Raw genomic sequence first — 57,671 nt, 5'->3', positions numbered from 1 at the left:
ATTTCTGCAAGCGTCCGGCAATCGGTTTGGCGCTGCCGCCGTCGAAGGTCAGTTCGCGGTAGGGCTCGTCTTCGATCAAGGTCACGCCGAATTCATCGAGCAATGCGGCGACTGCAGCGCGTTTGGCTTCGCTGTAACGCACGGCTGATGGGTTCTGAAAGGTCGGGATCAGGTAGATGAACGCCGGACGATGCTGTTCCAGACGATTACGCAAGTGCGCCAGGTTCGGGCCGTCGGACTCTTGCGGCACGGTCAGGCAATCGGCGCCGAACAGCTGGAAGATTTGCAGCGCGGCCAGATAGGTCGGCGCTTCGAGCAGAATTTCCGTGCCTTTGTCGATGTACAGCTTGGCCGCCAGATCGAGGGTTTGCTGGGAGCCGCTGACCACCAATACCTGACTGGCCTGACAATCCAGACCGAGCGCCCTCGCCTCCGCCGCCAACGCTTCGCGCAACGCCGGTTCGCCTTCGCTCATGCCGTATTGACCGAGCGCCAGCGGCATGTCCGCCCATTCGACTTTCGGCAACATAGCTTCGGCGGGCAAACCTCCAGCAAACGACATCACCTCAGGACGCTGGGCGGCGGCGAGGATTTCACGGATCAAAGAACTTTTAAGGCGCGAGACACGTTCGGAAAAAGCCATGGAGGTCACCGGTAGCGAGGCAGGTTTAAAATGAGTCAAACTGGTTGACTGAAATTACGACAGCTTGAGCGAGTACGTCAACATGCTTGACCTTAAAAACCCAACGAGCCAGCAACAGGCGATGGAAGCGTTTTTCTTCGGCTATCAGGCGTTCACCGCCAAGGCTGACGAAATGCTCGAGCGCCGCGGGTTGTCGCGGGTGCATCAGCGCATCGTGTTTTTCATCGCGCGTTATCCGAATTTGAGCGTGAAGGAATTGCTTGGCTTGCTCGGCGTGAGCAAGCAGGCGCTGAACATGCCGTTGCGGCAGTTGCAGGAAATGCAATTGGTCGACAGCGTGGCGTCGGAGGCGGACAAGCGTAAACGGCTGCTGGAATTGACGGCGGAAGGTGCGAAGTTTGAGCAGGCGTTGCGGCGTGAGCAGGTGAAGTTGCTGGAGCGGGTGTTTGCCGAGGCTGGGGAGGCGGCGGTGAATGGGTGGTTGGCGGTGAATCTGGCGCTGGGGAACAGTCAGACAGTTCTCGATTGAATGGGCCGGCCTCTTCGCGAGCAAGCCCGCTCCCACAGGGGGAACGCATTTCAAATGTGGGAGCGGGCTTGCTCGCGAAGGCGTTCGAACAGACGATATATCCCTATCAATGGAACTTTCGTAAACAAAACCAAAAACAATATTTGCTTTATTTGTACACAAAAGCATAATCCACAGCGTGCGAGTTCCTGACCGCATGGTCAACAAATTCGCAAGTGCCTCAAAGGGCCGCTGCCACCCCTCATGGGTCCGGCCCTGGAAATAACAATAAAACTCTTGAGGAGTACTCGCTGTGGAAAGCCGCAAATCCGAAGCATCGACGCTGGATCTCTCGCCGCCATTACGCACTGGCCTGCTGGAGCGCTTGTTCAAACTCAGCTTGCATGGCACCACGGTGAAGACCGAGCTGATTGCCGGTCTGACAACCTTCATCACCATGGCTTACATCATCTTCGTCAACCCGAACATCATGGCCGATGCCGGGATTGACCACGGTGCGGCGTTCGTCGCCACCTGTATCGCCGCCGCACTGGGCTGCCTGTTGATGGGCCTGTACGCCAACTGGCCAGTCGGCCTGGCGCCGGGCATGGGCCTCAACGCGTTCTTCACGTACACCGTGGTCGGCACCATGGGCTACAACTGGGAAACCGCGCTGGGTGCGGTGTTTGTTTCCGGCGTGTTGTTCATGATCCTGACCTTCTCGCGGATTCGTGAGTGGCTGCTCAACAGTATTCCGGTCAGCCTGCGCTTTGCGATGGGTGCCGGTGTGGGTCTGTTCCTCGGTTTGATCGGCCTGAAAACCGCTGGCATTGTCGTCGACAGCCCGGCGACGCTGATCAAGCTCGGTTCCCTGCGTGAACCCGGCCCGCTGCTCGCCGCCATCTGCTTCCTGATGATTGCGATCCTCAGCTACCACAAAATCTTCGGCGCGATCCTCATCAGCATCATCACCGTAACCCTCGCCGGTTGGGGTCTGGGCATCGTGCATTACGAAGGGATCATGTCGACGCCGCCAAGTCTGGCGCCGACCTTCATGGCGATGAACGTGGCCGGCGTGTTTAACGTCAGCATGATCAGCGTGGTGTTGGCCTTCCTCTTTGTACACATGTTCGACACCGCCGGTACGCTGATGGGCGTTGCTCAGCGCGCCAATCTGGTCGGCGCTGACGGCCGCATCGAAAACCTCTCCCGCGCGATGAAAGCCGACAGTGCTTCCAGCGTATTCGGTGCGGTGGTCGGCGTTCCGCCAGTAACAAGTTATGTAGAAAGTGCTGCCGGTGTGGCCGCTGGTGGTCGGACTGGTCTTACCGCAGTGACCGTAGGTGTGCTATTTATAGCGGCAATGTTTTTCGCACCGCTGGCCGGCATGATTCCCGCTTACGCCACCGCCGGTGCATTGATCTACGTGGCAATGCTGATGATGGGCGGCATGGCCCACATCGAGTGGGACGAAGCCACCGATGCCATCCCGGCAATCGTCACCGCCATCATGATGCCGCTGACCTTCTCGGTCGCCGACGGTATCGCACTGGGCTTCATCACCTACGTGGCGCTGAAGGCCGGTACCGGCAAGTACAAGGAAATCTCCGTGAGCCTGTGGGTGCTCTGCGCGATCTTCATCGCCAAGTTCATCTTCCTGTAAGCGCTACGCGGTTCAGGCTTCAAAACTGCCTCACCCTCACGGGTGGGGCTTTTGTGCATTTTTCAGTACAACAAAAAAGGAGGAAAGTGATGAGTCTGGAAACCTGGCTGCTGTTCAGCGGCGCTGCGTTGGTGGTGATCCTGATTCCGGGGCCACTGTCATTGCTGATGATCAGCAACAGTCTGAATTACGGTTTGCGCCGTTCTTACCCGGCGTTTTTGGGTGGCGTGATTGCGTCGATCTGTTTGCTCAGTGCTTCGGCTTTGGGACTGGGCGCCCTGCTGTTGGCGTCAGAGCAGTTGTTCAGCGCGCTGAAAATCGTCGGTGCGCTGTATCTGTTCTACCTCGCCTGGCAGAGCTGGCAGCAATCGCGTCAGCCCTCGGTAGGCGCTGAAGTGCCTCAGGCGGCACCGACGCCGCGCTTTCGCACCTTGTTCGGGCGCGCGTTTGTGCTGGGCGCGAGCAACCCGAAGGACATTCTGTTCTTCGCCGCGTTTCTGCCGCAGTTCCTCAGCGCGCAGCAGCCGTTTTTGCCGCAGTTGCTAATCATGATTGCGACGTGGGTGGTGCTCGATCTGTGCTGCAAACTGGCTTACGGGCTGGGTGCGCATGGGGCGGCGCGGTATCTGCGCAGTGGCAAGGGGCAGAGTTGGTTTAACCGGATCAGTGCCGGGTTGTTCAGTGGTGCGGGTGCTGCATCCCTGTTGAGCCGCTAACAGCCAAAGCTTCGCGAGCAAGCCCGCTCCCACATTTGGAATGCGTTCCACCTGTGGGAGCGGGCTTGCTCGCGAAGGCGTCAGACCAGACACCACTTTCTCAAGGACGAAAAAAAGCCCGCAGTGTGGGCGGGCGAAAGACCAAAGAAGCTATATGCGCAGTCGCTTCCCGGTGGGGGCAGCTGCTTGGGGGTCAGCTGCCCCGGTACGTGGAATAGCTGTACGGCGAAATCAGCAACGGAACATGGTAGTGATCCTGTTCGGCAGAGATGCCGAAGCGCAGCACAACCACGTCCAGAAAGGCCGGTTCCGGCAACTGAACACCACGGGCGCGGTAGTAATCGCCCGCGTGGAACTGAACCTGATAAACGCCGGTACGATAATCATCGCCTTGCAGCAGCGGTGCATCGACCCGGCCATCGCTGTTGGTAATCGCACTGGCGACCAATTCCAGTTGCGAACCTTCAACGCGGTACAGTTCGACCTTGATCGAACTGCCCGGGCAACCGTGTGCAGCGTCCAAAACGTGTGTAGTCAAACGTCCCATTGATTCTGCGCGCCTGCCTGCGTGGAAGCAGTCAGACTTCGCGCCTCCCGAAGTCAGTTGAAAAGGAGACCGCACCGATTCGGAGCACGAAAAGCTGCGGCGAGCGACTGATTAAGACACTTTTCAAAAAAATTGTACACAATAAAAACGACATTTTTCACATCACCCCCGCCATTCGGGCGTTTCCCCTTGATCTGCCAGCAACGCGCCTATTCATTGAACCTCCTATCCATAAGCTGACGGGTCAGGCAGGTTTCTTGCAGGCTCACGCCAATAGCAGTAAAAGATGACAGTCGGTGAAAAATGCGAAAATTCAGGCTTACAAATTGCGATTAAAGTTGTATACAATCAGCCCATCGCTGTGACGCCAGCCTGTTCACTCACCGCCAGGCCGCCACAAAATCCCGACTTTGAACAAGTCATGAATAAGAAGGAAGACTGCAGTGAGCGCTGACTACCCACGCGACCTGATCGGTTACGGCAGTAACCCTCCTCACCCACACTGGCCGGGCAATGCCCGCATCGCCCTGTCCTTCGTACTCAATTACGAAGAAGGCGGCGAGCGCAACATTCTGCACGGCGACAAAGAATCCGAAGCGTTCCTGTCTGAAATGGTTGCTGCTCAGCCGCTGCAAGGCGCGCGCAACATGAGCATGGAATCGCTTTACGAGTATGGCAGCCGTGCCGGCGTCTGGCGGATCCTGAAACTGTTCAAGGAATTCGACATTCCGTTGACCATCTTCGCCGTGGCCATGGCCGCCCAGCGCCACCCGGATGTGATCCGCGCGATGGTCGATGCCGGTCACGAGATCTGCAGCCACGGCTACCGCTGGATCGACTACCAGTACATGGACGAAGCGCAGGAACGCGAGCACATGCTCGAAGCGATCCGCATCCTTACCGAAATCACCGGTGAGCGCCCACTGGGCTGGTACACCGGCCGCACTGGCCCGAACACCCGTCGTCTGGTGATGGAAGAAGGCGGTTTCCTCTACGACTGCGACACCTACGACGATGACCTGCCCTACTGGGAACCGAACAACCCGACCGGCAAGCCGCATCTGGTGATCCCGTACACCCTCGACACCAACGACATGCGCTTCACGCAAGTACAGGGTTTCAACAAGGGTGACGACTTCTTCGAATACCTCAAAGACGCGTTCGACGTGCTCTACGCCGAAGGCGCTGAAGCACCGAAAATGCTCTCGATCGGTCTGCACTGCCGCTTGATCGGCCGTCCGGGTCGCATCGCTTCGCTCAAACGCTTTATCGAATACGCCAAAAGTCATGAACAGGTGTGGTTCAGCCGTCGCGTCGACATCGCGCGTCACTGGCATGAAACCCAGCCGTACCAAGGGGCCGCCAAATGAGCCGCTTTCAAACCCTGCAACCGTCGACCCTGAGCCGCGACGCTTTCGTCAAAGCTTTCGCCGACATCTACGAACATTCGCCATGGGTGGCCGAGAAGGCCTACGACCTGGGCGCGGACGCTTCGATCGACGAGATCGAAACCCTGCACCAGCGCATGAGCGACATCCTGTTGAGCGCCGATCACGCCAGTCAACTGGCGCTGATCAACGCTCACCCGGACCTGGCCGGCAAAGCTGCCGTCCAGGGCCAACTGACCGAAGCCAGCACCAATGAACAAGCTGGCGCCGGTATTCACCAATGCACGGCCGAAGAGTTCCAGCGCTTCACCGAGCTGAACGACGCCTACAAAGCCAAGTTCAAGTTTCCCTTCATCATGGCGGTAAAAGGCAGCAACCGGCATCAGATCCTCGCGGCGTTCGAAACGCGCATTCACAACTCGCAAGACACCGAGTTCAAATGTGCGCTGGCGGAGATCAACAAGATTGCCCTGTTCCGTTTACTGACCCTATAGCGAGCCTGGCCCGAGAAACCTCTAGAACGCTTGTGTTTCCCAGGGCCCTGCAAGCATCCCCAGCCACTTATTTAAAGGCAGACAAGAAGAATGAAAGCTTACGCCGTACCTTTCGAGAAGTTCGTCAACCTGGCCGATGCCCGTCTGGGCACCAAAATCATCTCGGTCACCGATGACTGGTTCGCAGACGCCAATCGTCTGTTCCAACCGACCCCGGCCGTATGGAAGGAGGGCGTGTTCGATGACAACGGCAAGTGGATGGACGGCTGGGAATCGCGCCGCAAGCGCTTCGAAGGCTTCGACAGCGCAGTGATCCGTCTGGGCGTACCGGGCTCGATCAAAGGCGTGGACATCGACACTTCATTCTTCACCGGCAACTTCCCGCCATCGGCCTCGCTGGAAGCGTGCTTCCTGGCCTCGGGCGAGCCTGATGACAACACTCAGTGGACTGAAGTGCTGTCGGCCGTCGAGCTGCAGGGCAACAGCCACCACTACCACGAAATCAGCAACGACCAAGCGTTCAGCCACCTGCGCTTCAACATCTACCCGGACGGCGGTGTTGCCCGTCTGCGCGTGTACGGTGTGCCGCATCGCGACTGGTCGGCCGTTGGCGACAACGAGCAAGTCGATCTGGCAGCAGCCCTCAACGGTGGCCGCGCCCTCGCCTGCTCCGACGAACACTTCGGCCGCATGAGCAACATCCTCAACCCGGGCCGTGGCATCAACATGGGCGACGGCTGGGAAACTGCACGTCGTCGTACGCCGGGCAATGACTGGGTCATCGTCGCGCTGGGTCACCCGGGCGAGATCGAGAAGATCGTCGTCGACACCCTGCACTTCAAAGGCAACTACCCGGACACCTGCTCGATCCAGGGCGCGTTCGTGAAAGGCGGTACTGACAGCCAGATCGAAACCCAGTCGCTGTTCTGGCGCGATCTGCTGCCAAGCCAGAAGCTGGAAATGCACGCCGAGCACACCTTCGTCGAGCAGATCAAAGCACTGGGCCCGATTACCCACATCCGCCTGAACGTGTTCCCGGACGGTGGCGTGAGCCGCCTGCGCGTTCTCGGCAAGGTCGCTAAATAACACCGCACTGATCGTTCCCACGCTCTGCGTGGGAACGCATCACTGGACGCTCTGCGTCCGTTTTGGATGTGACGCGGAGCGTCACGGGCTGCATTCCCACGCGGAGCGTGGGAACGATCACTCAACGAAAAGAAGAACAGCATGCGCACACTAACGATTGAACCGCTGACCAAAGAAGCCTTCGCCCCTTTCGGTGACGTGATCGAAACCGACGGCAGCGATCACTTCATGATCAACAACGGTTCGACCATGCGCTTCCATAAACTGGCGACGGTCGAAACCGCTCAGCCTGAGGACAACGCGATCATCAGCATCTTCCGCGCCGACGCGCAGGACATGCCACTGACCGTTTGCATGCTGGAACGCCATCCGCTGGGCAGCCAGGCTTTCATACCGCTGCTCGGCAACCCCTTTCTGATCGTGGTCGCGCCAGTTGGCGATGAACCTGTATCAGGCTTGGTCCGCGCCTTCGTCACCAATGGCAGGCAGGGCATTAATTACCATCGCGGCGTTTGGCACCATCCGGTGCTGACGATCGAAAAGCGGGATGACTTCCTGGTGGTTGATCGCAGTGGCACAGGCAATAACTGCGATGAGCATTTTTTCAAAGAGGAAGAGCGTCTGTTCCTCGCCCCCCACCAATAAGAGAAGGTCTGATCACTCGACAACAAGAGTGACAGGCGAGAGGTAAAGACTGTGGAAGCACATCTGTTGGAATGGCTGAACCTGAGCGTGCGCTGGGTTCACATGATTACTGGCGTGGCCTGGATCGGCGCGTCGTTCTACTTCGTCTGGCTGGAGAACAACCTCAACCGCGTCAACCCGAAAACCGGTCTGGCCGGTGACCTGTGGGCGATCCACGGTGGCGGTATCTATCACCTCGAAAAATACAAACTGGCCCCGCCGGCAATGCCGGAGAACCTGCACTGGTTCAAATGGGAAGCCTACTTCACCTGGATGTCGGGTATCGCGCTGCTGTGCGTGGTGTTCTACTCCAATCCAACGCTCTACCTGCTGGCTCCGGGCAGCACACTGAGCGGCCCTGAAGGCGTGGCCATCGGTATCGGCTCGCTGTTCCTCGGCTGGTTCATCTACTCCTTCCTGTGCGACTCGGCCTTGGGCAAACGCCCTGCTCTGCTCGGCTTCATCCTGTTCGTGTTGATCATCGGCGCGGCGTATGGCTTCAGCAAAGTGTTCAGCGGTCGTGGTGCGTACCTGCACGTCGGCGCGATCATCGGCACCATCATGGTCGGTAACGTGTTCCGCATCATCATGCCGGCGCAACGCGCACTGGTGGCGGCGATTGCCGAGAACCGCACGCCGGATCCGGCACTGCCGGCCAAAGGCTTGCTGCGTTCGCGTCACAACAACTACTTCACCCTGCCGGTGCTGTTCATCATGATCAGCAACCACTTCCCGAGCACCTATGGCAGCCAGTACAACTGGTTGATCCTGGCCGGGATCGCGGTGTTGGCGGTGTTGGTGCGTCACTACTTCAACACCCGTCACGACAGCCACAAGTTTGCCTGGACTCTGCCGGTTGCAGCGGTAGGCATGATCACGCTGGCGTACGTCACCGGCCCAACGCCGATGTCGACCGCTCCGGAAGTGGCCAAGGCTCCAGCAAAAATCGAGTACCAACCGCTGCCGGAAACGGCTTTGGGTGGTGGCGCGAAACCGGCTGAAGCGGCACCGGCAGCCCCTGCCGAACCTGCTGCACCGGCACAAGCCTCCAACGCCGGCCCTGGCTTTGACAAAGTGCACAGCGTGATTCAAGAACGCTGCGCGGTTTGCCACTCGGCCAAGCCGACCAGTCCGTTGTTCAGCGCAGCGCCAGCGGGTGTGATGTTCGACACCCCTGAGCAGATCCGCCAGAACGCGGCGCGGATTCAGGCACAAGCGGTCACCAGTCAGATCATGCCACTGGGCAACATCACACAGATGACCCAGCAGGAACGCGACCTGATCGGCGCCTGGATTGTGCAGGGAGCCCAGACCAACTAAGCAAAAGCTTCGCGGGCAAGCCTTGCTCCTACCAGGATCACCTGAATCCTGTAGGAGCAAGGCTTGCCCGCGAATAGCCGCAACGCGGTTTTACCTGATGCAAAGAAACAGCTGCGAGCAACCCGGCAGCTGTTCAATCACAAGAATAAAAAGATCTGAGGTGTTGCATGTCCGAGCTGTCCAAAGCGCGCATCCCCGACGCACCCGCCATTCAGCGATTGCCCCTTTTGCAACTGATCCTGGTCGGTTTGCAACATGTTCTGCTGATGTACGGTGGTGCCATCGCGGTGCCGCTGATCATTGGACAGGCCGCTGGCCTGACTCGTGAAGAAATTGCCTTCCTGATCAACGCCGACCTGCTGGTCGCCGGTGTCGCCACCATCGTGCAATCCATGGGCATCGGCCCGATGGGCATTCGCATGCCGGTGATGATGGGCGCCAGTTTTGCCGCTGTCGGCAGCATGGTCGCCATGGCCGGCATGCCCGGTATCGGCCTGCAAGGCATCTTTGGCGCAACGATCGCCGCCGGTTTCTTCGGCATGATCATCGCGCCATTCATGTCCAAGGTCGTACGCTTCTTCCCGCCTCTGGTGACCGGCACGGTCATCACCTCGATCGGTTTGTCGCTGTTCCCCGTCGCCGTAAATTGGGCTGGCGGCGGTGCAGGCGCTACGCAATTCGGTTCACCGATTTATCTGGCCATCGCCGCCCTGGTATTGGGCACCATTCTGCTGGTGCACCGCTTCATGCGCGGTTTCTGGGTCAACATTTCCGTACTGATCGGTATGTGCTTCGGCTACATCCTGTGCGGCGTGATCGGTATGGTCGACCTCAGCGGCATGGCCAACGCACCATGGATTCAGTTCGTCACCCCGCTGCATTTCGGCATGCCGAAATTCGAACTCGCGCCGATCCTGTCGATGTGCCTGGTGGTGGTGATCATCTTCGTCGAGTCCACCGGGATGTTCCTCGCGCTGGGCAAAATCACCGGCCAGGAAGTCTGCCCGCGCATGCTGCGTCGCGGCTTGCTGTGTGATGCTGGCGCCTCGTTTGTCGCCGGTTTCTTCAACACCTTCACCCACTCCTCGTTCGCGCAAAACATCGGCCTGGTGCAGATGACCGGCGTGCGCTGCCGCTCGGTGACCATCGTTGCCGGTGGCTTGCTGATCGTCCTGAGCCTGCTGCCGAAAGCCGCGTTCCTGGTGGCATCGATTCCACCGGCGGTACTCGGCGGCGCAGCGATTGCGATGTTCGGCATGGTCGCCGCGACCGGCATCAAGATTCTGCAAGAAGCCGACATCGGTGACCGTCGCAACCAGTTGCTGGTCGCGGTGAGCATCGGCATGGGCCTGATCCCGGTGGTGCGTCCTGAGTTCTTCGCGCACCTGCCGCTGTGGATGAGCCCGATTACCCACAGCGGCATCGCCATGGCAACGCTCAGCGCGCTGACGCTGAACCTGCTGTTCAACATTCTCGGCGGCAAAGAGCGCGCGGCCATCAACGACTGCCACGCACACCAGCACTAACAGCAACAAAGATATCCCCATGTGGGAGCGGGCTTGCTCGCGAAAGCGGTGTGACATTCAACCCATCCGTTGACTGGAAGAACGCATTCGCGAGCAAGCCCGCTCCCACAAGGGCAAGCAACAGCTCTGCGCCTCAAACAATAAAAACAAGAGGGAGCAACAGATGATTCGTACACAGACAAACATGCTGTTGGGTGGTGGCCTGCTGGCCGCGAGTCAAGCCATGGCTGGCGATTTACTGCTGTGGCAAACCAACAGCCTCAGCTACCTGTACGGCAAGAATTTCGCGATCAACCCGTCGATCCAGCAGACGGTCACGTTCGAGCACGCCGACAAGTGGAAATATGGCGACAACTTTCTCTTCGTCGACAAAATCTTCTACAACGGCGAAGAAGACCGCAACAAAGGCCCGCACACCTTTTACGGCGAATTCACCCCACGCTTCTCGTTCGGCAAGATCTTCGACCAGAAGATCGAATTCGGCCCGATCAAAGACGTGCTGCTGGCGATGACCTACGAGTACGGCGAAGGTGAAAGCGAGGCCTACCTGATCGGCCCGGGCTTCGACCTCAAGGTGCCCGGCTTCAACTACGTCACCCTCAATATCTTCCGCCGCCAGACCGAAGGCCCGCGCCCCGGCGACGGCGTGTGGCAGATCACCCCCGGCTGGTCTTACAGCATTCCCGTGGGCAATTCCGACGTGCTGATCGATGGCTATCTGGATTGGGTGGTCGACAACGACGAGAACTCGCGCGGCACCTATCACGCCAACCTGCACATCAATCCGCAGATCAAATATGACCTCGGCAAAGCCCTGGGCTGGAGTCAGAAGCAGTTGTACGTCGGCACCGAATACAGCTACTGGAAGAACAAATACGGCGTCGAAAGCAGCCACAACCTCGACACCAATCAGAACACCGCCAGCCTGCTGGTGAAGGTGCATTTTTAAGATGACCCGCAACCGTGCCCCATACCTGTCGTCGGTGCTCTGTTGCGGGGCACTTGAGAGCTGGCCGAGGAGTCAGTATTCTCCGCGGCCTCATGAATTCGGTCTAAAAAAAAGCCCGGATTTAATTCCTGACCAACGGGCCAACTTATCCCGGCCCCGGCCAGTACCGAGGCATCCCGAAAACACGCTCAATCGACTGTTTTGCAGCAGCCGACGGGCGTTTTTTTGCTTTTCGAAAAGCCTTGGCCCAGCTCTTGCTAACACCAGCAAAGCTGACCGATTGGATGACTTTTGCAGTAACGAAAAAAGGCGCCACACCAGAGCGCCGATCTTAAAAAAAATAAACGTGGAACACCTACTTTGGGAGCAACCGAATGAAACGTACGTGCACCAGCCTGATGCTTGCGGGATCGATGTTGGCCGGCGGCCAGGCCATGGCCGATGGCCTGCTGCAGTGGCAGAACAACAGCCTGACCTACCTCTACGGTAAGGACTTCAAGGTCAATCCTGCGATCCAGCAGACCGTCACCTTCGAGCACGCCGATGCGTGGAAGTATGGGGACAACTTCCTGTTCGTCGACAAGATCTTCTATAACGGTGACAAGGACTTCAACAACGGCCCGAACACCTACTACGGCGAGTTCCAGCCACGCATCTCGCTGGGCAAGGTACTCGACCAGAAGATCGAATTCGGCCCGATCAAAGACGTCCTGCTGGCGATGACCTACGAGTTCGGCGAGGGTGACACCGAGTCCTACCTGATCGGTCCTGGCTTCGACCTGGCCATTCCGGGCTTCGACTACTTCCAGCTGAACTTCTACCAGCGCCACACCGAAGGCTCGCGCCCGGGTGACAACGTCTGGCAGATCACCCCGGTCTGGTCCTACACCATCCCGGTCGGCGACTCGAACGTGCTGATCGACGGTTACATGGACTGGGTCGTCGACAACGACGAAAACAACCGTGGCGAATACAAAGCCAACCTGCACTTCAACCCACAGGTCAAATACGACCTGGGCAAGGCGCTCAATTTCGGCGAGAAGCAGCTGTACGTCGGTGTTGAGTACGACTACTGGAAAGACAAGTACGGGATCGACGACACCCGTGCGTTCACCACCAATCAGAACGTGACCAGCTTCCTGGTGAAGTTCCACTTCTGATCCGGCGGCGTCCGCAAGGACGCCTTCGCGAGCAAGCTCGCTCCCACAGTGGTTCTATGTTGAATGCGAATTGCGCATACGACGCCGAACCCTGTGGGAGCGAGCTTGCTCGCGAATGGGCTCAAAGCAGACTTCAGGTTGGAACGACTGCCTCAGATATCCCCAAAAACCGGCACAACTCCTCACGCTTGGCCAACGCATCCCTTCGCCCCAAATCAATCAACTCGCTGCAATACCCCGCCTCGAACAACAGATAACTCAACACCCCCGCCCCGCTCGTCTTCGTCGCCCCCGGCCCACGCAAAAACAAACGCAACGCCGCCGGCAATTCCTGGCGATGCCGCGCCGCGATCTCATCAATCGGCTGACTCGGTGAAATCACCAGCACTTCCACCGGCGCCACGCCCAACTCGCGTGTCGGCGTGCCGGCGGGCATCAGATGACTGAACTGGTTGAGCCGCTGCAGCAACTCGATGTCGCTCTCCAGGCTGTCAATGAACGTGCTGTTGAGCATGTGCCCGCCGATCTGCGCAAGTGTCGGCTGTTGCCCGGTGTAGGTGCGTTCCAGCGGCTGCTGTGGATCGAAACCGCGCGGGTTGCCGCTGACGCCGACCACCAGCACGCGACTGGCGCCCAAGTGCAGCGCCGGACTGATCGGCGCCGATTGCCGCACCGCGCCGTCGCCGAAATACTCCTCACCGATTTTCACCGGCGCGAACAACAACGGAATCGCCGAGCTGGCCAACAGATGATCGACCGACAGTTGCGTCGGCACACCAATGCGCCGATGGCGCAGCCACGAATCAATCGTGCCGCCGCCCTGATAAAACGTCACCGCCTGCCCCGATTCGTAGCCGAACGCCGTCACCGCCACCGCATGCAATTGCTTGCGCGCGATGGATTCGGCGATGCCGGGCAGGTGCAGTTTTTCGTTGAGCAGGTCGCGCAGCGGCGAACTGTTGAGCAGCGCCACCGGCAGATGCCGACCGAGGCCAAGCAGGCTGTGGCTGACAAAACGGCTGGCCTGACGGATCACGCCGGGCCAGTCACTGCGCAGCACGCGATGGCTGCGAAAGCCTTGCCAGAACAGTGTCAGCCGCTCGATCGCCGCGCGGAAATCGCTGGCGCCGCTGGCGAGGCTGACCGCGTTGATCGCGCCGGCCGAGGTGCCGACGATCACCGGGAACGGATTGTCCGCGCCCACCGGCAACAATTCGGCAATCGCCGCCAGCACGCCCACTTGATACGCCGCCCGAGCCCCGCCGCCGGAAAGAATCAAACCTGTGACCGGTTCCGCTGGGCTCATCGCAACACTCCGTGGTGCTTAGGGGATGGGGTGAATCAACCGCGTTTGGCGTACAACTTCGGCTCGCCCGGTGGCCGGCTCTTGAAGCGTCGATGCGCCCATAAGTATTGCTCCGGGCAATCGCGCAAAACGCCTTCGACCCATTGGTTGATGCGCAGGCAATCGGCTTCTTCGGTCTCACCGGGGAAATCTTCCAACGGCGGATGCACCACCAGCCGATACCCGCTGCCGTCCGCCAGACGCTCCTGAGTGAACGGCACCACCAGCGCCTTACCCAGCCGCGCGAATTTGGTCGTCGCCGTCACCGTCGCTGCCTGAATGCCGAACAGCGGCACAAAGATGCTTTGCTTGGCGCCGTAGTCCTGATCCGGCGCGTACCAGATCGCCCGACCGGAACGCAGCAGCTTGAGCATGCCGCGCACGTCGTCGCGCTCCACCGCCAGCGAATCAAGATTGTGCCGCTCACGGCCCTGACGCTGGATGAAATCGAACAACGGATTTTTGTGCTCGCGGTACATGCCGTCGATGGTGTGCTGTTGGCCGAGCAACGCCGCGCCGATTTCCAGCGTAGTGAAATGCACCGCCATCAGGATCACGCCTTTGCCTTCGCGCTGGGCTTTCTGCAAATGCTCCAGCCCTTCGACGTGGGCCAGTTTGGCCAGACGCTCACGCGACCACCACCAGCTCATCGCCATTTCAAAAAAAGCGATGCCGGTCGAGGCGAAATTTTCCTTGAGCAGGCGTTTGCGCTCCGCCGCGGATTTTTCCGGGAAGCACAGTTCAAGATTGCGCTTGGCAATGCGCCGCCGGTCGCCGGCGAAGCGATACATCAACGCACCCAAAAATCGACCGATGGTCAGCAACGCCGGATACGGCAGCTGCACGATCAGCCACAAAAGCCCCAAGCCGCACCAGAGCGGCCAGAAGCGTGGAGCAAGAAATGCTTTTCGAAAACGCGGGCGATCCATTAAAGCTTCCGTAAATACAGTGGCCGCGCATTCTACATCGTTCGACCCGGCTTGCGGCCTGCGGGCGTTCTCGTTATAAGTCTCGGCACTTTTAGTGACAAGCCGTTGTATGCCGACATGAGCAAAACCGAACCGTTAAACCAAGATCCCGTGTTCCAGCTAAAGGGCAGCATGCTGGCCATTACCGTGCTGGAACTGGCCCGTAACGACCTCGACAGCCTCGATCGGCAATTGGCCGCCAAAGTTGCGCAGGCGCCGAATTTCTTCAGCAACGCGCCGCTGGTTCTGGCCTTGGACAAACTGCCGCCGAGCGAAGGCGCGGTCGACCTGCCAGGTTTGATGCGTGTGTGCCGTCAACATGGCCTGCGCACCTTGGCGATTCGTGCCAGCCGCATCGAAGACATTGCCGCCGCCATCGCCATCGACATTCCGGTGCTGCCGCCGTCCGGTGCTCGTGAACGGCCACTGGAGATGCCAGAAGCCGAAGTCAAAAAGAAGCCGGAAAAGCCGCCAGAACCGACCGTCAAACAGACCCGCGTCATCACCACGCCAGTACGTGGTGGCCAACAGATATACGCGCAGGGTGGCGATTTGGTCGTGGTCTCCTCGGTCAGTCCGGGGGCGGAACTTCTTGCCGATGGCAACATCCATGTATACGGCCCGATGCGTGGCCGTGCGCTGGCCGGCGTGAAGGGTGACACCAAGGCACGGATTTTCTGTCAGCAATTAAGCGCTGAACTGATCTCCATCGCCGGTCATTACAAGGTTTCCGAGGATTTGCGCCGCGATCCAATGTGGGGCTCGGGCGTACAGGTCAGCCTGTCGGGCGACGTGTTGAACATCATTCGGCTTTAACGGATACTGCCGCATTTTCCAAGCATCTCTAAAACGTAGCGAAAACGGCTCAAACGAAGTAGGAAAAAGGCCTAAAGCCAAATTCCAGCCAAGGCTGTCCGACTGCAGTAGTTTTCAAGAGATGTTTTTCAGGGGCTAAAAAGTCCTTCTTCCTTAGGGGTGAAACACCTTGGCCAAGATTCTCGTGGTTACATCCGGCAAGGGTGGTGTGGGTAAGACCACCACCAGCGCCGCTATCGGTACCGGCCTCGCTCTGCGCGGCCACAAAACAGTGATCGTCGACTTCGACGTGGGCTTGCGTAACCTTGACTTGATCATGGGTTGCGAGCGCCGCGTGGTGTATGACTTCGTCAACGTGGTCAACGGCGAAGCCAACCTGCAACAGGCGCTCATCAAAGACAAGCGCCTGGAAAACCTCTACGTGCTGGCCGCCAGCCAGACCCGCGACAAAGACGCGCTGACCGTCGAAGGCGTGGAAAAAGTCCTGATGGAGCTCAAGGAACAATTTGAGTTCGTCGTCTGCGACTCCCCGGCGGGCATCGAGAAAGGCGCGCACCTGGCCATGTACTTCGCTGATGAAGCGATCGTCGTGACCAACCCGGAAGTGTCCTCGGTACGAGATTCGGACCGCATGCTCGGCCTGCTGGCGAGCAAATCGCGTCGCGCCGAACGTGGCGAAGACCCGATCAAGGAACACCTGCTGATCACTCGCTACCATCCAGAGCGTGTGGAAAAGGGCGAGATGCTGGGCGTTGAAGACGTCAAGGAAATCCTCTCGGTCACCCTGCTCGGCGTGATCCCGGAATCCCAGGCGGTGCTCAAGGCATCCAACCAGGGCGTACCGGTGATTCTCGACGACCAGAGCGATGCCGGTCAGGCTTACAGCGATACCGTCGACCGTTTGCTGGGCAAAGAAAAAGCCCACCGTTTCCTCGATGTCGAGAAGAAGGGATTCTTCGAGCGCCTGTTTGGAGGTAGGTAATGAACCTTTTTGACTTCTTTCGTGCCAACAAAAAGCCAAGTACCGCCTCGGTAGCGAAAGAGCGTCTACAGATCATCGTGGCGCATGAGCGCGGCCAGCGCAGCACGCCGGATTACTTGCCAGCCTTGCAGAAGGAACTGGTCGACGTGATCCGCAAGTACGTCAACATCGGCAACGACGACGTACATGTTGCACTGGAAAGCCAGGGCAGTTGCTCGATTCTGGAACTCAACATCACCCTGCCCGATCGCTGAGTCGATCAGGTAGTCGCTGCGGCGGCTCGGGCTGTTGATGCTCGTGTAGGCGCTGCCGAAGGCTGCGATCTTTTGATTTTGTTTTTGACAATCAAAAGATCGCAGCCTTCGGCAGCTCCTACAGGGTTATCAGCAGTCCCGAGCCGCCGTTGGCATTTGTTACGAGGCTGTTTTAATGCCGTTGTCCAACATCCACATCATCCATCAGGACGCCGCTGTACTGGTGGTGAACAAACCGACGTTGCTGCTTTCGGTGCCCGGTCGCGCCGACGACAACAAGGATTGCCTGATTACCCGTCTGCAGGAAAACGGCTACCCGGAAGCGCGCATCGTCCATCGTCTGGACTGGGAAACCTCCGGCATCATTCTGCTGGCCCGTGACGCCGACACGCATCGTGAACTGTCGCGCCAGTTTCATGACCGTGAAACCGAAAAGGCCTACACCGCGTTGGCCTGGGGTCAGCCGGAACTGGACAGTGGCAGCATCGATTTGCCACTGCGGTACGATCCGCCAACCAAGCCGCGCCACGTGGTCGATCACGAATTCGGCAAACATGCGCTGACCTTCTGGCGCGTGCTCGAGCGTTGCGGCGACTGGTGCCGCGTCGAGCTGACGCCGATCACCGGCCGCTCGCACCAGTTGCGCGTGCACATGCTGTCCATCGGTCATCCGCTGCTGGGTGACGGGCTCTACGCCCACGAACAAGCCTTGGCCGCCTGGCCGCGTCTGTGTTTACACGCGAGTATGTTGAGCTTCACCCATCCTCAGACCGGCGAACGCTTGCGCTTCGAATGCCCGGCACCGTTTTAAGGATTTTTGTTTCGGATGAGTTGTATTGATTCCCTCGCCACACCCCTGAAAAAAACCCGCCAACAGTTGCTGTACCTGATTTACGGCAATCAGGATGTCTACCGCCGCGAGGCCAAGTTCAGCATCCTCACCGTGTTGTCCCAGGCGAAAAACGGCCAGCTCCCGGCGATCAGAATTCTCACTGATCGCCCGCAAGATTACGCCGGCTGGCCGGTCGACACGGTGTTCCTCGACGAAGCGACGCTGACGCGCTGGCAAGGCACGAATGGCTACCACCATCGCCGCAAGGCCTGCGCCATCGCCGCAGGCATGCAATGGGCGGAGAAGACGCTGTTCGTCGACACCGACACGCTGTTCACCGATCATCCCAGCCGTCTGCTCGATGCCATCGGGCAGGATTGCTCGGTCATGGATCGCTTCGAGTACGACTGGAAAGACGTGCACCAGCGCAGCGACTATCTGAAGCTTGCGCGCGACCTCAGTGCGTATGGCGTGACGCCGGAAAACGGCTTCAAGCTCTACAACAGCGGCCTGTGCGGTGTCACCGAAAACGATCTGGATTTGTTTGAAGAATCGATCAGCATGATCGACCAATGCACGGTCGGCGGTTTCGAGATTCACACCATCGAGCAGATCGCGTTGTCGTATGCCCTGCGTGAACGCCGGGTTGTGGAAGCGCGAAAATACGTCTATCACTACTTCGCCGAAAAGCGTTTTTTCCATGCGATGCAGACGTACTTCTTCTCCCAGCATGGCGAAACGTTCAGTCAGCGACTGGTGGATCTGTGCCGCGACGTGCCGCGAGTCAAACCGTTCCCGTCGGCCTGGCAGCGCCTGAAAATCAAATGGAAACTGCGCAACCAGAGCGGCGCCTTGCGCAAGGTCGGTCGAGACTTGTTGTATGGCAGCGCCGCACCGGATGATCCGTACTACAGCGCCTGCCGCCATGAGTGGTGGGAATGTGCGTCGCGGGAGATTCTGCGCTGGGACGAGAGCCGGCAGAAAAAGCTCCTGAGCCAGAGCCGCTGGCCAAAACAGCTGCCACGCCCGGACAAGCCGGAAGACGAGAAAGTCATCATGCGCTACCTGAAAAAACGCGTGTTCACCCCCCGCTAACCAACCCCACCCCTTGTAGGAGCAAAGCTTGCTCGCGAAAGCGCTGTGTCATTCAGCATAGATGTTGCTGACCCGACGCCTTCGCGAGCAAGCTCAGCTCCTACAGGTTTTGCGTTCGCAATGGGCGTCAACCGCGTTAAACTCCCGGCCATTGCTGTCTGGAGCTTGTTATGCGCGAAGAGTTGAACCAAGGCCTGATCGACTTCCTCAAGGCCTCCCCTACCCCGTTCCACGCCACCGCCAGTCTTGTGCAACGTCTGGAGGCCGCCGGTTTTGTGCGCCTCGACGAACGCGAGCCGTGGACCACCGAGCCTAACGGCCGCTATTACGTTACTCGTAATGACTCCTCGATCGTCGCGATCAAAATGGGCCGCACCTCGCCGCTGCACGGTGGCATCCGTCTGGTTGGCGCGCACACCGACAGCCCGTGCCTGCGCGTCAAACCGCAGCCGGAACTGCAGCGTCAGGGCTTCTGGCAACTGGGCGTTGAAGTGTATGGCGGCGCACTGCTGGCGCCGTGGTTCGACCGCGATCTGTCGCTGGCCGGCCGCGTGACCTTCCGCCGCGACGGCAAGGTCGAAAGCCAACTGATCGACTTCAAGGCGCCGATCGCGATCATTCCCAACCTGGCCATTCACCTCAACCGTGAAGCCAATCAGGGCTGGGCGATCAACGCGCAAACCGAACTGCCGCCGATCCTAGCGCAATTCGCTGGGGACGAACGCGTCGATTTCCGCGCCGTGCTCACCGATCAACTGGCCCGCGAACACGGCTTGAACGCCGACGTCGTGCTCGATTACGAGCTGAGCTTCTACGACACACAAAGTGCTGCAGTGATTGGCCTGAACGGCGACTTCATTGCCGGCGCGCGTCTCGACAATCTGTTGTCGTGCTATGCCGGTCTTCAAGCGCTGCTGACTGCCGAAACCGACGAAACTTGCGTGCTGGTCTGCAACGATCACGAAGAAGTCGGCTCCTGCTCGGCCTGCGGCGCTGACGGTCCGATGCTCGAACAAACCCTGCGCCGTCTGCTGCCGGAAGGTGACGAGTTCGTTCGCACCATCCAGAAATCCCTGCTGGTCTCGGCCGACAACGCCCACGGCGTGCACCCGAACTACGCCGACAAGCACGACGCCAACCACGGCCCGAAACTCAACGCCGGCCCGGTGATCAAGGTCAACAGCAACCAGCGCTACGCCACCAACAGCGAAACCGCCGGTTTCTTCCGCCATCTGTGCATGGCCGAAGAAGTGCCGGTGCAAAGCTTCGTGGTGCGCAGCGACATGGGCTGCGGCTCAACCATCGGCCCGATCACCGCCAGCCACCTCGGTGTGCGCACCGTCGACATCGGCTTGCCGACCTTCGCCATGCACTCGATCCGCGAACTGTGCGGCAGCCACGACCTGGCGCATCTGGTGAAAGTGCTGAGCGCGTTTTACGCCTGCCGCGATTTGCCTTAAAAGCCTTAAAAGCTTCGCGAGCAAGCTCTGCTCCTACACAAGCCTCACCTCTGTAGGAGCAAGGCTTGCCCGCGATGAGGCCGGTTCAGCCAGCACAAATTTCATCAAGAAACCGGCTCAACTCTGATACACATCAGCACCTCCCAAACAAAAGCCACCTAGACTTTAATCATCCCTTTCGACAAGGCTGTCTCCATGATCACGATGTCTTCGTTCCACGCCATGCTCATTCCGATCCTGTGCGGAATGCTCCTGCTGGCCATCGGCTTCAACTTCCGCGACAAGAACGCCGGTGTTTTCGCCATGTGGGTCGGCATGCTGTTGATACTCGCTACCGTGGTTTACAAGATCCTCGCCAAACTCAACGAATAACCGCGCACCGGCTCGCATTGCAGCAGGCGGGCTCGTACACTCGTTCGATCCGCCCATTGCGAGGTTGACCGCCTAGTGTTTGCTCGTCTTTTTGCTTTACCCAGTCTGTTCCTCGTCTGCCTGATGACGCTGCTGCCGCTGGCGCCTGCCCAGGCGGTCGGTCTGCCCGGCCTGCTCAACACCAACAAGGCCCAGCCCGAAGCGCAAGAACCCCTCGGTCAATCCCTCGACGAAGTCATCAAGTCGCTGGAAAACGACAAGCAACGCGCGCAACTGCTCACCGACCTGAAAAAGCTGCGCGACGCCACGAAAAAAGCCCAGACCACACCTGAAGAGGGCGTACTCGGCCTGATCGGCGGCACCCTCGCCAATTTCGAAAAACAATTCACCGGTGCTGACAGCCCGCTCAATCGCTGGTCTGCCGAGTTCGATCTGGCCAAAGATGAATTCAGCGCCTTGATGATGCCGGCCAGCGAATGGCTGCCGGTAATCTTCGGTTTCGCCATGATTCTGATGGTCTGGAGCCTGCTCGCCGCTGCGCTGATCTGGCTCAGTCATCGCGTGCGCATGCGTTTTGGTCTGACCGAAGAACTGCCGCAACACCCCAAAGCCCTCGACATGCTGCGCTTCGCCCTGCGCAAACTCGGGCCGTGGCTGATCGCTTTGGTCATCACCGTCTACATGAGTTACGCCTTGCCTTCCTCGTTGGGTAAAAGCCTGGCGATGGTGTTGGCGTACGCATTGGTGGTTGGCACCTGCTTCTCGGCAATCTGCGTGATTGCTTTCTCCCTGCTCGATGGCCCGCACCGCCATCGCGCGCTGTACATCCTGCGTCATCAGGCGTTCCGGCCGTTGTGGCTGATCGGCAGCTTCGCCGCGTTCGGTGAGGCGCTGAATGATCCGCGTCTGATCGAAAGCCTCGGCGTGCATCTGGCCCACACCGCCGCGACCGTCGCCAATGTCCTTGCTGCAATTTCAACCGGCCTGTTCATTCTGCGGTTCCGCCGACCGATTGCGCACCTGATCCGCAACCAGCCCCTGTCGCGACGCCTGACCCGCCGCGCGCTCAGCGACACCATCGATATCCTCGGTACCTTCTGGTACGTCCCGGCGCTGGTGCTGGTGGGGATTTCGCTGTTCGCGACGTTCTTCTCCGCCGGCGATACCAGCACTGCTTTGCGCCAATCGATGATCTGCACGGTGTTGCTGGTGCTGTGCATGGTGATCAACGGCCTGGTGCGTCGCCACTCGCTGAAACCGCAGCGCGGGGCCAAACGCCATGCGCTGTATTCGGAACGACTGAAAAACTTCTTCTATACCCTCGCCCATCTGCTGGTGTGGCTGGCGTTTATCGAGTTGGGTCTGCGGGTGTGGGGCAAGTCGCTGATCACTTTCGCAGAAGGCGACGGGCATGACGTCAGCGTAAAACTGTTCAGCCTCGCTGGCACGCTGCTGTTTGCCTGGCTGATCTGGATTCTCTCCGACACCGCCGTGCACCACGCCCTTACCCGCTCGCGCAAAGGCCTGGCCAATGCCCGCGCGCAAACGATGATGCCGCTGATCCGCAACGTGCTGTTCGTGGCGATTTTCATCATCGCGCTGATCGTCGCGCTGGCGAACATGGGCATGAACGTTACGCCACTGCTGGCCGGTGCCGGTGTGATCGGTCTGGCCATCGGTTTCGGTGCGCAGTCGCTGGTTGCCGACTTGATCACCGGCCTGTTCATCATCATCGAAGATTCGCTGGCCATCGATGACTACGTCGACGTCGGCGGCCACCTCGGTACCGTCGAAGGCCTGACCATCCGCACCGTGCGCCTGCGCGACATCGACGGCATCGTCCACACGATCCCGTTCAGCGAAATCAAAAGCATCAAGAACTACTCGCGGGAGTTCGGCTACGCGATCTTCCGCGTCGCGGTGCCGTACAACATGGAAATCGACGACGCGATCAAACTGATGCGCGACGTCGGCCAGAAAATGCGCACCGATCCCCTGCAACGCCGCAATATCTGGTCGCCGCTGGAAATTCAGGGTGTCGAGAGTTTTGAGTCCGGCAGCGCGATTTTGCGTGCACGGTTCAAGACGGCGCCAATCAAACAGTGGGAAGTGTCGCGGGCGTTCAACCTTTCGCTGAAGCGGCATCTGGATGAAGCCGGACTGGATCTGGCCACCCCACGCATGAGCGTACAAGTGATCACTGCCGGCGGTGGCGAGCCTAAGGAATAGCACTCAGGCGCGCAGTTGCAGTCACAGGCAGGGAAGCCCAAAAACAATAACCAAGGAGAAACCCGATGCAACTGACCCGCATTGCCCAGGCCGTTCTACTCACCCTGTTCGCCTGTCACGCCGGCGCCACCACCATGGAAAGCACGCGCACGCAGATCGCCGAGCAGGCGCAAAAGCTCGAACCGGAACTGCTGGAAACCCGCCGCGACATCCACGCCCACCCCGAACTCGGCAACACTGAAAAGCGCACGTCGGAACTGGTCGCCAAACAACTCAAAGCCATGGGCCTGGAAGTCAAAACCGGCGTGGCGCGCACGGGCGTGGTCGCCGTCCTCAAAGGCGCCCTGCCCGGCCCGACCGTTGCCCTGCGCGCCGACATGGACGCGCTGCCGGTCAAGGAAGTCTCCGACCTGCCATTCGCCTCGAAAGCCAAAGGCACCTACCTCGACAAAGAAGTCGACGTGATGCACGCCTGCGGCCACGACGCCCACACCGCGATCCTGCTCAGCACGGCGAAAATTCTGACCGGCATGCGCGACACCCTGCCCGGCACCGTGGTGTTCTACTTCCAGCCCGCCGAAGAAGGCCCGAGCGACTTCATCCCCGACGGCAAAAATACCTGGGGCGCGAAAATGATGGTCGAGGAAGGCGTGATGAAATCACCGAAACCCGACGCCGTCTTCGGCCTGCACGTCTGGGCCGGCGTCCCCGCCGGCCAAATCACCTACCGCCCCGGCCCGACCCTCGCCAGCTCCGACGACCTGCGCATCAAAATCCTCGGCAAACAAACCCACGCCGGCCGCCCTTGGGACGGCATCGACCCGATCACCGTCGGCGCACAAACCATCGTCGGCCTGCAAACCGTGGTCAGCCGCCGCACCGACATCTCGTCGTTTCCATCGGTGGTCAGCATCGGCACCATCAACGGCGGGACGCGCTACAACATCATTCCCGAATCGGTCGACATGACCGGGACGATCCGCTCATACGACTACGGCATCCGCCAGAAACTCCACGCCGACGTACGCCAGACCGTCGAAAAAATCGCCGAAAGCGGCGGTGCCAAAGCGGACGTCACCATCATCGAAAAATACGACCCGACCATCAACAACCCGGCACTTACCGAAAAAATGCTGCCGACGTTGAAGTGGGCGGCCAAGGATGACGTGGTGCAAGGGCCGCTGGTGGGCGGGGCCGAGGACTTCTCGTTCTTTGCCAAAGAAGCGCCGGGGCTGTTCGTGTTTTTGGGGGTGACGCCGCGGGATCAAGACATGAGCAAAGATGCACCGAATCATAATCCAGGGTTCTTTGTCGATGAGTCGGCGCTGGTGGTTGGCGTGAGGACACTGGCCTCGTTGGCGACGGATTATTTGTATGCCAACGCGCAGACAGACAAGTAAAGAGGCGGTGACTGTGGGGGCGCTTTCGCGAGCAGGCTCGCTCCTACAGTGGATCGAGTTCAATCAGCTAAGAATGGGAGGCCCGGAGGCCGCCATCGCTGGCAAGCCAGCTCCCACAGGGGATTGAGTCCACCCGTTATAAATAGGTCGGCTGTCAGGCCGCCTTCGCGAGCAAGCTCTGCTCCTACAAAAGCAAAAGCAAAAGCCGAGCGCGCCATGCTTCTCACCACTCAATAGGCCGAGTGTCAGCTCGCCTGCTTTTGATCTTGATCTTAGAGCCCGTCGGGAGGCTGAGTGGAGGGATTCATACGGGGAAAGCATCGAGAGGAGGTGCAGCGAAGCAAACCGTAGGCGATGCCCCCGGATGAACCCGGAGCGAAGGAACCCGAGCCTTAGCGAGGGCCGGACGTCAGGGCACAGACCTTTTGGTTACTTTTGGGGCGTTTGCCAAAAGTGACCCGCCGTAAGGGCGGAACCATAATCAGCAACACCCGCAGCAACGGATATGCCCCCAAAAAACGATCAAACAACGTCGACCCCGACATGAATCGCATCATGCCGCCAAAACTCCAGATCACAATCAATCAACCGCTCATGCTGATCATAATTAACCCGAGCAATCCGTAACCCCGGACTCCCCACCGACACCCGCAAAGCCGCCGCCGCATCCACCGACAAAGACGTCGGCACAATCTCAAAGCGCACCCGCCCATAGTGCAAATCGTAATGCCGCGCATACAACTCAGTAATCGACTGATTCAAATCAAACTCAAGAATCCCCGGAAAAAACTGCGGATTCAAATAGTGCTCCACATACAACACCAACCGCCCGTCAATCCGCCGCGACCGGCAAATCTGAATCACGCTGGACAGCGCCGGCAACTGCAACCACTCGCATACCGCCGCCGACGCCGGTTGCAGCCGCGCCGAAATCACCTCGGTCGAAGGCTCACGTCCCTGCGCACTGACCATCGCGTGAAAGTGACTGCGCTGCATCAGGTTATAGGCCAGCCGCGGCGGCGAAACGAACCAGCCGCGCCGCTCCTCACGATAAATCTGCCCCTGTGCCTCCAACTGCAACAACGCCTCACGCACAGTAATCCGCGTGGTGCCAAACAACTCACTGAGCTTGCGTTCGGCCGGCAACTTACTGCCCGCCGCCAACAAACCGTGGTCGAGCTGCTCCTGCAACACCTGGCCAATGGCCGTCACCGCTTTTGTTGCCTCATCACGCATCAACGTTACCTATCTGGACTAGACCAGCACTGTTTCGGGGCAAAACCGCACGGCGATCAAACCGTTTTGTAGTGATGCAAGCCTAGGCAGTACAGATGACCGAGAGATGACAAAACTACCCAACGGTCATCCTCACGGCTTGCAATACATCGGCCAAGTCCCTTGCTCACCGGGCCTTTGCGCATGGTCTACGCTTATCGGGCACCTGCCGATATCGGCCAGATAAAAGGCCTGGCGCGAGGCCACCGACATCAAAGTGTCATCCAGCCCCCTTAAATTGGCTCAGGTATTGCTGACCTAGACCAACAACCACCGCAATCGCAGCGTTGAACACGACCAAGGAGCTTCGGAATGAAACAGCTTTTCCTGGCAACACTGTTAGGCTCGACCATTGCACTGTGCACCTCCGCCATGGCGGCCGGCACCGATCTGAAAACCCTCGAAGCCGCTGCGAAAGCGGAAGGCGCCGTCAACAGCGTCGGCATGCCCGATGACTGGGCCAACTGGAAAGGCACCTGGGAAGACCTGGCCAAAACCTACGGCCTGAAACACATCGACACCGACATGAGCTCGGCTCAGGAAATCGCCAAGTTCGCGGCGGAAAAAGACAACGCCACCGCTGACATCGGCGACGTGGGCGCCGCGTTCGGCCCGATCGCGGTCAAGCAAGGCGTGGTGCAACCGTACAAGCCAAGCACCTGGGATCAGGTTCCGGACTGGGCCAAGGACAAGGACGGCAACTGGGCACTGGCCTACACCGGCACCATCGCCTTCATCGTCAACAAAAAGTTGCTGCACGGTTCCGAAGTACCGACCAAATGGGCTGACCTCAAGGGCGGCAAATACAAGGTCTCCATCGGTGACGTAAGCACCGCCGCACAGGCTGCCAACGGCGTTCTCGCTGCGGCACTGGCCAACGGTGGCGACGAGAAAAACATCAAACCTGCGCTGCTGTTGTTTGCAGACATTGCCAAGCAAGGTCGCCTGTCGATGGCTAACCCGACCATCGCCACCATGGAAAAAGGCGAGATCGAAGTCGGTGTGGTCTGGGACTTCAACGGCCTCAGCTACAAAGCCAAGATGGCCAACCCGGATGACTACGTGGTGTTGATCCCGTCCGACGGTTCGGTGATTTCCGGCTACACCACGATCATCAACAAGTACGCGAAAAACCCTAACGCCGCCAAGCTGACCCGCGAATACATCTTCAGCGACGCCGGCCAGACCAACCTCGCTCGCGGCAACGCGCGTCCGATCCGCGCCGAGCACCTGCAACTGCCAGAAGACGTGAAGGCCAAACTGCTGCCAAACGAGCAGTACAAAAAGGTCACCCCGATCAAAGACGCCGACGCCTGGGAAAAGACCTCCAAAGCCCTGCCACAGCAGTGGAACGAAGAAGTCATCGTCGAGATGAAGTAATCCTTCATCTGTAGGAGCTGCCGCAGGCTGCGATCTTTTGATCTTGCCCTTTAAAAGCAACATCAAAAGATCGCAGCCTGCGGCAGCTCCTACAGGGGTTGGTTCCAGTTTTGTTTTCGGAGTTTTTGCCCCTATGAAGCACAACGTCATCCTTGTCGTGCTCGACGGTCTCAACTACGAGGTCGCGCGCCACGCCATGGGGCATCTGCAGGCTTATGTTGGCGCAGGACGCGCCGCGCTCTACCAGTTGGAGTGCGAGCTGCCGGCCCTGTCCCGACCGCTTTATGAATGCATCCTCACCGGCGTGCCGCCGATCGACAGCGGCATCGTCCACAACAACGTCGCGCGCCTGTCCAATCAGCGCAGCATTTATCACTACGCCCGCGATGCCGGTCTGAAAACCGCTGCCGCGGCGTATCACTGGGTCAGCGAGCTGTACAACCGCTCGCCCTTCGTCGCCGCCCGCGACCGCCACACTGACAATCTGTCGCTGCCGATCCAGCACGGGCATTTCTACTGGAACGATCACTACCCGGATTCGCACCTGTTCGCCGACGCCGAAAACCTGCGCCTGCGCCATGATCCGAACTTCCTGCTGATCCACCCGATGAACATCGACGACGCCGGGCACAAACACGGCCTCGACAGTTCGCAATACCGCAACAGCGCGCGCTCGGCGGACATCATCCTCGCCGACTATTTGCAGAGCTGGCTCGACGCTGGTTATCAAGTGCTGGTGACCGCCGACCACGGCATGAACAACGACCGCTCGCACAACGGCCTGCTGCCGGAAGAACGCCAAGTGCCGCTTTTCGTCCTCGGCGATGCGTTCATCTTCAGCGCTGATGCCGCGCCGAAGCAAACGGAAATCTGCGGCACCGTCTGCGAACTGCTCGGCGTGCCCCACGACAAACCTGTGTGCCGGGAGCTGCTCAAGTGAATGCCATGACTCGCGGCAAATGGCTGGCGGCGTTGTGCCTGGTGCCCTTCGCGCTGTTCTTTATCGTCTTCGAAATCGCCCCGCTGGTCTGGGTGATGATCAACAGCCTGCAATCGGAAGAGTTCGGTTGGGGCATCGAAAACTTCACCAAGATCTTCAGTTCGAAGTTCTATCTACAGGCGATCCAGTACAGTCTGGAAATCAGTTTCTGGTCGAGCGTATTCGGCATCACCATTGCCGTGCTCGGGGCGTATTCCCTGCGCCGCGTTGACTCGAAACTGCGCAACTTCGTGAATGCCTTCGCCAACATGACCAGCAACTTCGCCGGCGTGCCGTTGGCGTTCGCCTTCATCATCCTGCTCGGGTTCAACGGCAGCATCACCATCATGCTCAAGCAGGCCGGGATCATTCAGGATTTCAACCTGTACTCGAAAACCGGCTTGATCATCCTCTATACCTATTTCCAGATTCCCCTCGGCGTGCTGCTGCTCTACCCGGCCTTCGACGCCTTACGTGAAGACTGGCGCGAGTCCGCCGCGTTGCTCGGTGCCAATGGCTGGCAGTTCTGGCGGCACATCGGTTTGCCAGTGCTGACACCCGCGTTGCTCGGTACGTTTGTGATCCTGCTGGCCAACGCCCTCGGCGCTTACGCCACGGTGTATGCACTGACGACGGGCAACTTCAACGTCCTGCCGATTCGTATCGCGGCGATGGTCTCCGGCGATATTTCCCTTGACCCGAATCTGGCCAGCGCTCTGGCCGTGGTGCTGGTGGCGCTGATGACCATCGTCACCGTCGTGCATCAACTGCTGTTGAAGAGGAGCTACCATGTCTCGCGCTGAATCCGGCCCGGCCGGCCTCTACCACCGCGTCGTGGTTTATCTGCTGTTCGCGATCCTCTTGCTACCGCTGGTGGGCACACTGGTCTACTCGATCGCCAGCAGTTGGTCGGCGACCATTTTGCCCAGCGGTTTCACCTTCAAGTGGTACATCCAGCTGTGGAGCGATCCACGGTTCCTCCACGCCTTCGGCCAGTCGTTATTGGTGTGCGTCGGCGCGCTGGTGCTGTCGGTGGTGTTGATTCTGCCGCTGCTGTTCGTCGTGCATTACCACTTCCCGAAACTCGATGCGCTGATGAACATCCTGATCCTGCTGCCCTTCGCGGTGCCGCCGGTGGTGTCATCGGTAGGTCTGTTGCAGCTCTACGGTTCCGGGCCGATGGCGATGGTCGGCACGCCGTGGATTCTGATCGGCTGCTACTTCACCGTGGCCCTGCCGTTCATGTACCGCGCGATCACCAACAACCTGCAAGCGATCAACCTGCGCGACCTGATGGATGCCGCACAACTGCTCGGCGCCAGCACCTTTCAGGCAGCCATTCTGGTGGTGCTGCCCAACCTGCGCAAAGGCCTGATGGTCGCGTTGCTGCTGTCGTTCTCGTTCCTGTTCGGTGAGTTCGTTTTCGCCAACATCCTCGTCGGCACGCGTTACGAAACCCTGCAGGTTTATCTGAACAACATGCGCAACAGCAGCGGCCACTTCACCAGTGCGCTGGTCATCTCGTATTTCTTTTTCGTGCTGGTCCTGACCTGGATCGCCAACATCTTGAACAAGGACAAAAGCGAATGAGCTATGTCAGCGTCCAACACCTGCAGAAAAATTACGCGGGCACCCCGGTGTTCAGCGACATCAACTGCGAGATCAACAAAGGCGAATTCGTCACCCTGCTCGGCCCGTCCGGTTGCGGCAAATCTACCCTGCTGCGCTGCATCGCCGGGCTGACGCCGGTGGATGGCGGCCAGATCCTGCTGGATGGCGTCGACATTGTGCCGCTGACACCGCAAAAACGCGGGATCGGCATGGTCTTCCAGAGCTACGCGTTGTTTCCCAACATGACCGTCGAGCAGAACGTCGCGTTCGGTTTGCGCATGCAAAAGGTCAACGCCGACGACAGCCATAAACGCGTGTCGGAAGTTTTGAAACTGGTTGAACTCAACGACTTCGCCAGCCGCTATCCGCATCAACTCTCCGGTGGCCAATGCCAGCGTGTCGCCCTCGCCCGTTCGCTGGTCACGCGCCCACGTTTGTTGCTATTGGATGAACCGCTGTCGGCCCTCGATGCACGAATTCGCAAACACCTGCGCGAACAAATCCGTCAGATTCAGCGCGAACTCGGCCTGACCACGATCTTCGTCACACACGATCAGGAAGAAGCGCTGACCATGTCTGATCGCATTTTCCTGATGAATCAGGGAAAAATCGTACAGAGCGGAGACGCCGAAACCCTGTACACCGCGCCAGTCGACGTGTTCGCCGCAGGCTTTATCGGCAACTACAACCTGCTCGACGCCGAAGCCGCGTCGAAACTGTTGCAGCGCCCGATCAACCATCGCATCGCCATTCGCCCGGAAGCCATCGAACTGAGCCTCAACGGCGAACTCGACGCGCAGATCCGCAGCCATAGCCTGCTAGGCAATGTCATTCGCTATCGCATCGAAGCGCGCGGCGTGGAATTGGTGGTGGATGTGCTCAATCGCTCGGCGGCTGATCTGCATCCCGACGGTCAGCGTCTGGCGCTTTCCATCGATCCGACGGCCCTGTGTGAGGTAGCTTAAAAGCAGCTGCGCGCTTCGAGCTACAAGCTTCAAGTTGTAGACTGCGGCGCAGCTGATTCCAATTCTTGCAGCTCGAAGCTTGTAGCTCGCAGCTGTTCTCGGAGAGAACTGATGGCCCTGGCAATTTTTGATCTGGACGAAACGTTGATCCACGGCGACTGCGCCACCCTCTGGAGCGAGCAGATGGGGCGCCTGGGCTGGGTCGATCCCGAGTCGTTCATGCGCAAGAACAACGAACTGATGGACGCCTACAGCCATGGCAAATTACGCATGGAAGACTACATGGCGTTCAGCCTCGAACCGCTGATCGGCCGTACGCCAGAAGAAGTCGAGCACCTGGTCGGGCCGTGGGTTGAAGACTTTATCGAACCGATCATCTTCAGCGACGCGACCAAAACCATCGCCGCGCACCGCAAGGCCGGCGACCGGATTCTGGTGATCTCCGCGTCGGGCACGCACCTGGTCAGACCGATTGCCGATCGACTCGGCATCGACGAGATTCTGGGGATTGAACTGGAAGTCGCGCACGGCGTTTACAGTGGCCATACCGTGGGCACGTTGACCTACCGTGAAGGCAAGATCACCCGTTTGCTGGAGTGGCTGGACGCTGAGGAAGAGAACCTCGAAGGCGCGAGTTTTTATTCCGACTCACGCAATGACCTGCCATTGCTGCTGAAAGTGGATTTCCCGCACGTGGTCAACCCGGATCCGGTGCTGCTCGAGCACGCCGAAAAAGCCGGCTGGCCCATCCATCTCTGGAAATAACCCGATCCCGTAGGAGCAAGGCTTGCCCGCGAAAGCGTCGTGCCAGTCAACATCACCGTTGAATGACACGACGCTTTCGCGGGCAAGCCTTGCTCCTACAGATTTTTTTGGTGTCAGGTGAGGCTTTCGTCAATCACCAACACCAGTTTCCCCGCCACCGTATTACTCGCCAGCTCGGCAAACGCCGCCTCGGCATCCTTCACCGCAAACGCCTTGGCCAACTGCGGACTCAACCGCCCTTCCGCAAACAATGGCCACACCTGTTGGCCCAGATCACTCAACAGATCCGCCTTGAACTGATCATCACGGCTGCGCAACGTCGAGCCCAGCAACTGCACGCGCTTACCCAACACCTGCGCCAGATCCAGTTTCGCCTCGCGGCCACCCATCAAACCGATCAGCACCCAACGCCCGTCCAGCGCCGTCAGCTTCAGATTCAGCGCCGAATAATTACCGCCCACCGGATCAAGAATCACATCGAACGGCCCGAAGTCGCGCAGGCTCTCCAGATCGTCAGTGCGCAGCACCCCGCCCTGAGCCCCCAGCGCCTCGCAATAAGCCAAACGCTCGGCTGAACCGACGCTGACCCAGCACGGATTGCCAAACGCCTTGCACAGCTGAATGGCGGCTGAACCGATTCCACTTGCCCCGGCGTGCAAGAGAACTTTCTCACCCGGTTTGAGCGCCGCAAGTTGAAACACATTCAGCCAGACTGTTGCGTAAACCTCGGGCAATGCCGCCGCTTCAATCAACGAAACGCCTTCGGGAACCGGCAGCACGTGCCGCCCGTCAACCACCACCTCTTCGGCCATGCCGCCCCCGGCCAGCAAGGCGCAGACCCGATCGCCGACCTGCCACGAACTGCCCGCGCCGACCTCGCTGATGACCCCGGAACACTCCAGACCGAGCACGTCGCTTGCGCCCGGCGGGGGCGGATAGAGACCGGCTTTCTGTAATAAATCGGCGCGATTGAGGCCGGCTGCCGCCACTCGAATGCGAACTTGTCCTACATCACATGTAGGACTCGGGGTCTCAACCCACGCCACTTGACCTTCCACGCCTTGCAATGCCTTCACAGTGCCTCCATAGTGAGTCTGGACTGAGCCCGAAGCTGTAGCGCCGGGCTTTTTGCATTATGCGACCGGCTCTCGTAGAACCGGCGACTTCAAAGACGGCCTAATATGCGTTATCAATTGTCCCCGCGTCGAATCAGCATGAAGCATCTGCTCCCAAGCACCGCCCTCGCTCTATTCATCGGTATCGGTATTTTGCCGATGTCGGGCAATACCTTCGCTGCCAACAGCTGGGACAAATTGCAGCCTGATCGCGATGAAGTCATCGCCAGTCTGAACGTCGTCGAGTTGCTCAAGCGTCACCACTACAGCAAGCCGCCGCTCGACGATGCGCGCTCGGTGATCATCTACGACAGCTACATCAAGCTGCTGGATCCGTCGCGCAGCTATTTCATGGCCAGCGACATCGCCGAATTCGACAAGTGGAAGACGCAGTTCGACGACTTCCTCAAAAGCGGCGACCTCAACGCCGGCTTCACCATCTACAAGCGCTATCTGGATCGCGTCAAATCGCGTCTGGATTTCGCCATCGCCGAGCTGAACAAAGGCGTCGACAAGATGGACTTCAATACCAAGGAAACCTTGCTGATCGATCGCAAGGACGCCCCTTGGCTGAAATCCACTGCAGAACTTGATGACCTGTGGCGCAAACGCGTCAAGGACGAAGTCCTGCGCCAGAAGATCGCCGGCAAAGATCCGAAGCAGATTCAGGAAACCCTGACCAAGCGCTACAAGAACCAATTGGCGCGCCTGGATCAGACCCGTCCGGAAGATATCTTCCAGGCGTACATCAACACCTTCGCCATGTCGTACGACCCGCACACCAACTATCTGTCGCCGGATAACGCGGAAAACTTCGACATCAACATGAGCCTGTCCCTCGAGGGCATCGGCGCTGTGTTGCAGAGCGACAACGACCAGGTGAAAGTCGTGCGTCTGGTGCCGGCAGGCCCGGCCGACAAGACCAAACAGGTCGCCCCGGCGGACAAGATCATCGGCGTTGCCCAAGGCAACAAAGAGATGGTCGACGTGGTCGGCTGGCGTCTCGACGAAGTGGTCAAACTTATTCGCGGCCCGAAAGGCACCGTGGTGCGTCTGGAAGTGATTCCGGCGAGCAATGCGCCAAACGACCAGACCACCAAGATCGTGCCGATCACCCGTGAAGCGGTGAAGCTCGAAGACCAGGCGGTGAAGAAGTCCATCCTCAACCTGAAACAGGACGGTAAGGACTACAAGCTCGGCGTCATCGAGATTCCGGCCTTCTACCTCGACTTCAAAGCGTTCCGTGCCGGTGATCCGGACTACAAGAGCACCACCCGCGACGTTAAAAAACTGCTGACTGAACTGCAGAAAGAAAAAGTCGACGGTGTGGTTATCGACCTGCGCAACAACGGCGGCGGCTCCCTGCAAGAAGCCACCGAGCTGACCAGTCTGTTCATCGACAAAGGCCCGACCGTACTGGTGCGTAATGCCGATGGCCGTGTCGACGTGCTCGAAGATGAAAACCCGGGCGCGTTCTACAAAGGCCCGATGGCGTTGCTGGTCAACCGCTTGTCCGCCTCGGCTTCGGAGATTTTCGCCGGCGCCATGCAGGATTATCACCGCGCGCTGATCATCGGTGGCCAGACCTTCGGTAAAGGCACCGTGCAGACCATTCAGCCGCTGAACCATGGCGAGCTGAAACTGACCCTGGCCAAGTTCTACCGGGTCTCCGGTCAGAGCACCCAGCATCAGGGCGTGCTGCCGGACATCGACTACCCATCGCTGATCGACACCAAGGAAATTGGCGAAAGCGCTCTGCCGGAAGCCATGCCGTGGGACACCATCCGCGCGGCCATCAAACCGGCGGCCGATCCGTTCAAACCGTATCTGGCTCAGCTCAAATCCGAGCATGACGCCCGCACGGCGAAAGACGCGGAGTTCGTGTTCATCCGTGACAAGCTGGCACTCGCGCAGAAACTGATGGAAGAAAAAACCGTCAGCCTCAATGAAGCCGAGCGTCGCGCGCAACACACCGACATCGACGCCAAGCAACTGGCGATGGAAAACATCCGTCGCAAAGCCAAAGGCGAAGAGCCGCTCAAAGAGCTGAAGAAAGAAGACGACGACGCCCTCACGGCCGCCGAGCCGGACAAGGTCAAACCAGAAGACGATGCCTACCTGAGCGAAACCGGGCGCGTGCTGCTGGATTACCTGAAGCTGAGCAATCAGGTGGCGAAGAAGTAAGTGATGGCAATTTAATGCTGACGATCCCCGGATCGTCATCAAACAGTCATCATTCTGTCGTGCAATAAAGGACTGGGAGCCACTCTCCAACGAGAGCGCTCCCAGTCCTTTTTTTATCGCCAGAGATTGCCATGACCACGACCGAACAGCTGAGTGCCTTGAGCTCGATCCTGACTCAAAGCGGATTGCACAGCCTGTTCCAGCCGATCATCTGCCTCTCTGAACGCCGCATTCTCGGCTACGAAGCCCTGACACGCGGCCCGTCCAACAGCCCTCTTCACTCGCCGATTGCCTTGTTCGCCGTGGCGCGACAGGCGGGGCGTTTGAGTGAGCTGGAAATCGCCTGCCGCCAAAGCGCCTGCCGTCGTTTCAATGAACAGCAACTGCCGGGCAAACTGTTTCTCAACGTCTCGCCCGAGTCATTACTCGAAGCCGCACACCAGCCAGGGCGCACGCTGCAACTACTGCAGGACTTCGGCATTCCACCCAGCCAGGTCGTCATCGAATTGACCGAACAAACACCCATTGACGACTTCCAGCTGCTGCAAACCGCACTGCATCACTACCGCGCGATGGGCTTCTCCATCGCGCTGGATGATCTTGGCGCCGGTTATTCGAGCCTGCGCCTGTGGTCGGAACTGCGCCCGGATTACGTAAAGATTGATCGGCACTTCATCGACGGCATTCATCAGGATGCGCTGAAACGCGAATTCGTCGGCTCGATCCTGCAAATCGCCAAAGCCTCCCGCGCGCAAGTCATCGCCGAAGGCATCGAACTGCCGGAAGAACTCGCGGTGCTCACCGAAATGGGCGTCGACCTGGTGCAAGGCTATTTGCTCGGCCGCCCACAAGAACACCCACCGCGCGACGCCCGCACGTTGATGCCCAAACACGACAGCAGCAGCGTTGCGCTGAATGACGAAGGCAGCGACCTCAGCGCCCTGCTCAACGACCAACCCGCCGTAGCGCGTGACACACCGACCGCCACCGTACTGGAAGCCTTCCGCCGCCAAGCCAACCTCAACTCACTGGCCGTGCTCGACGAACAGGGTCAGCCGTGTGGCATCGTCCATCGCCATTCCTTGTCGGATGCCCTGCTCAAACCGTTTGCCACTGACTTGTTTGCGCGTAAACCCATTAGCCGATTGATGAATGACGATTTTCTCGCGGTGGAAATGAGTCAGTCGTTGCAGCAAGTGAGCCGACTCATCACCAGCCGCGCTCGGCAGCGGATCGAAGAGGATTTCATCATCACCCTCAACGGCAGCTACCTCGGTCTCGGCCGGGTGATCGACGTGCTCAAACTCATCACCGAACTGAAAATCCAACAGGCACGCTACGCCAACCCGCTGACCTTGCTGCCTGGCAATGTGCCGATTCAGCAGTGCCTCACTCGCCTGCTGCAACAGGGTCGAGAATCAGTCATCTGCTACGTCGACATCGACAGCTTCAAACCCTTCAACGATATCTACGGGTACGGACGCGGAGACGAAGTGTTGTTGTGTTTGGCTCAATGCCTGAATGAACGCGTCGACCCCACCCGAGATTTCGTTGGCCACATTGGTGGCGACGACTTCCTGTTAGTCCTCGGCCCTGAAGACTGGCGCAAACGCCTCAATCAACTGCTCGACGATTTCCAAAGCCAATGCCGCCGCTTCTATCGCCCGGAACACCTTGAGGCTGGATGCTTTATCGCACCGAACCGCCAAGGCGTGCGGCAAGAGTTTCCGCTGTTGTCGCTATCCATTGGCGTCGTGCATCTACACCCCGAGGTCTGCGCACAGCTTGATGCCAGTCAGCTTGCGGAAATGGCTTCGCAAGCGAAGCATCATGCGAAGAATGTTCCGGGGTATAGCGTGTATCTGTTGGATAGCCTTACAACCACAGCACTCCACCAGCCGCAGCTAATGGGTCAACGCTAATCCCTCAAACGACACAAATCCCTGTGGGAGCGGGCTTGCTCGCGAAGGCGTCAGTCCAATCACCAAAAAAACTGATCAGAAATTATGTACCACCATAATTAAAGAGACCAAGATCAAGCTTCCGAGCACACTTAATACTAAATTCGCGAGATACATCATAAGAATCATTTCGAAAATAGAACACTTGACGATAGAGGGATCTAATCGGCGGATCTTTCATAGATCGCATTTTATTCACAACAGCTAAAAGCTTATAAACCTCCCTATTTCGATCCATAGTTTTTTCTAAAAAATCTTCTTCAGAGGAAATACCGCAGACAGATGGAAAACCAAATGAAAAGTCTGGCGCACTGGCAATCAGTTTGACAAGTGCACGTGCCAATTTTCCCGCAAAATATGATCTCGCCAAACATTCTGGATCTGCTGAAAACAGCAAGAACTCATCCCAATCAAAGAAATTATTTACGGCGTCATCAAAAACCGCTGCATCGCCATCCTCACCACTGTCATACATATCAATATCAGCACCTTGATATGCCCAAGCCCAAATCAGCTCTCTAGTCAATTCTTGACCGACCATTAACTCACCATATTAGTCAAATCATGAGGATCACAGATAAAATCACAGTTTAAAAAAATAGAGCTCAGTCTTAGAACAGCTCACCACGTAGAAATATCTTCAGCAGCTGCTTTTATGAGGTCGTTGCTCCAAGCTATGGTAGCCAGCCGAAATACATCCTCAAAAAAAACTCTAGTATCTTGCATCTCATCCCAACCACTTGGAAATGAAGAGTAGGCTTCTGGATCATACATAAATAGAGATTTAAAATCGTACATTGGATCCTCAAGGGCTTCCTGCAAACTCTGATATATAAAATATCTATGCTTATAAGACTTCCAAGTAGGCAAGCAATAATTAACAATGATCACCTCTCTATCACTGGGATTATCTGGATCAAGCAACTCCAACTCTTCTCCTAGCGTTTCCTCACGATCATAAATATCTAGCCCAGCCAGAAAAAACGAGGGACTTGGTTTAAATGGAAGTCCGTCATCTGAATCAATAAACATTTCCCATTCCTATTTTATTGGATACAGCGTGAAAGGAACTCCAGTCACGCGATCGAACTTCATTTCAAAGCGATCAAGCTTGATCAACTTCGGATTCTCTTTTGACTTTGGATTCGGAACATAACCTTCGCCAGCCCCGGGTAGATCCATCCTAACAATATCTGCCAACTGGGAATCTTTACCGGTAAAACGCGGCAATCCGTTTTCGACTCGTGTTGTAGCAAGAACATAGGCCTCAAGCATAATTTCGTAATTGTAGAACCTAGAACTCGGATTACCGTTCCTATCTTTAGGTGTTTTACCCGTAATTGGATTCGTACCATCGATCGCTCGTTGCTTCCACTTCTCATCTGGCACCTCCGGCCCGTGCTTTCCAACCATGTGCATCTTTTGGCTATCGTTTAACCTTAGTATTTCTTTCTTCGCCCTCTCTGCTGTGCTGATTTTTAATGCCGGCAGCGCAGGCTCACCCTCATCAACCTTAGCCCCACCAATCCCACCCGGCACCTCGCACCCAGGCCTATTCGGCGGCGGACAATTGGAGTTCAACCCCAACGGATCCACCCACCCCGTGGGATTCGGCGTGTACTGGTACTGATTCAACCCACCCGCAAGCTTCACCGGATCCGGCGTCAGATAACGTCCCAGCCGCGGGTCGTAATACCGATGCCGGTTGTAATGCAGCCCACTCTCCGCATCGAAATACTGCCCCTGAAACCGCAGTGGCTGATCCAGGTATTCCTCAGCCGCCAACGTCACCGCCGCGACTTTCCCGTAGGCGTCGTACTGCGCCGACCAGACGATTTCCCCGCTGTAATCGGTCAGCTCCAGCGGCGTGCCGAGGTGGTCGTTCTGGTAGTAAAACGGGCAGGCTTTTTTCGGGCCTTTGCCGTCGAGCAGTGCTAACGGACGGAAGGTGCCGGGTTCGTAGACGTAGCTGCGGTATTCGGTATCGCTGCTTTCGGCGACGAGGTTGTCGCCTTGCCAGAAGAATTCGGTGGTGGCGCCGTCGACGGTTTTGCTGATGCGCCGGCCGAAGGCGTCGTATTGGTAAGACGCGGTTTTCCCGTCAGGGCGAGTCAGGCCAATCAGGCGGTGCTGGCAGTCGTAACGGTATTCCGTGACGAGTCTGTGCGCTGTGCCGCGACGTTCGCGGATCAGGTTGCCGAAGGCGTCGTAGTCGTAGTGGCGATCGCCCTGCATCAGCAGGCGGTTGCCTTTGATCTGGCTCGGGCCGGGGCGATCCTGCATGAGCAGGTTGCCGGCCGGGTCGTGGGCGTAGGTTTCCGGGAGTTCGTCGCGGGAGTGACGGACGCGGGTCAGTCGGTCGAGGGCGTCGTAGTAATAGCTGCGCTGACCGTGGCGGCTATCGGCGATGCTCGCCAGGTTGCCGTTGACCGCGTAGCTGTAGTGGCGCAGGTACAGTGGGCTGGATTGTTGATTGACGGCGTGGGCCTGAAGGCGACCCTGTTCGTCGTAGTGATAGTGGCTGTGCAGCAAACCTTGCTGACGGGTTTGCTCGCGACCGAATTCAAACTGATGCGTGGTCAGGCGTGCGCCGTTAAGGTCGATCGCGGTCAGCGCGCCGCCCTTGGCATGGTGGTAATCGAGTTTGCTGTTGTCCGGCAGACGCATGCGCTTGAGCTGGCCGCAAGCGTCGTAGGCATAGCGCAGAGTGCCCCAGCCCTGGTGCTCGGTGATCAGCCGATCCTGGCGGTCGTACTCAAAGGCAAGCGGATGGTTCTGGCCGTCATCAACACCGGTCAGGCGGCCCAACAGATCGTATTGGTAGCTGACCTTGATGCCGTCGGGCAGGGTTTTAACCAGCAGACGCCCGGCGCCATCGCGTTCGTATCCGGTGACTAAACGTGAGTCGTCATCGCCAAACTCGGTCTTTTCCAGCAGGTGACCGTTGAGGTCATACACGTAAGCGGTACGGCGCCCATCGAAACCGGTTTCCTGTCGGATCAATCCGGTCGGCGTGTAGTCCAGCCGATATTTTTCGCCGGACTCGTTCTCAATTTCCGTGAGCAACAGTTGCGCATGGTCGTAGCGATATTGAATCCGCGTGCCGTCGTGGTTAATGCGACGGGAGACCAGATGCAGGTCATCGTCGTATTCATACCGGGTGATATGCCCCAGCTCATCACGCTCGGCGGTGACTTGCCCGTAAGCGCCGTAGCTATAAGCACGCGTGGCACCCGTAGGAAAAGTCGTCTGAACCAGTCGTCCAACGGCGTCCCACTGCTCTCGGGTAACGGCGCCATGCTGATCAACCGTGGTCGTCCGCCGTCCCAAAGCATCGTAGGAAAAGCGCCGTACGCCACCCTCAGGCAACGTCTCTTCAACCAGTTGGCCCAGGTCATTCCAGGCCAGCAAATGCCGACTGGTGTCCGGATACCGGATCGACACCAGTTGCCCGCGAACGCTGTAGTAGTAATGAGTGACCTGTCCGTCAGGATCGACGGCCTCGGTGATGTCGCCCTCGGCATTGCGCCGATAAATCCACACCGCATCGCCACGTGAACGCCGATGCAGGAAACCATTGCGATACTCGTAGGACGTTGGCGCATCCGCCGCAGGAATCAGCGCAATCAGCCGTCCGACATCGTCGTATCGGTACTCGGTGATAGAACCCAGCGCATCCTGTTCAGCGATCAAACGTCCCTGATCGTCGTACGCCTTGAGTTGCTCACCGCCATCGGCCTCAACCTTGCGCACCAGTCGCGCACGGTCGTCGTGGACGTAAACCTCTTCGGTGCCATCGACGTACTGCACCGCGACACTGCCGTCGTCATCCCAGACATAACGCGTGTCCATCTGCGAAAACGACGCCCAGTGCCGTACACAACGCGCAGCCTTGCCAGCCCGTTCCCACTCCCAGAAAAAACTCGCGCCACCGGTCAGCTGTCGCTGCAGGATGACGCGCGCATCGTCGTAGTCGTAGCGCTCGCTTTCACCTGCGGCATTGGTCGCCGCGAGCAAACGCTGACGCGCGTCATAGCAATAACTGACGAGGGTTTGCTCGGTACGCCACGCCTCTTCAAGGTGCTCGGCTGGATGAAAACTCTGATAGTCGATCGCGATCAGTTGCGCACGGTCGTAACGCAACTGCAGCGCCCGCCCCGCGCCATTGTCGAGACGACTGATGCGATCCTGACGATCGCGGCTGATGCGTAAACGGTTGTCGTACGCATCGCTGATCGCTGTCAGACGCCCGGCACGAAAGTGATAAAACCGCGCCGTTTCCCCGGCCAGCGCAACAATCAGCTCCTCCGGCTCATCCCCAAGAAAAATCGCCGCCCGCGACAGGCTGTTGTGAATCGCCGGCCGCTCAACACTCGGCAGCGGAAACGTCGTGCGCCTATTCTCGTGATCGCCCCAAACAACCGAGTCGCCATCAAATTCCAACCGATGCGCCAGCGAATGGCTCCAGCCAAACCCCAGCCCGACATCGATTTCCACCGCACTGGTGCGATACAACCGAGTGAATTCAAACGGCAACACGCCGTCGAGCACAGCATCCGTCAGCGTCAGCAGTTCCTCACCGGTGACCATCGACACCGGACAACCGTTGGTGCACGTAGCCGAAGCGCAATCAGCGCTGTCCCCGTTGGGATTTTTCGCCTGATCCGGAGCGTCATCGTGGTGCTCGTCTTTCTTCAGCAAGGCGTTGCGCTTGGCGTCCCAACGCAACTGCATCCGGCCTTTTTTCACCCCGGCGGCAATCCCGCGTGCAGCGACTTTTTTGTATTTGTCGACGTACTTGATGAAGCCTTCGACGATGGCAAACATCGCCTTCAGCAACCGCGTCAACGCTGACAACAACTGCGCGGCGCGGTCAGCCAGACGCAGCGTCAGATAAGCGATGCCGGCACCCGCACCGACAAACGTCAGCACGACGCCGATCAGCACATCGATCAGCACCTGCACGATCATCATCGACGCGGCTTCGGCGGTTTTGCCGGCGATCTCGCTGGGCGGCAGCATCTCCAGCCAAAGGCTGGCGGTACGCAGCAGCAAACACAGCGCCGCTTCATCGCTCATCAGCAGCTGCAGCTTTTCCATGACATCGGGAGCCGTCTCCGCCAGCTCCTTTAACTGCGTGGCCCCAGACCCCAACCGCTCGGCAAAGGCCCCGGGATCCTTGAGAATGTCCGAGAGCAAACCGATGCTGTCCCACACTCCCTCGATCGCAGCCCAACTTCCGGCCAGCATGCCGTTGCTTGCCGATGTCGCCACCGACTGCGACCACTGCGGTTTAAAACCCTGCCACTCACCGCGCAGCCAGCCGTCGAGTTCACGGGTCAGGCCGTCGTAGGCTTTAAACAGGTCATCAACCTGGTCCGTGGTGACCTCGCTGTGCACCAGCACCCGATAGAACTTGCCCGCTGTGCCCTTGAACAAGCCTTTGCCTTGCGCATCAAGGGTTACGGGGGTGATTTCGCCACTGTCCATGGCGATCACATCGACGGTGATGTTGCCGAGCGCAATGTCGTACACCGACTCGAACTTGCTCTCGATCAACATCGGCCCGTCCTTCGGGCACTGGACGACGCCGGAGAAAAACTCGTTATCGGTACTGCTGACAACGGTGCTGTTTTCGCCGAAGCGGATGATCCGCTCCATGCCCATCAGCGACGGCAGATCCGCCGCGTGGCTGACGTTGTCTGCGGCACGGCTGGCCCAGTGCTTGAGCTGTTCGCGGTAGAGACTGAGGCTGGCGGGAAAGCTGTCGAGTTCTTGCTCGATGCGAGCGATGGCGTCCATCAGCGCACGTCAAAGCGCGAATTGGACGGGTTAATCGGGTCGAACATGAGCGTTCCCTCGCGCAAAAAAATAGGCGCGGGAACTGTGCGGGGGATCAAGCAGGAAAGAAGTCGGCCAAGTAGGCGATGGTTGTAGGACTAATCTGTAAACGCTTGCCAACAGCTAAACAAAAGGAGCCAAAACGCAAACAGGGCGTGAGGTTTCCCTCACGCCCTGTTTATCAATGACGAGATTTACTGGCTGGAATCGCGCGAACTCAATTCTTGCAGTTTGTGCTCGGCCAACGGGTGCCCAGCCTTGGCGGCCATGCTCCACCAGCGCACAGCCTCCTCTGGATCCGGCGCCTTGCTCGGCGTACCGGCAAGGCTGATCACGCCGACCTGATAGGCCGCTTTGCCATCGCCGGCCAGTGCCGCCAGACGCAGCAGTCGCACGCCCTCTTCACGCGCGCCCAGACCCACACCGCGAAAGGTCAGAATGTGCCCGTAAAAGCTTTGCGCGCCGACATCGCCGAGGTTGGCCATGCGCGCAAATTGCCCTTCCATCCAGCGCCAGATGCGCGGCTGGCGAACACACCACGACCAATGAAACAGCCTACGGGCCAGCCAGTAACTGGCCCGCGCCTTGAGGCGTAAAAACACTCAGGCCTCCGCCGATTCCGGGTACTCGTATTCGAACACTCTGACCACTTCGGAAGCGTGCCACGACGCGGCGGCAACTCCGTCGGACGGCCCGGAAAAACGCCCCAGACGTTCAACACATTCAAAAAAACCGGTGCGCGGTAAACGGCTCGCGCCTTGGCTGATTACCAATGAACTGCGCAGCGGTTGCTCGGCCTTGGCATCCAGCGCGGCGAGATGTTCAAGTGCAGCGGTCAGGGTTTGCATGGCCGGTGTCGGCAGTTGCAGACGCTCAAGCAAGGCGCGATACGTCAGCAGATGACGCTGTCGGCGCGCCTGATCCAGTTCCCCCAGCAAACCGTCCCAATGTTGACGACTGATGCGTACGCTCACGATTCATCCCTCCAACCTGGCACCGTCAATTCCCAGGCCAGGCTGCGGCGGATTGCGGCGTCGGGCGCACGCTCACCACTTTCGATCATGGCCAGATAAGACGGGCTGATGCCTACCGTGCGGGCCAGCGCCTCGATGGCGATGCCCTTCCCTTCGCGCAAACTGCGGAGTTGATCCAGACCTGGAAGAATCGGGTCTGAAGTGGCCGCGACAGGCGTTGGGGCCGGACGCGACGGTGTTTCGTTGAGACCTGCTGCTTTGAGTAACGCCTGATATTGAGCCCATGGCAGAACCGCGTATTCGGGTTCGCCATCGCGTGCAATTATCTGAATATCCATGACTACCCCGTAGGACAACAACACTTAGCGAGTCGGCACTTTTCCCTAGAAGTGTAATCCTAACAGCGGCTAAGGTCGCGGGGGCGATCTATCTATCGCAGGTCTTGGTTATTCAGGGCTTTTTCGGGCCTTCCAATTGAAGTTGTTCAGGGGTATCGGGCAGACGTTCGGCAACCGCGAGTTTTTCCGGACGCTGACGACTGCGCCACAGGCGGAACGCGTTGAGTTCTTCGTCGAGCGTTTTCATCAGCCAGGCGAGCACGGCGATGTCGTCGAGCATGCCGAAGACCGGGATGAAATCCGGAATGGCATCGACCGGGCTGAGGAAGTACATCAACCCCGCCACCACCGAAACCAACGCCTTGCCGCTTATTGCGCGGTACTCGCCACGCCAGTAAGCCAGGCACAGCGCCTGCAGCAAACGCAGGTCATCTTTGAGCTTGCCGAGGCGATTGCCTTGCGCGGCGCCTTTGCTGGCCACGGCGAACAATAAAGTCGGCAGGCGACCACGGGCCAGCAAACGGCCAGCCAGGGGCAGGAATCGAGCGAAATTCCACGGAGCTTTCATCTATTCCTCCCGTTGAAATGTTATCCACACAAATTGTGGATAACCTTGTGAACAGAGCTGCATTTCGGCGCTGAGAGCCCCGGTTTATAAGGGCCGCGCTCAGATCGGGCGTTTTTTACTCACATAAAAAACCCCAATATTTCATTGACTTGGCGGCTCAGGGCGTCTAGCGCGGGCAGCCTCAAAGCTATGACTCCCCTGACCGGCATCGGTTCGCTCTGTTTACGCCCGCCAACCTGCAGATGCAACAACGCCCCGCTTAAGCGAGGCGTTGTTGTTGAAGCCGAAGCTGCTTACTTGGCAGCAGCAGCGTCTTCTTTGGCTGGATCCTTGATGGCCAGCAGTTCCAGGTCGAAAACCAGAACCGAGTTGGCCGGGATTGCCGGGCTTGGCGATTGCGCGCCGTAAGCCAGATCGCTAGGGATGTACAGTTTGTACTTCTCGCCAACGTGCATCAGTTGCAGACCTTCAACCCAACCCGGGATCACGCCGCTTACTGGCAGATCGATCGGGCTGCCGCGCTCGACGGAGCTGTCGAATACGGTGCCGTTGGTCAGCTTGCCGGTGTAGTGAACGGTCACTACGTCGGTCGGCTTAGGCTGTGGGCCGTCGGCCTTTTTGATGACTTCGTATTGCAGGCCGGAAGCAGTAGTCGTTACGCCTGCTTTCTTGCCGTTTTCTTCGAGGAATTTCTTGCCAGCGGTTGCCGACTCTTCGCTCATCTTGGCCATACGCTCTTCGGCACGCTTTTGCAGCGCGGCGAAAGCTTCAACCAGTTCTTCGTCTTTCAGCTTCTGTTCTTTCTTGCCGACGGCATCTTCGATGCCCTGGGCTACTGCTTTGGAGTCCAGATCATCCATGCCTTCCTGAGCCAGGCTCTTGCCCATGTTCAGGCCGATACCGTAGGAAGCTTTTTGCGCCGGGGTTTTCAGCTCTACGCTGGTTTGCGAATCACAACCCGCAAGTACCAGGCTAACCAGGGCTACCGCCGCCGCCAACCGATGCTGTTTCATGCTATTTCCTTGTTCATGCGCCGAAAGGGCAATCGAGTAAAGCCGCGAGCTTATCAGGCCGCCACGACCAATGGCTACCGGCATGAGAGCAGTAAAGCGGCGATAAGTTCAGGTATTGAAACGCATTCGGCTAAAGGCACGATGAAGCTTCTGTCATCTACGCCCTACAACGATTGATGCCACTTCTCACAACAGTTGGCGTAATGGCCACTTGCCCACCCTCATAGCCTCAGGCATAACAGCGCAATAATTCGACAAGGATGTTTAACTTGCGCCGCTTATTCCGTGTTTTGACCCTGATCGTCGTGCTGCTCGGCCTCGTCCTCGCCGTGGTTGTGTATTACGTCGCCAACCCGAAATTACCGTTCTACACCCCGGCCGAGCAGGTGCATTACCTGAATCAATGGTCGGAAGAACAGCGGCAAACCTATTACTTCACGCCTCAGGGCACACAGGTCAAAGGCCTGCGCTATGAGTGGTTTCAAGCGCTGGAGCTACCCTTTTCCGAGCAGCGTTTCGCCTCCCCTGAGTACCTCGCGCGCTTCGGTTTTCTGGTCGATCCAAAACAGCAAGCCACACCGACCAACCCCGGCAACCTGCCCGTGGGTTTCGCCCGGCATCAAAACCCCGCTACTTCCGAGCAATATCTCGACATAACTTGTGCCGCTTGCCACACCGGCGAATTGCGTTTCAAAGGTCAGGCTGTGCGCATCGACGGCGGCACCGCGCAGCACGTGTTGCCTTCCAGTGTTCCTACATTGCGCGGTGGCAGTTTCGGACAGGCATTGGTCGCGAGTCTGACGGCGACTTACTACAACCCGTGGAAATTCGAACGCTTCGCCCGAAGCGTGCTCGGCGATAAATACGACGTGCGCCACGAGCAACTGCGCAAAGACTTCAAAACCTCGCTGGATACGTTCCTGAAAGTCGCCTGGAATGACACCCATCGCGGCCTCTACCCCACCGAAGAAGGCCCGGGGCGCGCCGATGCATTCGGTCGGATCGCCAACGCGACCTTCGGTGATGCGATTTCCCCCGCCAACTATCGCGTGGCCAATGCGCCGGTGGATTACCCGCAGTTGTGGGACATGTGGAGGTTCGATTGGGTGCAGTGGAACGGCTCGGCACAGCAGCCGATGGCGCGCAATATCGGCGAAGCACTGGGCGTTGGCGCCACGCTGAATTTCTTCGACGCCAACGGCCAACCGCTGCAAGGCGAAGAGCGCTACGCCTCGAGCGTTCGCGTGCGCGATCTGCACACGATCGAAGAAACCCTGCAAAAACTGCAACCACCGGCCTGGCCGGAAGACGTACTCGACGCCGTCGATAAACCCTTGGCCGCCAAGGGCCGCGCGCTATTTGCGGAAAACTGCGCCGGCTGCCATGTGCCGCGCGTCACTCAGGAAGGCGAGCGCTGGGTGCAGCATTTGCACATGCTGCCGCTCGATGTGATCGGTACTGACCCGAACGCCGCCACCAACATCGCCACCCACCGCTTCGACCTGACAGCGCTGCAATGGGATTTGAAAGAACTTGAGAAAATGGACGTCAAGTTGCACCCGACGCCCACCGAACCGCTGGATCTGAGCCAGCTGTCAGTCGCCAAGGGCCTCGCATACGTCACCGCTTTCGTCGAAAACCGCGCCTACCGCGAAGCCAACGTCACTCCGGAAGAAAAACCTCGACTGGACGGTTTCGGCCTGCCGATCGGTGTGCGCGAAAAAGTCGCTTACAAGGCGCGGCCATTGGCTGGCGTCTGGGCGACCCCACCCTTCCTGCACAACGGCTCGGTGCCAAGCGTTTATCAATTGCTCTCGCCGCAGGATGAGCGCGCGACCACCTTCTATAAAGGCACCTTCGAATACGATCCTCGCCATCTGGGCTATCGCACCGACGCGTTCACCAATGGTTTCCTGTTCGATACGCGCATCAGCGGCAACCATAACAGCGGTCATGAATTCCGCGCCGGCGAACGTGGCAATGGTGTGATTGGCCGACTGTTGCAGCCTGAAGAACGCTGGGCCTTGCTCGAATACCTGAAAGTGCTGGGCGGCCCACTGGAGGCGCAATTGCCATGACGATGCCGACATTCAAGAAAGAACTGCCGTTGCTCGCACGAATCTGGTTGTGGCTGGGGCGCTTGCTTGGCAAAACAGTGTTAATCCTGATGGTGATTGGCTTGCTCGGCTGGGCGATCGCGACGGCGTGGTTTGCCTGGCAGCACCGCGGCCCGGTGTCGGCGCTGGAGCAGATTCCGCCCGGCGAAGCGACGATGACGCAGGACGTGATCCAGACCGCCGTGCGCATCGTCGATCAACACCGCGAGCCCACGCGTTATCTGCGCGACGCCCATGCCAAAGCGCATGGTTGCGTGAAGGCAGAAGTCAAAGTATTGCCGGAATTGGCGCAACAATTGCGCCAAGGCGTGTTCAGTGAGCCGGGGAAAACCTGGCAGGCGATGATTCGTCTGTCGAATGGCAACGCTTATCCGCAATTCGACAGCCTGCGCGATGCACGAGGTATGGCGATCAAGTTGTTCGATGTGTCGGGTAAACCCTTGCTTGGCGAGCGACCGGCGCAGGGCGAACAGGATTTCGTGATGTTCAGTCATGCGAACTTCTTTGTCAGCGATGTCGCTGAGTACCGTCAGAATGTCGCGGCGCAGGCTGACGGCAAGAAGATCATGGCGTTTTTTCCGGGGTGGGATCCGCGCACCTGGCAGATCCGTCATCTGTTTATTGCTCTGGCCACGCTGGCACCGCCGCCGGACAGCCCGACGCAGACGACTTATTTTTCAGTCTCGCCGTACAAATTCGGTGAGGCCAATGCGAAATTTCGGGTGATGCCGGATCCGGACAGTTGCCCGGCGTACACGTTGCCTCAACAGAATCACGATCTGCCGAACTTTCTGCGCAGTGCTTTGAGTCAGCAGTTATCGACGGATCGGGTGCCAGCGTGTTTTGTCCTGCAGATTCAGCGTCAGGATGCCAACAAGTACATGCCGATCGAAGACACCAGCATTGAATGGCGTGAGCAGGACTCGCCGTTTGAGACGGTGGCGCGGTTTACCTTGCCGGCGCAGGACTTCGATACGCCAGCGCTGAATCTGGCGTGCGACAACCTGTCGTTCAATCCGTGGTTTGGTATCGAGGCGCATCGGCCGATTGGCGGGATCAATCGGTTGCGTAAAGCGGTGTATGAAGCGGTGAGCGACTATCGCCACAGCCAGAATGCCGCGCATTAAAAAAATATGCACATAACCTGTGGCGAGGGGATTTATCCCCGTTGGGCTGCGAAGCGGCCCCCGCTTTTAAAACCTGGGCCCGCTGCGCAAGCCAACGGGGATAAATCCCCTCGCCACAGGTCAGCATCAAATCTGAGATTTCATAAACCCCAGACAGCAAAAAACCCGCACTAGGCGGGCTTTCTGTGGACTCTGGCGTTCAGTGTTCCAGATTCCGAATATGGCGCAGCGGACGGGACTCGAACCCGCGACCCCCGGCGTGACAGGCCGGTATTCTAACCGACTGAACTACCGCTGCGCGAAACGCTTGAAACGAATGGTGGGTGATGACGGGATCGAACCGCCGACATTCTGCTTGTAAGGCAGACGCTCTCCCAGCTGAGCTAATCACCCTTCGCTTCGTTACGGGACGCATTATGCCACAAGTTTTCGTAAAGTGTTGATTTAATTGAAGTTTTTCTCAAATAAATCCGAAAACCGGTAAAACGACACATCCCGCGGGTACAACTGTACAAACTTTGAGGCAGAAAAAAACCCGCTTGGGCGGGTTCTTCCGTGGTGACCTGGCGTTCAGTGGTCCAGGTTACCGAATATGGCGCAGCGGACGGGACTCGAACCCGCGACCCCCGGCGTGACAGGCCGGTATTCTAACCGACTGAACTACCGCTGCGCTAAACACTTGAAACGAATGGTGGGTGATGACGGGATCGAACCGCCGACATTCTGCTTGTAAGGCAGACGCTCTCCCAGCTGAGCTAATCACCCTTCGCTTCGGTGTGGCGCGCATTCTACGGAGCGACCCAACCTCTGGCAAGCACTTTTTTAAATAATTTTCTCAGGCCTTCCAAAGGCTTACAGAAGGGTTGGCCTATGAGACGGCGAGGACAATAATGCCCCCCTTTGTATAAAGGAGAGACTCACCCCATGTGGTTCAAGAACCTGCTTATCTATCGCCTGACCCAAGACCTGCCTGTCGATGCCGAGGCGCTGGAAACTGCACTGGCCACCAAACTGGCGCGTCCATGTGCAAGCCAGGAGTTGACCACCTACGGTTTCGTCGCGCCGTTCGGTAAAGGCGAAGATGCTCCATTGGTACACGTCAGCGGTGACTTCCTGCTGATTTCCGCGCGTAAAGAAGAACGCATTCTGCCGGGCAGCGTCGTGCGCGACGCGGTTAAGGAAAAGGTCGAAGAGATCGAAGCCGAGCAGATGCGCAAGGTCTATAAGAAGGAACGCGATCAGATCAAGGATGAAATCATCCAGGCCTTCCTGCCGCGCGCCTTTATCCGTCGCTCGTCTACCTTCGCCGCCATTGCGCCGAAACAGGGTCTGATTTTGGTCAACTCGGCCAGCCCGAAACGCGCTGAAGACTTGCTGTCGACCCTGCGTGAAGTGATCGGCACCCTGCCCGTCCGTCCGCTGACCGTGAAAATGTCGCCGACCGCGACCATGACCGAATGGGTCACCACGCAGAAAGCTGCCGACGACTTCTATGTGCTGGACGAGTGCGAACTGCGCGACACCCACGAAGACGGCGGCATCGTTCGTTGCAAGCGTCAGGATCTGACCAGCGAAGAAATCCAGCTGCACCTGAGCACCGGCAAAGTCGTCACGCAGCTGTCGCTGGCGTGGCAGGACAAGTTGTCGTTCATGCTTGACGACAAGATGACTGTTAAACGTCTGAAGTTCGAAGACCTGTTGCAGGATCAGGCGGAACAGGACGGTGGCGATGAGGCACTGGGTCAATTGGATGCCAGCTTCACCCTGATGATGCTGACCTTCGGCGACTTCCTGCCGGCGCTGGTTGAAGCGCTGGGTGGTGAAGAGACTCCGCAGGGGATCTGATCCGTTTTTTGTGTGAACATTTAAAAGATCGCAGCCTTCGGCAGCTCCTACAGGGGACGTGTTTTTCTGTAGGAGCTGCCGGAGGCTGCGATCTTTTTGCTGGCGAAGTATGCTTAGCTTCCTAACGCTTTCACATAATAAGGAACAAGCCATGCGCGCACTGGCTGCACTCAGCCGCTTTGTCGGCAATACCTTCGCTTACTGGGTTCTGATTTTCGCGGTCATCGCGTTCCTGCAACCGGCATGGTTCCTCGGCCTGAAAAGCGCGATCGTGCCGTTGCTCGGGCTGGTGATGTTCGGCATGGGCCTGACCCTCAAACTCGACGACTTCGCTGCCGTTGCCCGCCATCCGTGGCGCGTGGCGCTGGGCGTGGTTGCACATTTCGTGATCATGCCCGGTGTGGCGTGGTTGCTTTGCCAGGTGTTTCACCTGCCGCCGGAAATCGCCGTCGGGGTGATTCTGGTTGGCTGCTGCCCGAGCGGCACCTCGTCCAACGTGATGACCTGGCTGGCCCGCGGTGATCTGGCGTTGTCGGTAGCCATCGCCGCCGTTACCACCCTCCTCGCTCCGCTGCTGACCCCGGCGCTAATCTGGCTGCTGGCGTCGGCGTGGTTACCAGTGTCGTTCATGGAGCTGTTCTGGTCGATCCTGCAAGTGGTGCTGTTGCCGATCATCCTCGGCGTGGTTGCCCAGCGCGTGCTCGGTGACCGGGTTCGTCATGCGGTGGATGTGTTGCCACTGGTGTCGGTGGTCAGCATCGTGATTATCGTCACTGCCGTGGTCGCCGCCAGCCAGGCAAAAATTGCCGAATCCGGTCTGCTGATCATGGCCGTGGTGATGCTGCACAACAGCTTCGGTTATCTGCTGGGTTACTTCACCGGTCGCCTGTTCAAGCTGCCGTTGGCTCAGCGCAAATCGCTGGCGCTGGAAGTCGGCATGCAGAACTCGGGATTGGGCGCTGCGTTGGCCAGTGCGCACTTCTCGCCACTGGCGGCAGTGCCGAGCGCGTTGTTCAGTGTCTGGCACAATATTTCCGGTGCGCTGCTGTCGACCTACTTCCGCCGCATGAGCGAAAAGGAAGATCGCGAGGCGCTGGCGCAACAGGCTGCCGACTGAGCTGAAACTTGATCCCCGGGTTAATGCTGGTCAAACTATCGCGCAACGCGAGGACGACCTCGCGGCTCGATCGAGTCATTAATCTGGGGACGACCCCGTCAATCGATGGAGGTCTCTCATGTCCTGGATCATTCTGTTTTTCGCCGGCCTGTTCGAAGTCGGCTGGGCCGTTGGCCTGAAATACACCGATGGCTTCAGCCGTCCACTCCCTACTGCGCTGACCGTTGCGGCCATGGCCATCAGCCTTGGCCTGCTCGGCCTTGCGATGAAGGAATTGCCGTTGGGCACGGCGTATGCGATCTGGACTGGGGTCGGTGCCGTGGGCACGGTGATTGCCGGGATCATTTTGTTTGGCGAATCGATGGCGTTGATTCGGCTGGCGAGTGTGGCGTTGATCATCACCGGGCTGATTGGGCTTAAGGTCAGCGCTTAGGCCTCTACCGCTTTCGCGAGCAAGCCCGCTCCCACATTCGACCGCGTTCCATCATGGGAATACGGTCAACTGTGGGAGCGGGCTTGCTCGCGAAGAGGCCCTAAAAATCACTAATTATCTAACCGCCCCACGCAACTCCCCCACCAACACCTGCAACTTCGCCGGCTCCGCCGCTTCCACAGTTACCGCCGCCCCCGCCACCAATGTCACCCGCGACCACAACCGGTGAAAAAACCCCTTGTTCGGATCGCGACTGAAGAAGCTCCCCCACAACCCCTGCAACGCCAGCGGAATCACCGGTACCGGCGTCTCTTCGAGAATCCGCGTCAGCCCGCCCCTGAATTCATTCATCTCGCCATCAGCGGTCAATTTGCCTTCCGGGAAGATGCACACCAATTCGCCTTCCTTCAGATATTGCGCAATCCGCGTGAAGGCCTTTTCGTAGATCTGGATATCTTCCTGCCGCCCAGCGATAGGAATGGCCCCCGCCGTGCGAAAGATAAAGTTCAGCACCGGCAGGTTGTAGATTTTGTAGTACATGACAAAGCGAATCGGCCTACGCACGGCGCCGCCAATCAGCAAGGCATCGACGAACGATACGTGGTTGCACACCAGTAACGCTGCACCTTCATCAGGAATCGCCTCAAGGTTGCGATGTTCGACGCGGTACATGGAATGGCTGAGCAGCCAGATCATGAAACGCATACTGAACTCGGGGACGATTTTGAAGATGTAGGCGTTAACGCCGATATTCAGCAGCGACACCACCAGAAACAGCTGCGGAATCGACAGTTTGACCACGCTCAACAACACGATCGAAACGATGGCCGAGACCACCATAAACAGTGCGTTGAGAATGTTGTTCGCCGCGATCACCCGCGCGCGCTCGTTCTCGGCGGTGCGCGACTGGATCAATGCGTACAGCGGCACGATATAGAAGCCGCCGAAAATGCCCAGACCGAGAATGTCGATCAACACCGCCCACGTGTGCACAAAGCCCAGCACTTCAACCCAGCTATGGCCAGTGACGCTGTCCGGAATCCCGCCGGAATGCCACCACAGCAGCAGCCCGAACACGGTCAGACCAAACGAGCCGAACGGCACCAGACCGATCTCGACTTTACGCCCGGAAAGCTTCTCGCAGAGCATTGAACCGAGGGCGATCCCCACCGAGAACACCGTGAGAATCAAGGTGACCACGGTTTCATCGCCGTGCATCCATTCCTTGGCATACGCCGGAATCTGCGTCAGATAAATCGCCCCGACAAACCAGAACCACGAATTGCCTACGATCGAACGCGACACCGCTGGGGTCTGGCCCAAGCCGAGTTTCAGCGTCGCCCACGATTGGCTGAAGATATTCCAGTTCAGGCGCATTTCCGGCGAGGACGCCGCCGCCCGCGGAATGCTGCGGCTGGCGAGATAACCCAGCACGGCAATGCCGACGATGGCGCCGGACACCAGTGGCGCGTAGTGCGTCGAAGACATGATGACCCCGGCGCCGATGGTGCCGGCCAGAATCGCCAGAAACGTGCCCATCTCCACCAGACCATTGCCGCCGACCAGTTCATCCTCGCGCAATGCCTGCGGCAGGATCGAATATTTCACCGGCCCGAATAACGCCGAGTGCGTGCCCATGGCGAACAACGCCACCAGCATCATCGACAGATGATCGAACAAAAATCCGACGGATCCCACCGCCATGATGGCGATTTCCGCCAGTTTGATCAGACGGATCAACGCGTCCTTGGCGAACTTTTCGCCAAACTGCCCGGCCAGCGCCGAGAACAGGAAGAACGGCAGAATAAACAGCAGCGCACAGAGGTTGACCCAAATCGAGCGGTCACCTTCGATGGTCAACCGATAGAGAATGGCGAGAATCAACGACTGCTTAAACACGTTGTCGTTAAACGCGCCGAGCGATTGCGTGATGAAGAACGGTAAAAACCGTCGCGTGCGCAGCAGGTTGAACTGTGAGGAGTGACTCATCTTCCGTGTTTCCCTGATTTTGCTGGGGGGTGGTCTGGATACTGTCTATTGGATTCACAAACCGCAATCCAGGCCACACCTTAGCTAAATATTTCAGGTTATTTCTTCAAACCGGCGATGCACGGTGAAACAAACAGCTCGCCACGCCACGCGCCTTGCACGGTGCGTTTACCGACGATCAGCCACATGATCGCGAGCAACGTCACCAACACACAACCAATTACGCTGAAAAAGCCGAGATTCAAGGTGCTCGCCAACTTCAACGTTGCCAGCGAATAAACGCCCAACGGGAAGGTGAAGCCCCACCAGCCAAGATTGAACGGGATGCCGTCACGCAGATAACGCACGGTGATCAGCAGCGCCATCAACATCCACCACAACCCGAAGCCCCACAGCGTGATGCCGGCGACCAGGCCAATGCCCGATGCGATTTCGCCGATGCCCGGCAGACCGTTGGCAGCGAAGATCGCCGGTGCATCAGCGCCCAACAGCAACATGCCCAGCGCACCGGTGCCGATCGGGCCAAGGGCCAGCCAGCTCGAAGCGGCCATGTTTTCGTGAGGCAGTTTGTGCAGGGCCATGCGCAGCAGAAGGATTGTCAGAATGCTGAACGCCACCGGTAGGGAAAATGCCCAAAGCACGTAGCTTGTCGTCAGCACCACCAGTTGCGAGTGGGCATCGGTCAGATGCGGAGCCAGCAAGCCGCCGCTGGCCGCCGCCACTTCTGCCGCGACCACGGGCAACAACCAAACGGCGGTCATCTGATCAATGCTGTGTTCCTGACGGGTAAACATCATGTACGGAATCAACACGCCGCAGGCCAGCGACATTGCCACGTCGATCCACCACAGCACTTCGGCGAGATGAATCACCCCGTCGCCCCAGCGCGGCAGGCCGAACACCAAAAAGCCGTTGATGATCGTCGCCAGGCCCATTGGGATGGTGCCGAAGAACATCGATACCGTGGAATGCCCGAAAATCCGCCGCGCTTCATCGAAGAACAGAATCCAGCGAGCGGCATAAGCCAGGGTAAACAACGTGAACAACAGAATGTTGAACAACCACAGCCCTTCGGCCACGGCGTGCAAACCGGGAATCGCCACCGGCAGTTGCGCCAACGCCAATGCCAGCACACCGGTACCCATGGTCGCGGCGAACCAGTTCGGTGTGAATTGGCGGATCACTTCACGCGGATGCTGAAGTTGGCTGAATGGCTTGATACCGGGTTTGGCGCTGTTGGGGCAAATCATCATGAACTCCTGTCCTCAAGTGAGGTGGAATTCATGGTAGATCCGAATCGAATATCTATATAACGGGTAATATCTCTAACTGTTATCTGTTTTGCCAATAAGCAGTCAGACGCTGCCTTCGCTTTCAATCACCAGGATCCGCGCAGCGCCCTGTGGATGCGCGACATGCTCGGTGCCGACCGAGGCGTAAAAGATGTCGCCGATGTCGAGCTGCACCTGTTTTTCCTCGCCGTTTTCGCGGTAGTGCATCTGCACCTGGCCATCGAGCACCACGAACACTTCTTCGCCATCGTTGACGTGCCATTTGTACGGCTGATCCGTCCAGTGCAGGCGCGTGGTGATGCCGTTCATATTGGCGATGTCCAGCGCGCCCCAGGCGCGGTCGGCGGTAAAGGTTTTGCTGCGGATAATCTTCATGAATCGATCCGTGAGAAGAATGGCCAAGCAAGGCTAACCGAAACTCAGGGAGCGCTGCACACCTTGACCGCTTTGGCGCGCAGGCTGAGCAATAACGCGCCCACTGCCAACACGATCAGTACCGCGCCGTAGCCATCAGTGGTTGCCAGCAAGCCATAGGTGCGAGCCAGATAACCGGCCAACAATGCCGGCAGGCAGAACGCGAGATAGCTGAGCACGTAATACGCCGACATCAATCCCGCGCGCTCATGCGGCAATGCCAGCGGAACCAAGCTGCGCACTGCGCCAAGGAAGCCCGAGCCAAACCCACAACCGGCGACCAGCGTGCCGAGGAAGAACAGGGAAAGACTCGCGCTGTGCACGCCGAGCAAGATCAGCACCAGACCGATCGGCAGCAAACTCGCGCCCAGCCGCAAGGCTTGTTTGGCGCTGCGATTGCGCAAGGTGAAAATCATCAACGCACCGGTCAGAGTCAACGCCGCCACGGTCGAGCCGCCGATCAGGTTGGACGTTGAACCGGTGGCCGTGCGCACCAATGACGGAGCCAGCGAGGCGTAAAAACCACCAAGCGCCCATGTCGCGGTGTTCAGCGGCAGCACTCGCCACAATGTTGAACGGGCCTGAGCCGGCACGTGCAGCGTCGGCTTTAATGACGCCCAGGCCCCGGCTTGCGGCGAGACGCTTTCCGGCAGGCGCCAGACATAAATCCCCTGCAATACAAACAATCCGAGCAGCAACCAATAGGTCAACTGCAACGGCGCCGGAGCGAATTCAGCGAGCAATCCACAACCCAAACCGCCCAGCGCCATTCCCAACAACGGCGCGACGCTGTTGATCAACGGCCCTTGCTGGCGATCGGTATCGAGCAACGTCGCGCTCAACACAGCAGTGGCCATGCCGGTGGCGAAACCTTGCAGGACGCGCGCGCTGATCAGCCACGTGACGCTGTCGGCATAGATAAACAGCAGCATCGCCAAGGCATTGAGCAGCACGGCGGTGAAGATCACCGGTTTGCGTCCCACATGGTCGGACAGCGAGCCCACTGTTAATAGCGCCGCCAACAGACTGAGCGCATAGACGCCGAAGATCAGCGTCAGCACCACCGCCGAGAAATGCAGTTGATCCTGATACAGGTGATACAACGGCGTCGGCGCGGTGGAAGCGGCGAGAAAACTGAGTAAGGTGATCGCCAGAAACCACAGGCTGGAGCGGTTTGAAACGACGTTATTCAAGGGGCTGGTCATGGGCACACTCCGCAAAAGCTAATTTTTTGCTTTTGCGGAGTGTGCTACCGCCTCGCGCTTAAAGCAAATTCTTTGTGTTAAGGTCTGCCGCATGGCTATTAAAGAAGGTTTACGCCCCGGCGGCCGCAGTGCCCGGGTGCAAGAGTCGATTCATTCGGCAGTCCACGCGCTCCTGCAAGAGCAGGAGCGCTCGACCGTGACCGTGCCGCAAATCGCCGCACGCGCGGGGGTGACGCCGTCGACAATTTATCGTCGCTGGGGGGATCTGGCGGCGTTGCTCGCAGACGTCGCCCTCGCCCGCATGCGTCCGGACAGCGAGCCGGCAGCAACGGGCAGTTTGCGCAGCGATATTCGTGCGTGGGCCGAGCAGTATCTCGACGAGATGAGCTCCGAGCCCGGCCGCAACATGATGCGCGACGTGCAGGCGAGCGCGACGCCGGGGTATTGCGTGACGATTATTGGCGCGCAATTGCAGACGATCATTGATCGACATCCCAATGAGATCGCGCCGAGTGTTGATCGATTGATCAACCTGGTGGTGGCGCCGGTGGTGTTCCGGATACTGTTTTCGGCGGCGGCGCTTGAAGTGGATGAGCTGCATTATCTGATCGATATTGCGCTGCGTCTGGACTGACGCCTTCGCGAGCAAGCCCGCTCCCACATTTGGAATGCGTTCCCTTTGTGGGAGCGGGCTTGCTCGCGAAGAGGCCCGCCCGGTCACCGCTA

At 58.5% G+C, this 57,671-nt stretch carries 52 protein-coding genes and 4 tRNA genes (1 of these 56 running past the window's edge); 34 read left to right on the top strand and 22 right to left on the bottom strand.

Annotation, left to right across the window (positions count from 1 at the left end):
* Positions 1–643 carry the 5' portion of an aminotransferase-like domain-containing protein gene (locus tag KFS80_RS06690; protein WP_212544304.1) on the bottom strand. Its footprint begins 524 nt before the window's first position, so the window shows 643 of its 1,167 coding nt (coding positions 1–643); the start codon lies at positions 641–643; the stop codon falls past the left edge of the window.
* Positions 644–725: 82 nt separating this feature from the next.
* Here KFS80_RS06690 and KFS80_RS06685 point away from each other — a divergent pair, with 82 nt between their 5' ends.
* From KFS80_RS06685 to KFS80_RS06675, 3 genes are all read left to right on the top strand, one after another.
* Positions 726–1,172, top strand: a complete 447-nt coding sequence (locus KFS80_RS06685; protein WP_212544303.1) for a MarR family winged helix-turn-helix transcriptional regulator — start codon at positions 726–728, stop codon at positions 1,170–1,172.
* Between the two features lie 292 nt (positions 1,173–1,464).
* Positions 1,465–2,814 carry an NCS2 family permease gene (locus KFS80_RS06680; protein WP_159815647.1) on the top strand — a complete coding sequence of 450 codons (1,350 nt, stop codon included), beginning with the start codon at positions 1,465–1,467 and terminating at the stop codon, positions 2,812–2,814.
* Between the two features lie 89 nt (positions 2,815–2,903).
* Positions 2,904–3,530 carry a LysE family translocator gene (locus KFS80_RS06675; RefSeq protein ID WP_008080903.1) on the top strand — a complete coding sequence of 209 codons (627 nt, stop codon included), beginning with the start codon at positions 2,904–2,906 and terminating at the stop codon, positions 3,528–3,530.
* A 193-nt stretch (positions 3,531–3,723) separates the two neighbouring features.
* Here KFS80_RS06675 and uraH read toward each other — a convergent pair whose 3' ends face one another.
* Positions 3,724–4,077 carry a hydroxyisourate hydrolase gene (gene uraH / locus KFS80_RS06670; RefSeq protein WP_008031462.1) on the bottom strand — a complete coding sequence of 118 codons (354 nt, stop codon included), beginning with the start codon at positions 4,075–4,077 and terminating at the stop codon, positions 3,724–3,726.
* A 443-nt stretch (positions 4,078–4,520) separates the two neighbouring features.
* Here uraH and puuE point away from each other — a divergent pair, with 443 nt between their 5' ends.
* The 8 genes from puuE (at position 4,521) to KFS80_RS06630 (ending at position 12,684) form a co-directional block, all read left to right on the top strand.
* Entirely contained in the window at positions 4,521–5,447 is a 927-nt protein-coding gene (gene puuE / locus KFS80_RS06665) for an allantoinase PuuE (RefSeq protein WP_034151757.1), read from the top strand.
* Positions 5,444–5,959: a 2-oxo-4-hydroxy-4-carboxy-5-ureidoimidazoline decarboxylase gene (gene uraD / locus KFS80_RS06660; protein WP_122594936.1), complete on the top strand. Its 516-nt coding sequence runs from the start codon at positions 5,444–5,446 to the stop codon at positions 5,957–5,959. Before puuE ends, uraD begins: the two co-directional genes overlap by 4 nt.
* A 90-nt stretch (positions 5,960–6,049) precedes the next feature.
* Complete coding sequence (alc, locus tag KFS80_RS06655) at positions 6,050–7,045, top strand: allantoicase (RefSeq protein ID WP_053118656.1); 996 nt, start codon at positions 6,050–6,052, stop codon at positions 7,043–7,045.
* Positions 7,046–7,186: 141 nt separating this feature from the next.
* Entirely contained in the window at positions 7,187–7,690 is a 504-nt protein-coding gene (locus KFS80_RS06650; protein WP_053118654.1) for an ureidoglycolate lyase, read from the top strand.
* Between the two features lie 51 nt (positions 7,691–7,741).
* Positions 7,742–9,049: a urate hydroxylase PuuD gene (locus tag KFS80_RS06645; protein ID WP_212544302.1), complete on the top strand. Its 1,308-nt coding sequence runs from the start codon at positions 7,742–7,744 to the stop codon at positions 9,047–9,049.
* A 167-nt stretch (positions 9,050–9,216) separates the two neighbouring features.
* Complete coding sequence (locus KFS80_RS06640) at positions 9,217–10,575, top strand: nucleobase:cation symporter-2 family protein (RefSeq protein WP_212544301.1); 1,359 nt, start codon at positions 9,217–9,219, stop codon at positions 10,573–10,575.
* Between the two features lie 163 nt (positions 10,576–10,738).
* Positions 10,739–11,524, top strand: a complete 786-nt coding sequence (locus tag KFS80_RS06635) for an outer membrane protein OmpK (RefSeq protein ID WP_053118648.1) — start codon at positions 10,739–10,741, stop codon at positions 11,522–11,524.
* A 374-nt stretch (positions 11,525–11,898) separates the two neighbouring features.
* Complete coding sequence (locus tag KFS80_RS06630) at positions 11,899–12,684, top strand: outer membrane protein OmpK (protein ID WP_053118646.1); 786 nt, start codon at positions 11,899–11,901, stop codon at positions 12,682–12,684.
* Between the two features lie 133 nt (positions 12,685–12,817).
* Here KFS80_RS06630 and KFS80_RS06625 read toward each other — a convergent pair whose 3' ends face one another.
* Together KFS80_RS06625 and KFS80_RS06620 are read right to left on the bottom strand one after the other, a co-directional pair.
* The gene (locus KFS80_RS06625; protein ID WP_212544300.1) at positions 12,818–13,990 is read right to left on the bottom strand and encodes a patatin-like phospholipase family protein; all 1,173 of its coding nucleotides are present in this window, start codon (positions 13,988–13,990) and stop codon (positions 12,818–12,820) included.
* 35 nt (positions 13,991–14,025) lie between these two features.
* A complete protein-coding gene (locus KFS80_RS06620; protein WP_053118640.1) occupies positions 14,026–14,958 on the bottom strand; it encodes a lipid A biosynthesis lauroyl acyltransferase in 933 nt (310 codons plus the stop codon).
* A 117-nt stretch (positions 14,959–15,075) separates the two neighbouring features.
* On the opposite strand from KFS80_RS06620, the gene minC reads away from it, so the two are divergent.
* From minC to KFS80_RS06575, 9 genes are all read left to right on the top strand, one after another.
* Positions 15,076–15,813, top strand: coding sequence for a septum site-determining protein MinC (gene minC / locus KFS80_RS06615; protein ID WP_053118637.1), 738 nt, complete (start codon positions 15,076–15,078; stop codon positions 15,811–15,813).
* Between the two features lie 169 nt (positions 15,814–15,982).
* Entirely contained in the window at positions 15,983–16,795 is an 813-nt protein-coding gene (gene minD, locus KFS80_RS06610; RefSeq protein WP_007913953.1) for a septum site-determining protein MinD, read from the top strand.
* Complete coding sequence (minE, locus tag KFS80_RS06605; protein WP_003223146.1) at positions 16,795–17,049, top strand: cell division topological specificity factor MinE; 255 nt, start codon at positions 16,795–16,797, stop codon at positions 17,047–17,049. The genes minD and minE overlap by 1 nt, the downstream gene beginning before the upstream one ends.
* Before the next feature lie 175 nt (positions 17,050–17,224).
* Entirely contained in the window at positions 17,225–17,860 is a 636-nt protein-coding gene (locus KFS80_RS06600; RefSeq protein WP_034151766.1) for an RluA family pseudouridine synthase, read from the top strand.
* Between the two features lie 15 nt (positions 17,861–17,875).
* Complete coding sequence (locus KFS80_RS06595; protein WP_212544299.1) at positions 17,876–18,976, top strand: hypothetical protein; 1,101 nt, start codon at positions 17,876–17,878, stop codon at positions 18,974–18,976.
* 170 nt (positions 18,977–19,146) lie between these two features.
* Entirely contained in the window at positions 19,147–20,436 is a 1,290-nt protein-coding gene (locus KFS80_RS06590) for a M18 family aminopeptidase (RefSeq protein WP_159814900.1), read from the top strand.
* 195 nt (positions 20,437–20,631) lie between these two features.
* Positions 20,632–20,808 carry a hypothetical protein gene (locus KFS80_RS06585; protein WP_172680090.1) on the top strand — a complete coding sequence of 59 codons (177 nt, stop codon included), beginning with the start codon at positions 20,632–20,634 and terminating at the stop codon, positions 20,806–20,808.
* A 75-nt stretch (positions 20,809–20,883) separates the two neighbouring features.
* Positions 20,884–23,037 carry a mechanosensitive ion channel family protein gene (locus KFS80_RS06580; RefSeq protein WP_212544298.1) on the top strand — a complete coding sequence of 718 codons (2,154 nt, stop codon included), beginning with the start codon at positions 20,884–20,886 and terminating at the stop codon, positions 23,035–23,037.
* 65 nt (positions 23,038–23,102) lie between these two features.
* A complete protein-coding gene (locus tag KFS80_RS06575; RefSeq protein WP_212544297.1) occupies positions 23,103–24,437 on the top strand; it encodes an amidohydrolase in 1,335 nt (444 codons plus the stop codon).
* A gap of 522 nt (positions 24,438–24,959) precedes the next feature.
* Here KFS80_RS06575 and KFS80_RS06570 read toward each other — a convergent pair.
* On the bottom strand, positions 24,960–25,673 hold the full coding sequence (locus tag KFS80_RS06570; RefSeq protein ID WP_212544296.1) for a UTRA domain-containing protein: 714 nt from the start codon (positions 25,671–25,673) through the stop codon (positions 24,960–24,962).
* A 351-nt stretch (positions 25,674–26,024) separates the two neighbouring features.
* On the opposite strand from KFS80_RS06570, the gene KFS80_RS06565 reads away from it, so the two are divergent.
* From KFS80_RS06565 to KFS80_RS06540, 6 genes are all read left to right on the top strand, one after another.
* A complete protein-coding gene (locus KFS80_RS06565) occupies positions 26,025–27,092 on the top strand; it encodes an ABC transporter substrate-binding protein (RefSeq protein ID WP_141129984.1) in 1,068 nt (355 codons plus the stop codon).
* A gap of 133 nt (positions 27,093–27,225) precedes the next feature.
* A complete protein-coding gene (locus KFS80_RS06560; RefSeq protein WP_212544295.1) occupies positions 27,226–28,032 on the top strand; it encodes an alkaline phosphatase family protein in 807 nt (268 codons plus the stop codon).
* A 5-nt stretch (positions 28,033–28,037) separates the two neighbouring features.
* A complete protein-coding gene (locus tag KFS80_RS06555; protein WP_212544436.1) occupies positions 28,038–28,874 on the top strand; it encodes an ABC transporter permease in 837 nt (278 codons plus the stop codon).
* Positions 28,861–29,661: an ABC transporter permease gene (locus KFS80_RS06550; protein WP_212544294.1), complete on the top strand. Its 801-nt coding sequence runs from the start codon at positions 28,861–28,863 to the stop codon at positions 29,659–29,661. The genes KFS80_RS06555 and KFS80_RS06550 overlap by 14 nt, the downstream gene beginning before the upstream one ends.
* The gene (locus KFS80_RS06545; protein WP_159814905.1) at positions 29,658–30,647 is read left to right on the top strand and encodes an ABC transporter ATP-binding protein; all 990 of its coding nucleotides are present in this window, start codon (positions 29,658–29,660) and stop codon (positions 30,645–30,647) included. Before KFS80_RS06550 ends, KFS80_RS06545 begins: the two co-directional genes overlap by 4 nt.
* Positions 30,648–30,758: 111 nt before the next feature.
* Positions 30,759–31,412, top strand: a complete 654-nt coding sequence (locus KFS80_RS06540; protein ID WP_073472633.1) for an HAD family hydrolase — start codon at positions 30,759–30,761, stop codon at positions 31,410–31,412.
* Positions 31,413–31,525: 113 nt separating this feature from the next.
* Here the strand turns inward: KFS80_RS06540 and KFS80_RS06535 are convergent, their stop codons facing one another.
* Positions 31,526–32,488, bottom strand: coding sequence for a zinc-binding dehydrogenase (locus KFS80_RS06535; RefSeq protein WP_212544293.1), 963 nt, complete (start codon positions 32,486–32,488; stop codon positions 31,526–31,528).
* Between the two features lie 138 nt (positions 32,489–32,626).
* On the opposite strand from KFS80_RS06535, the gene KFS80_RS06530 reads away from it, so the two are divergent.
* Positions 32,627–34,711: a carboxy terminal-processing peptidase gene (locus KFS80_RS06530; protein WP_212544292.1), complete on the top strand. Its 2,085-nt coding sequence runs from the start codon at positions 32,627–32,629 to the stop codon at positions 34,709–34,711.
* A gap of 131 nt (positions 34,712–34,842) precedes the next feature.
* Positions 34,843–36,633, top strand: coding sequence for a bifunctional diguanylate cyclase/phosphodiesterase (locus KFS80_RS06525; protein WP_212544291.1), 1,791 nt, complete (start codon positions 34,843–34,845; stop codon positions 36,631–36,633).
* Positions 36,634–36,715: 82 nt separating this feature from the next.
* Here KFS80_RS06525 and KFS80_RS06520 read toward each other — a convergent pair whose 3' ends face one another.
* The 8 genes from KFS80_RS06520 to KFS80_RS06485 form a co-directional block, all read right to left on the bottom strand.
* Positions 36,716–37,213: a hypothetical protein gene (locus KFS80_RS06520; protein WP_212544290.1), complete on the bottom strand. Its 498-nt coding sequence runs from the start codon at positions 37,211–37,213 to the stop codon at positions 36,716–36,718.
* 80 nt (positions 37,214–37,293) lie between these two features.
* The gene (locus KFS80_RS06515) at positions 37,294–37,704 is read right to left on the bottom strand and encodes a hypothetical protein (RefSeq protein WP_212544289.1); all 411 of its coding nucleotides are present in this window, start codon (positions 37,702–37,704) and stop codon (positions 37,294–37,296) included.
* Between the two features lie 9 nt (positions 37,705–37,713).
* Positions 37,714–42,474: an RHS repeat-associated core domain-containing protein gene (locus KFS80_RS06510; RefSeq protein ID WP_212544288.1), complete on the bottom strand. Its 4,761-nt coding sequence runs from the start codon at positions 42,472–42,474 to the stop codon at positions 37,714–37,716.
* 233 nt (positions 42,475–42,707) lie between these two features.
* Positions 42,708–43,115, bottom strand: coding sequence for a tetratricopeptide repeat protein (locus KFS80_RS06505; protein WP_212544287.1), 408 nt, complete (start codon positions 43,113–43,115; stop codon positions 42,708–42,710).
* Positions 43,116–43,487 (bottom strand): hypothetical protein, encoded by a 372-nt coding sequence (locus KFS80_RS06500; protein ID WP_003223109.1) that lies wholly within the window; start codon positions 43,485–43,487, stop codon positions 43,116–43,118. It abuts the gene before it with no gap.
* Positions 43,484–43,825, bottom strand: a complete 342-nt coding sequence (locus KFS80_RS06495) for a helix-turn-helix domain-containing protein (protein ID WP_212544286.1) — start codon at positions 43,823–43,825, stop codon at positions 43,484–43,486. Before KFS80_RS06495 ends, KFS80_RS06500 begins: the two co-directional genes overlap by 4 nt.
* A gap of 112 nt (positions 43,826–43,937) precedes the next feature.
* Complete coding sequence (locus KFS80_RS06490) at positions 43,938–44,393, bottom strand: YkvA family protein (RefSeq protein WP_053118602.1); 456 nt, start codon at positions 44,391–44,393, stop codon at positions 43,938–43,940.
* Positions 44,394–44,686: 293 nt separating this feature from the next.
* Positions 44,687–45,406 (bottom strand): BamJ family beta-barrel-assembly machinery protein, encoded by a 720-nt coding sequence (locus tag KFS80_RS06485; protein ID WP_053118601.1) that lies wholly within the window; start codon positions 45,404–45,406, stop codon positions 44,687–44,689.
* Between the two features lie 269 nt (positions 45,407–45,675).
* Between KFS80_RS06485 and KFS80_RS06480 the strand changes: the two genes are divergently transcribed.
* Together KFS80_RS06480 and KFS80_RS06475 are read left to right on the top strand one after the other, a co-directional pair.
* A complete protein-coding gene (locus tag KFS80_RS06480; RefSeq protein WP_212544285.1) occupies positions 45,676–47,484 on the top strand; it encodes a di-heme-cytochrome C peroxidase in 1,809 nt (602 codons plus the stop codon).
* Complete coding sequence (locus tag KFS80_RS06475) at positions 47,481–48,650, top strand: catalase family protein (RefSeq protein ID WP_212544284.1); 1,170 nt, start codon at positions 47,481–47,483, stop codon at positions 48,648–48,650. The genes KFS80_RS06480 and KFS80_RS06475 overlap by 4 nt, the downstream gene beginning before the upstream one ends.
* Positions 48,651–48,871: 221 nt before the next feature.
* Here KFS80_RS06475 and KFS80_RS06470 read toward each other — a convergent pair.
* The 4 genes from KFS80_RS06470 to KFS80_RS06455 all read right to left on the bottom strand — a co-directional run bounded on the left by KFS80_RS06470 (position 48,872) and on the right by KFS80_RS06455 (position 49,415).
* Positions 48,872–48,948 (bottom strand) — tRNA-Asp (locus KFS80_RS06470).
* A gap of 19 nt (positions 48,949–48,967) precedes the next feature.
* Positions 48,968–49,043, bottom strand: a tRNA-Val gene (locus KFS80_RS06465).
* A gap of 200 nt (positions 49,044–49,243) precedes the next feature.
* Positions 49,244–49,320 (bottom strand) — tRNA-Asp (locus KFS80_RS06460).
* 19 nt (positions 49,321–49,339) lie between these two features.
* Positions 49,340–49,415, bottom strand: a tRNA-Val gene (locus KFS80_RS06455).
* A gap of 159 nt (positions 49,416–49,574) precedes the next feature.
* Between KFS80_RS06455 and rdgC the strand changes: the two genes are divergently transcribed.
* The 3 genes from rdgC (at position 49,575) to sugE (ending at position 52,045) form a co-directional block, all read left to right on the top strand.
* A complete protein-coding gene (rdgC, locus tag KFS80_RS06450) occupies positions 49,575–50,495 on the top strand; it encodes a recombination-associated protein RdgC (protein WP_007919763.1) in 921 nt (306 codons plus the stop codon).
* Positions 50,496–50,646: 151 nt separating this feature from the next.
* The gene (locus KFS80_RS06445) at positions 50,647–51,612 is read left to right on the top strand and encodes a bile acid:sodium symporter family protein (protein WP_212544283.1); all 966 of its coding nucleotides are present in this window, start codon (positions 50,647–50,649) and stop codon (positions 51,610–51,612) included.
* A gap of 118 nt (positions 51,613–51,730) precedes the next feature.
* Complete coding sequence (gene sugE, locus KFS80_RS06440) at positions 51,731–52,045, top strand: quaternary ammonium compound efflux SMR transporter SugE (RefSeq protein WP_008077894.1); 315 nt, start codon at positions 51,731–51,733, stop codon at positions 52,043–52,045.
* 114 nt (positions 52,046–52,159) lie between these two features.
* Here the strand turns inward: sugE and KFS80_RS06435 are convergent, their stop codons facing one another.
* The 4 genes from KFS80_RS06435 to KFS80_RS06420 all read right to left on the bottom strand — a co-directional run bounded on the left by KFS80_RS06435 (position 52,160) and on the right by KFS80_RS06420 (position 56,945).
* A complete protein-coding gene (locus KFS80_RS06435; RefSeq protein ID WP_212544282.1) occupies positions 52,160–54,034 on the bottom strand; it encodes an MFS transporter in 1,875 nt (624 codons plus the stop codon).
* Between the two features lie 98 nt (positions 54,035–54,132).
* Positions 54,133–55,284: a TDT family transporter gene (locus tag KFS80_RS06430; RefSeq protein ID WP_212544281.1), complete on the bottom strand. Its 1,152-nt coding sequence runs from the start codon at positions 55,282–55,284 to the stop codon at positions 54,133–54,135.
* 105 nt (positions 55,285–55,389) lie between these two features.
* Positions 55,390–55,701, bottom strand: a complete 312-nt coding sequence (locus tag KFS80_RS06425) for a cupin domain-containing protein (RefSeq protein WP_159814917.1) — start codon at positions 55,699–55,701, stop codon at positions 55,390–55,392.
* A 44-nt stretch (positions 55,702–55,745) separates the two neighbouring features.
* Complete coding sequence (locus KFS80_RS06420; protein WP_420851023.1) at positions 55,746–56,945, bottom strand: MFS transporter; 1,200 nt, start codon at positions 56,943–56,945, stop codon at positions 55,746–55,748.
* Positions 56,946–57,036: 91 nt separating this feature from the next.
* On the opposite strand from KFS80_RS06420, the gene KFS80_RS06415 reads away from it, so the two are divergent.
* On the top strand, positions 57,037–57,579 hold the full coding sequence (locus KFS80_RS06415) for a TetR/AcrR family transcriptional regulator (RefSeq protein WP_212544280.1): 543 nt from the start codon (positions 57,037–57,039) through the stop codon (positions 57,577–57,579).
* Positions 57,580–57,671 lie beyond the last annotated feature (92 nt).

The organism is Pseudomonas rustica, from assembly GCF_018336155.1.
Classification (GTDB): Bacteria; Pseudomonadota; Gammaproteobacteria; order Pseudomonadales; family Pseudomonadaceae; genus Aquipseudomonas; species Aquipseudomonas rustica.
The sequence above is the reverse complement of the archived record's forward strand: the minus strand, read 5'-3'. Positions and strand labels throughout refer to the sequence as shown.

Coding starts and splice junctions, on each gene's coding strand:
- KFS80_RS06685 (WP_212544303.1), top strand. CDS start 726: ATGCTTGACCTTAAAAACCCAACGAGCCAGCAACAGGCGATGGAAGCG.
- KFS80_RS06675 (WP_008080903.1), top strand. CDS start 2,904: ATGAGTCTGGAAACCTGGCTGCTGTTCAGCGGCGCTGCGTTGGTGGTG.
- uraH (WP_008031462.1), bottom strand. CDS start 4,077: ATGGGACGTTTGACTACACACGTTTTGGACGCTGCACACGGTTGCCCG.
- uraD (WP_122594936.1), top strand. CDS start 5,444: ATGAGCCGCTTTCAAACCCTGCAACCGTCGACCCTGAGCCGCGACGCT.
- alc (WP_053118656.1), top strand. CDS start 6,050: ATGAAAGCTTACGCCGTACCTTTCGAGAAGTTCGTCAACCTGGCCGAT.
- KFS80_RS06650 (WP_053118654.1), top strand. CDS start 7,187: ATGCGCACACTAACGATTGAACCGCTGACCAAAGAAGCCTTCGCCCCT.
- KFS80_RS06640 (WP_212544301.1), top strand. CDS start 9,217: ATGTCCGAGCTGTCCAAAGCGCGCATCCCCGACGCACCCGCCATTCAG.
- KFS80_RS06635 (WP_053118648.1), top strand. CDS start 10,739: ATGATTCGTACACAGACAAACATGCTGTTGGGTGGTGGCCTGCTGGCC.
- KFS80_RS06630 (WP_053118646.1), top strand. CDS start 11,899: ATGAAACGTACGTGCACCAGCCTGATGCTTGCGGGATCGATGTTGGCC.
- KFS80_RS06625 (WP_212544300.1), bottom strand. CDS start 13,990: ATGAGCCCAGCGGAACCGGTCACAGGTTTGATTCTTTCCGGCGGCGGG.
- KFS80_RS06620 (WP_053118640.1), bottom strand. CDS start 14,958: ATGGATCGCCCGCGTTTTCGAAAAGCATTTCTTGCTCCACGCTTCTGG.
- minC (WP_053118637.1), top strand. CDS start 15,076: ATGAGCAAAACCGAACCGTTAAACCAAGATCCCGTGTTCCAGCTAAAG.
- minE (WP_003223146.1), top strand. CDS start 16,795: ATGAACCTTTTTGACTTCTTTCGTGCCAACAAAAAGCCAAGTACCGCC.
- KFS80_RS06600 (WP_034151766.1), top strand. CDS start 17,225: ATGCCGTTGTCCAACATCCACATCATCCATCAGGACGCCGCTGTACTG.
- KFS80_RS06595 (WP_212544299.1), top strand. CDS start 17,876: ATGAGTTGTATTGATTCCCTCGCCACACCCCTGAAAAAAACCCGCCAA.
- KFS80_RS06590 (WP_159814900.1), top strand. CDS start 19,147: ATGCGCGAAGAGTTGAACCAAGGCCTGATCGACTTCCTCAAGGCCTCC.
- KFS80_RS06585 (WP_172680090.1), top strand. CDS start 20,632: ATGATCACGATGTCTTCGTTCCACGCCATGCTCATTCCGATCCTGTGC.
- KFS80_RS06575 (WP_212544297.1), top strand. CDS start 23,103: ATGCAACTGACCCGCATTGCCCAGGCCGTTCTACTCACCCTGTTCGCC.
- KFS80_RS06570 (WP_212544296.1), bottom strand. CDS start 25,673: ATGCGTGATGAGGCAACAAAAGCGGTGACGGCCATTGGCCAGGTGTTG.
- KFS80_RS06565 (WP_141129984.1), top strand. CDS start 26,025: ATGAAACAGCTTTTCCTGGCAACACTGTTAGGCTCGACCATTGCACTG.
- KFS80_RS06560 (WP_212544295.1), top strand. CDS start 27,226: ATGAAGCACAACGTCATCCTTGTCGTGCTCGACGGTCTCAACTACGAG.
- KFS80_RS06555 (WP_212544436.1), top strand. CDS start 28,038: ATGACTCGCGGCAAATGGCTGGCGGCGTTGTGCCTGGTGCCCTTCGCG.
- KFS80_RS06550 (WP_212544294.1), top strand. CDS start 28,861: ATGTCTCGCGCTGAATCCGGCCCGGCCGGCCTCTACCACCGCGTCGTG.
- KFS80_RS06545 (WP_159814905.1), top strand. CDS start 29,658: ATGAGCTATGTCAGCGTCCAACACCTGCAGAAAAATTACGCGGGCACC.
- KFS80_RS06540 (WP_073472633.1), top strand. CDS start 30,759: ATGGCCCTGGCAATTTTTGATCTGGACGAAACGTTGATCCACGGCGAC.
- KFS80_RS06530 (WP_212544292.1), top strand. CDS start 32,627: ATGAAGCATCTGCTCCCAAGCACCGCCCTCGCTCTATTCATCGGTATC.
- KFS80_RS06525 (WP_212544291.1), top strand. CDS start 34,843: ATGACCACGACCGAACAGCTGAGTGCCTTGAGCTCGATCCTGACTCAA.
- KFS80_RS06520 (WP_212544290.1), bottom strand. CDS start 37,213: ATGGTCGGTCAAGAATTGACTAGAGAGCTGATTTGGGCTTGGGCATAT.
- KFS80_RS06515 (WP_212544289.1), bottom strand. CDS start 37,704: ATGTTTATTGATTCAGATGACGGACTTCCATTTAAACCAAGTCCCTCG.
- KFS80_RS06510 (WP_212544288.1), bottom strand. CDS start 42,474: ATGGACGCCATCGCTCGCATCGAGCAAGAACTCGACAGCTTTCCCGCC.
- KFS80_RS06495 (WP_212544286.1), bottom strand. CDS start 43,825: ATGGATATTCAGATAATTGCACGCGATGGCGAACCCGAATACGCGGTT.
- KFS80_RS06490 (WP_053118602.1), bottom strand. CDS start 44,393: ATGAAAGCTCCGTGGAATTTCGCTCGATTCCTGCCCCTGGCTGGCCGT.
- KFS80_RS06485 (WP_053118601.1), bottom strand. CDS start 45,406: ATGAAACAGCATCGGTTGGCGGCGGCGGTAGCCCTGGTTAGCCTGGTA.
- KFS80_RS06475 (WP_212544284.1), top strand. CDS start 47,481: ATGACGATGCCGACATTCAAGAAAGAACTGCCGTTGCTCGCACGAATC.
- rdgC (WP_007919763.1), top strand. CDS start 49,575: ATGTGGTTCAAGAACCTGCTTATCTATCGCCTGACCCAAGACCTGCCT.
- KFS80_RS06445 (WP_212544283.1), top strand. CDS start 50,647: ATGCGCGCACTGGCTGCACTCAGCCGCTTTGTCGGCAATACCTTCGCT.
- sugE (WP_008077894.1), top strand. CDS start 51,731: ATGTCCTGGATCATTCTGTTTTTCGCCGGCCTGTTCGAAGTCGGCTGG.
- KFS80_RS06435 (WP_212544282.1), bottom strand. CDS start 54,034: ATGAGTCACTCCTCACAGTTCAACCTGCTGCGCACGCGACGGTTTTTA.
- KFS80_RS06430 (WP_212544281.1), bottom strand. CDS start 55,284: ATGATTTGCCCCAACAGCGCCAAACCCGGTATCAAGCCATTCAGCCAA.
- KFS80_RS06425 (WP_159814917.1), bottom strand. CDS start 55,701: ATGAAGATTATCCGCAGCAAAACCTTTACCGCCGACCGCGCCTGGGGC.
- KFS80_RS06420 (WP_420851023.1), bottom strand. CDS start 56,945: ATGACCAGCCCCTTGAATAACGTCGTTTCAAACCGCTCCAGCCTGTGG.
- KFS80_RS06415 (WP_212544280.1), top strand. CDS start 57,037: ATGGCTATTAAAGAAGGTTTACGCCCCGGCGGCCGCAGTGCCCGGGTG.